Raw genomic sequence first — 56,998 nt, 5'->3', positions numbered from 1 at the left:
CACTGTCACCGGCGCCACCCTGCCGGCGATGTTCCGCCTCGACGCCCACGGCACCCCCAAGCTGAACACCGACTACCTGGCCGACGCGAAGGTCACCGCGCAGGAGCCGCGCCAGGTCGTCACCTATGACCTGAACCCGAAGGCGAAGTGGAGCGACGGCCGGGCGATCGGCGTGGACGACTTCACCGCCCAGTGGAAGGCGCTCGGCGGCAAGAACACCGCGTTCTGGACCGCCCGCAACGCCGGCTACGACCGGATCGCCTCGATCAGCCGCGGCAGCGACGCGCACCAGGTCAAGGTCACCTTCGCCACGCCGTACGCGGACTGGCGGGCGCTGTTCACCCCGCTCTACCCGAAGTCCGTGACCGGCACCCCCGACGCCTTCAACGACGGTGTACGCACCCGGCTCCCCGTCACCGCGGGCCCCTTCGCCGTGCAGGGGGAGGACGCCAAGGCCGGCACGGTCACCCTCGCGCGCAGCGCCTCCTGGTGGGGCGAGCGGGCGAAGCTGGACCGGATCGTGCTGACGGCGGTGCCGCAGGCCCAGCGCCCGGCGCAGGTCGCCGCCGGCACCCTCGACGTGGCAGCGCTGGAGCCGGACCAGCTGTCGGCGGTCCGGGCCGCCAAGGGCGTCGGGGTGCGCAAGGCGCCCGACGCGGCCTACGCGCAGCTCGCGCTCAACGGCAGCACCGGGCCGCTCGCCGACGAGAAGGTGCGGCACGCGGTGGCCCGCGCGATCGACCGCAAGAAGATCGCCGCGAGCGTGCTCAAGCCGCTCGGGCTGCCCGACCAGCCGCTCGGCAACCACCTCGTGCTGCCCTCGCAGGCCGGGTACGCCGACCACAGCTCCGCGCTCGGCAGCTCCGGCGCCGAGCAGGCGGCCGCGCTGCTCGCCGACGCCGGCTGGCAGCGGTCGGCCGCCACGCAGGGCGAGAAGGCGGCCGGGCCCGGGCGGACGGCGGCCTCCGGCGCGCTGACCGTGGTGGAGCCGGTGCGGGCGGCGGCGAAGAAGGGCAAGGACCTCACGCTGCGGTTCGTGCTGCCGGCGAACTCGCCGACGCTGGACGGTGTCGGGCAGCAGATCGCGCAGATGCTCTCCGCGATCGGCATCCGCACGGAGATCAGCAAGGTGGACGACGACAGCTTCTTCCAGGACCACGTGGCCTCGGGGGACTTCGACCTCGCGCTCTACTCGTGGCCGGGGACCGCGTACCCCGCCACCGACGACACCCCGATCTTCGCCAAGCCGGTGCCGGCGCCGGACGGTTCGCTGGCCGTCGCGCAGAACTACAGCCGCGTGGGGACCGATCAGATCGACCAGCTCCTCGCCCGGGCGGGCTCCGAGCTCGACGCCTCCCAGGCACGCAGCCTCACCAACCAGGCGGACGCCCGGATCTGGGCGGCCGCGGGTTCCATCCCCCTCTACCAGCGCCCCGAAGTGGTCGCCCTGCGCGCGAACGTCGCCAACGCCGGCGCTTTCGGCTTCCAGACCCCCGTCTACCAGAACATCGGCTTCCGCAAGTAACGAGGGCGCTTCTTACGGTGCGGATCCCCGCCGTCGGGGTTCCGCACCGTCGCCGACTCCCGCGCCATCTCGGCTGCTCGCGCAGTTCCCCGCGCCCCTGAAGAACTCGCCCTTTGCGCGCAAGCGAGCCCCGTACCACCCAGGGGCGCTGGGGGTACATCCCAGGCGAAGCTCTGGGGGAGGAACTGCGCGCTCAGCCGGTCACCGGGCGGCACCCGGCGACGAGACCGGAACCGTGACGGCGGGTAGCCGCCCCCGTACTGCGCAAGCGGCGGCCGCAAACCTGGGCCCGCGGAGCGACCCGTACCATGGGGGGCAGAGGCCGTGGCGATTGGTGTGCCCGGCAGGTGAGCGCGTCGAGGTAGGGGCGCGACGCCGTCCACGATTCCGGGAGAAGCGCCGTACCCATGTCCACGCGCCACGACATCCGCAACGTCGCCATCGTCGCCCACGTCGACCACGGCAAGACGACCCTCGTCGACGCCATGCTGAAACAGGCCGGCGCGTTCGCCGCCCACCAGCACGTGGACGACCGGGTGATGGACTCCAACGACCTGGAGCGCGAGAAGGGCATCACCATTCTCGCCAAGAACACCGCCGTCCGGTACCACCCGAAGGACGGCGGCGACCCGGTCACGATCAACATCATCGACACTCCCGGCCACGCCGACTTCGGCGGCGAGGTCGAGCGCGGCCTGTCGATGGTCGACGCGGTCGTGCTGCTGGTGGACGCCTCCGAGGGCCCGCTGCCGCAGACCCGGTTCGTGCTGCGCAAGGCGCTGGCCGCCCGGCTGCCGGTGATCTTGTGCATCAACAAGACCGACCGCCCCGACTCGCGCATCGACGAGGTGGTCAACGAGACGTACGACCTGTTCCTCGACCTCGACGCCGACGAGGACCAGATCGAGTTCCCCATCGTCTACGCCTGCGCCCGCGACGGCATCGCCTCGCTCACCAAGCCGGAGAACGGCACGGTGCCCGCCGACAGCGACAGCCTGGAGCCCTTCTTCTCCACCCTGCTCGCGCACGTCCCCGCGCCCACCTACGACGAGGACGCGCCCCTGCAGGCGCACGTCACCAACCTCGACGCCGACAACTTCCTCGGCCGTATCGCGCTGCTGCGGGTCGAGCAGGGGCACCTGAAGAAGGGTCAGACCGTCGCCTGGATCAAGCGCGACGGCTCCGTGCAGAACGTGCGCATCACCGAGCTGATGATGACCGAGGCGCTGACCCGCAAGCCGGCCGAGTCGGCCGGCCCCGGCGACATCTGCGCGGTCGCCGGCATCCCCGACATCATGATCGGCGAGACGCTGGCCGACCCGGAGAACCCGATCGCGCTGCCGCTGATCACCGTGGACGAGCCGGCCATCTCGATGACGATCGGCACCAACACCTCGCCGCTGGTCGGCAAGGGCGGCAAGGGCCACAAGGTCACCGCGCGGCTGGTCAAGGACCGCCTGGAGCGCGAGCTGATCGGCAACGTGTCGCTGCGCGTGCTGCCCACCGAGCGTCCCGACGCCTGGGAGGTGCAGGGCCGCGGCGAGCTGGCGCTGGCGATCCTGGTGGAGACGATGCGGCGGGAGGGCTTCGAGCTGACCGTCGGCAAGCCCGAGGTGGTCACCAAGGAGATCGACGGCAAGGTGCACGAGCCGATCGAGCGCATGACGATCGACTCGCCCGAGGAGCACCTGGGCGCCATCACCCAGCTGATGGCCACCCGCAAGGGCCGCATGGAGACCATGACCAACCACGGGTCCGGCTGGATCCGGATGGAGTGGATCGTGCCCTCGCGCGGGCTGATCGGGTTCCGGACGGAGTTCCTCACCCAGACCCGCGGCACCGGCATCGCGCACTCGATCTTCGAGGGCCACGAGCCGTGGTTCGGCGAGCTGCGCACCCGCAACAACGGCTCGCTGGTCGCCGACCGGGCGGGCGCGGTCACCGCCTTCGCGATGACCAACCTCCAGGAGCGCGGCGTCCTCTTCGTCGACCCCGGCACGGAGGTCTACGAGGGCATGATCGTCGGCGAGAACTCCCGCTCGGACGACATGGACGTGAACATCACCAAGGAGAAGAAGCTCACGAACATGCGGTCCTCGACCGCGGATGTCGCCGAGTCCATCGTGCCGCCGCGCAAGCTCTCCCTGGAGCAGTCGCTGGAGTTCTGCCGCGACGACGAGTGCATCGAGGTCACGCCGGAGACGGTGCGCATCCGCAAGGTCGTCCTCGACCAGAAGGAGCGCGGCCGCGCCGCCGCCCGCGCCAAGCACGCATAGCGAGCCCCGGAGGGGCGCGGAGCTGCGTTTCATGGGCGGCTCCACCGTGTGAGCGCGAGCAACCCCAGCACTGGCCGAAGGGGGCGGTCCGGGCACTTCCGGGCCGCCGGCCGGTGACCGGTTGCGCGCACACGCGGCGGAGCCGCCCATCGGACGCAGCCCCGCGCCCCTTTTCCATGCCCCGTTGAGCGGATTTGGTGTCCGGATATCGGACGTCTCGGGCGTGATAAGAGTCACGCCGTCCGATTCATGCGCGTATGGGTATGCGGCGGAATGTCCGGATTCTGGGACGCGTAAGGGCCCCTTGCGGCCCCGGCACACCGAACCCTCTGTCCCGAGCAACCCGGGAAGTGGCGGATAGTGGACCAGGTTGAGCTCGGGTCAATGGGTCACGCGCTGCCACAATGCGCCGCGCCGACTCACGAGCACGAAGGCCGCAGCCACTGTCAGGGGTGTCAGGGGCGGACGGCCTTCTCACACATCGAGTACGTATCGACAGTGACTCCTGAGGAGGCATACCCATGCGCGGTGCCAAGAGCGCCAAGTGGGTCGTGGGAGCGGCGGTCGTCGCCCTGGCGGCCACCGCGTGCGGCGGCGGTTCCGGCGACACCAAGGCCGGCGGTTCGGACGACGGCATCGTCCGGGCCTGGTGGGGCGACCCGCAGAACCCGCTGGAGCCCGCCAACACCAACGAGGTGCAGGGCGGCAAGGTCCTCGACATGATCTTCGAGGACCTCAAGGAGTACAACCCGACCACCGGCGCCGCCCAGCTGGCCGCCGCGCAGTCGATCACCACCACCGACCAGCAGAACTTCACCATCAAGCTGAAGCCCGGCCTGAAGTTCTCCGACGGCACCCCCGTCACCGCCCACTCCTTCGTGGACGCCTGGAACTACGGCGCGCTGCTCACCAACAAGCAGCTCAACGCGTACTTCTTCGAGGACATCGCGGGCTACGCCAAGGTGCACCCGGACTCCGGCGCGCCCACGGCGAAGACCATGTCCGGCCTGAAGGTCGTCGACAACCAGACCTTCACCGTGCAGCTCACCCAGAAGTTCTCCACCTGGCCGGACCGGCTCGGCTACAAGGCGTTCGCGCCGCTGCCGACGTCCTTCTTCACCGACCACGCCGGCTACCTCGACAAGCCGGTCGGCGACGGCCCGTACAAGATCGTGTCGTACACCAAGGGCTCCAGCATGAAGCTGGTCCCCAACCCGTACTACACCGGGCCGAGCAAGCCGAAGAACAAGGGCGTCCTGCTCAAGGTCTACACCGACTCCAACACCGCCTACGCCGACCTGCAGGCCGGCAACCTGGACGTGCTGGACGACATCCCGGCCGAGCAGCTCAGCCACGTGAAGACCGACCTGGACGGCCGCTACCTCAACCAGCCGGCCGGCATCATCCAGACCGTCTCCTTCCCGCTGAACCAGAAGGCGTGGAGCAAGCCCGGGATGGACAAGGTCCGGCTCGGCCTGTCGATGGCGATCGACCGCAAGACGATCACCCAGAAGATCTTCCAGGGCACCCGCACCCCGGCCACCGACCTCACCTCCCCGGTGCTGGGCGCGGCCGGCGGCTACAGCTCCGACATCGCCGGCGACTCGGTGACGTACAACCCGGCCAAGGCGCGCGAGCTGATCAAGGAGGGCGGCGGCATCCCCGGCGGTCACATGACCATCGGCTACAACGCCGACTCCGGCTCCCACAAGGAGTGGGTGGACGCGGTCTGCAACAGCATCAACAACGTGCTGGGCGACAACAAGGCGTGCGTGGGCGCCCCGACGGGCACCTTCGCGGACTTCCGCAACCAGATCACCAAGGGCGAGATGACCAACCCGTTCCGTTCGGGCTGGCAGATGGACTACCCGCTGATCGACGACTTCCTGACGCCGCTCTACGCGACCGGCGGCAGCTCGAACGACTCGCACTACAGCAACCCGCAGTTCGACAAGCTGATCAAGCAGGCCAACGCCGAGCCGGACACCGCCAAGGCGACCGCGCTCTACCAGCAGGCCGAGAAGCTGCTCTTCACGGACATGCCGGTGATCCCGCTCTGGTACCAGAACGGTGAGGCCGGCTGGTCCTCGCGGGTCTCGCACGTGACGGAGAACGCCTTCAGCTACCCCGTCTACACCGACATCACGGTCAACAACAGCTGACACAGCAGCCGACCGGCATGTCGTAGGCGCACCCGCCCCGGTACCCCGGGGCGGGTGCGCCGCAGGGGGAATCCGACAGCAACCGCTCGCGGTGGGGGTGTCGGCCGCGGCCACGAGCCGCGGCCGCCGTCCGGCCCGACTCCATGGAGGACACGTGGGGCGCTACGTCATCAGGCGACTGCTCCAGATGGTGCCCGTCTTCATCGGCACGACCTTTCTGATCTTCGTCATGGTCTACGCGCTCGGCGACCCGGTGGCCGCGATGTTCGGCGACCGGGCGCCCGACCCGGCGACCGCCGCGCAGATCCGGCACGCGATGTACCTGGACCACTCGCTGCCCGCCCAGTACGTCCACTACATGAAGCAGATCTTCACCGGGAACTTCGGCACCGCGGCCACCGGCCAGCCGGTCACCGAGCTGATGGGCAGCGCGTTCCCGGTCACGATCCGGCTCACCCTGGTGGCGTTCGCGATCGAGGCCGTGGCCGGCATCGGCCTGGGCCTGCTGGCCGGCATGCGCCGCGGCCGGTTCGCCGACACCGGCGTGTTGGCGTTCACCCTCCTCGTCGTGGCCGTGCCGACCTTCGTCACCGGCTACGTCCTGCAGTACTTCCTCGGCGTCAAGTGGCACGTGGCGAACCCGGCGGTGGCCGAGGGCGCCCCGATCGGCGACCTGATCCTGCCCGGCCTGGTGCTGGCCGCGGTCTCGCTGGCCTACGTGGCGCGGCTGACCCGTACCTCGGTCGCGGAGAACGCCCGCGCGGACTACGTGCGCACCGCCGTCGCCAAGGGCCTGCCCAAGCGCCGGGTGGTCACCGTCCACTTGCTGCGCAACTCGCTGATCCCCGTGGTGACCTTCCTCGGCACCGACATCGGCGGCCTGATGGCCGGCGCCGTCGTCACCGAGCGGATCTTCAACATCCATGGCGTGGGCTACCAGCTCTACCAGGGCATCCTGCGGCAGAACCCGCCCACCGTGGTCGGTTTCGTCACCATCCTGGTGATCATCTTCCTGGCCGCCAACCTGCTCGTCGACCTGCTCTACGCGGTCCTGGACCCGAGGATTCGGTATGCCTGAGACGACCGAGACCACGCCCGCCGCAACGACTCCGGCCACCACCGCGGCCGACACCGCGGCCACCGCGACGGCGGCCGGCCCGGTGACCCCCGCCGGCACCGCCACCCCGGAGCGGGAGAAGGCGCGCAGCCTGTGGAGCGACGCCTGGCACGACCTGAGCCGCAAGCCGATGTTCTACGTCTCCGGGCTGCTGATCCTCTTCCTGGTGGTCATCGCGATCTGGCCGGGCGCCATCGCGAGCGGCAACCCGCTCGCCTGCGACCTGTCCAAGTCGCAGATGGGCCCGACCTCCGGGCACCCCTTCGGCTTCGACACCCAGGGTTGCGACGTCTACACCCGCACCGTCTACGGCGCCCGCGCCTCGGTGTCGGTGGGCATCTTCTCCACGGTCGGTGTGGCCGTGCTCGGCTCGCTGCTCGGCGGCCTGGCAGGCTTCTTCGGCGGCTGGTGGGACGCGGTCCTCTCCCGGATCAGCGACATCTTCTTCGGCATCCCGATCCTGCTCGGCGGCGTGGTGTTCCTCTCCGTCGTCAAGGGCGGCACCGTGACCACCGTGTCCGCGTTCATGATCCTGCTGGGCTGGCCGCAGATCGCCCGGATCGCCCGCGGCGCGGTGATCACCGCCAAGCAGCAGGACTACGTGCAGGCCGCCAAGGCGCTGGGGGCGAGCAACACCCGGATGCTGCTGCGGCACATCGCGCCCAACGCGCTCGCGCCGATCATCGTGGTGGCCACCATCGCGCTCGGCACGTACATCTCGCTGGAGGCGACGCTGTCCTTCCTCGGCGTGGGCCTGAAGCCGCCGGCCGTCTCCTGGGGCATCGACATCTCCCAGGCGTCCGACCAGATCCGCAACGCGCCGCACATGCTGCTGTGGCCGGCGGGCGCGCTGAGCATCACGGTGCTGGCGTTCATCATGCTCGGCGACGCGGTCCGCGACGCCTTGGACCCCAAGCTGCGCTAGGAGGGCGTACGTTGACTGCCACCGACACCATGGCGGGCGCCCCCGCGCCCGCGACCGCCACCGCGCCGCTGCTCGAAGTGCGCGACCTGCACGTGGAGTTCCACACCCGCGACGGTGTGGCCCGCGCCGTGAACGGCGTCAACTACTCGGTGAACGCCGGCGAGACGCTCGCCGTGCTCGGCGAGTCCGGCTCCGGCAAGTCGGTCACCGCGCAGGCGATCATGGGCATCCTCGACATGCCGCCGGGGCGCATCCCGCAGGGCGAGATCCTCTTCCAGGGCCAGGACATGCTGAAGATGTCCGCCGAGGCCCGGCGGAAGATCCGCGGCCGGAAGATCGCCATGATCTTCCAGGACGCGCTCTCCTCGCTCAACCCGGTGCTCAGCGTCGGCTACCAGCTCGGTGAGATGTTCCGGGTGCACCAGGGCCTGTCCCGCAAGGCCGCCAAGGCCCGGTCGATCGAGCTGATGGACCGGGTGCGCATCCCGGGCGCCCGTGCGCGGGTCAACGACTACCCGCACCAGTTCTCCGGCGGCATGCGCCAGCGCATCATGATCGCGATGGCGCTCGCCCTGGAGCCGGACCTGATCATCGCCGACGAGCCGACCACGGCCCTCGACGTGACCGTGCAGGCCCAGGTGATGGACCTGCTCGCCGAGCTGCAGCGCGAGTCGACGATGGGCCTGATCCTGATCACCCACGACCTCGGTGTCGTCGCCGACGTCGCCGACAAGATCGCGGTGATGTACGCGGGGCGGATCGTGGAGAACGCGCCCGTGCACGAGATCTACCGGCAGCCGGCCCACCCGTACACCAAGGGCCTGCTCCAGTCGATCCCGCGGGTGGACCGCAAGGGCCAGGAGCTCTACGCGATCAAGGGCCTGCCGCCCAACCTGCTGCACGTGCCGGCCGGCTGCGCCTTCAACCCGCGCTGCCCGATGGCGCAGGACGTGTGCCGCACCGACGTGCCGCCGCTGCACACGGTCGGCGCCGGGCGCGGCAGCGCCTGCCACTTCTGGAAGGAGACCCTCGGTGACTGACACGGTGAAGGGCGCCGCCCCCGCGGGCGAGCCGATCCTGCAGGTGCGCAACCTGGTCAAGCACTTCCCGCTGACCCGCGGCATCGTCTTCCAGAAGCAGGTCGGCGCTGTGAAGGCGGTCGACGGGATCTCCTTCGACCTGCACCGGGGCGAGACCCTGGGCATCGTCGGCGAGTCCGGCTGCGGCAAGTCCACGGTCGCCAAGCTGCTGATGAACCTGGAGCGGGCCACCTCGGGCGAGGTGTTCTACAAGGGCGAGGACATCACCCGGCTGTCGGGCCGCGCGCTGAAGGCGGTGCGGCGCAACATCCAGATGGTCTTCCAGGACCCCTACACCTCGCTCAACCCCCGCATGACGGTCGGCGACATCATCGGCGAGCCCTTCGACATCCACCCGGAGGTCGCGCCCAAGGGCGACCGCCGCAAGCGGGTGCAGGAACTGCTCGACGTGGTCGGCCTCAACCCCGAGTACGTCAACCGCTACCCGCACCAGTTCTCCGGCGGCCAGCGCCAGCGCATCGGCATCGCCCGGGGCCTGGCGCTCAACCCGGAGATCATCATCTGCGACGAGCCGGTCTCGGCGCTGGACGTCTCGGTGCAGGCGCAGGTGGTCAACCTGATGGAGAAGCTGCAGGACGAGTTCGGCCTGTCGTACATCTTCATCGCGCACGACCTGTCGATCGTGCGGCACATCTCGGACCGGGTGGGCGTGATGTACCTGGGGCGGATGGCCGAGATCGGCACCGACGCCGAGATCTACGAGCACCCCACCCACCCCTACACCCAGGCGCTGCTCTCGGCGGTGCCGGTGCCCGACCCGCAGGCGCGCGAGCAGCGCGCGGCCGGCGCGGACTCCGGTGCGGCGGCCGGCCGGGGCCGGATCATCCTCTCCGGCGACGTCCCCTCGCCCGCCGACCCGCCCTCGGGCTGCCGGTTCCGCACCCGCTGCTGGAAGGCCCAGGACCGGTGCGCGCAGGAGCAGCCGCTGCTCGCGGTGCCGGAGGTCTTCCGCGGCTCGGGCACCCCGGCCGAGCACGAGTCGGCCTGCCACTTCGCCGAGGAGCGCGCCACGGCCGAGGCCGCCTGAGGCTCCCTCACACCCCGGCCGGTCCGCCCCGGTCCGCCGCGAGCGCCCCGATCCGCCCGCAGCGGACCGGGGCGCTCGCGTGTGCGCGTTCTCGCACGCCCCTTCGCACCGCTCGCACCCGGGCGCAGCCACCCGGGTGAACTTCGGTGCGCCCGCCGCCACCTGAGCGCCACATTGCCCGGGCGACACGAGGGGAGAAGAAGTGCAGCTCCGCCCGTATTGCGGTGTCATGGGTACCCACGTGCCATTTGTGACCCATGAGGAGGCATCGATGCGCGGAGCCACGCGCGTGAAGTGTGCCGTCGGTGTGCTCGCCGTCGCGCTGGTCGCCACGGCCTGCGGTGGCGGGAGCGACAGCGGCAGCAGCGGCGGCAGCAGCGGTGGCATCGTGCGTGCCTCCTGGGGCGACCCGCAGAACCCGCTGGAGCCGGCCGACACCAACGAGGTGCAGGGCGGCAAGGTGCTGGACATGGTCTTCCGCGGCCTGAAGAAGTACGACCCGAAGACCGCCAAGGCCGAGAACATGATCGCCCAGTCGATCACCTCGACCGACGCCCAGAACTTCGACATCAAGATCAAGCCCGGGTGGAAGTTCAGCAACGGCGAGCCGGTCACCTCCGACTCCTTCATCAACGCCTGGAACTACGGCGCCGACCTGCGCAACGCCCAGCTGAACGCTTTCTTCTTCGCCCAGATCGACGGCTACTCCCAGGTGCACCCCGACGCCACCGGGGCCAAGCCCACCGCGACCAAGCTCTCCGGCCTCACCAAGGTCTCCGACACCGAGTTCAAGGTGAAGCTCAGTCAGAAGTTCTCGCTGTGGCCGGACACCCTCGGCTACGCGGCCTTCTACCCGCTGCCGCAGGCCTTCTTCACCGACCACGCGGCCTGGCTGCGCAAGCCGATCGGCAACGGCCCGTACGAGATCTCCTCGTACACCAAGGGCACGGGGATGTCGCTGCGCAAGTGGACCGGCTACCGGGGGCCGGACGCGGCTGTCAACAACGGCGTGGACCTGCGGGTCTACACCGACAACAACACCGCGTACACCGACCTGCAGGCCGGCAACATCGACCTGGTCGACGACATCCCGGCCACCCAGCTGCGAAACGTCAAGTCCGACCTCGGCAGCCGCTACATCAACGAGCCGGCCGGCATCATCCAGACCATCTCCTTCCCGCTGTACGCCGCCGGGTGGTCCTCGGCGAAGTCGGCGATGGTGCGGCAGGGCCTGTCCATGGCGATCAACCGGCCGCAGATCACCCAGCAGATCTTCCAGAACACCCGCACCCCCGCCTCCGACTGGACCTCGCCGGTGCTCGGCGACGCCGGCGGCTTCAAGAAGGGGCTGTGCGGCCAGGAGTGCGAGTACAACCCGGCCAAGGCCAAGCAGCTGATCCAGCAGGGCGGCGGCCTGCCCGGCGGGCGGATCACCATCGGCTACAACGCCGACACCGGCTCGCACAAGGAGTGGGTGGACGCGGTCTGCAACAGCATCAACAACGTGCTGGGCAACAACCGGGCCTGCGTGGGCGCCCCGACCGGCACCTTCGCCGACTTCCGCAACAAGATCACCAACAAGCAGATGACCATGCCGTTCCGCTCCGGCTGGCAGATGGACTACCCGCTGATCCAGGACTTCCTGCAGCCGCAGTACTACACCGACGCCTCGTCCAACGACTCGCACTACAGCAACGCGAACTTCGACAACCTGATCAACCAGGCCAACGCCGAGAGCGACAACAGCAAGGCGATCGGCCTGTTCCAGGACGCCGAGCGGCAGCTGGTCAAGGACATGCCGGCGATCCCGCTGTGGTACCAGAACGGCAGCGCGGGCTACTCCAGCAACATCAGCAACGTCACCCTCAACCCCTTCAGCGTGCCGGTCTACAACGAGATCAAGGTCCACTGAGACCTGCCGGAGGCCGCACCGGGCGCACCCGGTGCGGCCTCCGGCCGCTCCCCGTGCAGGAGGCCCCATGGGACGCTACGTGATCCGGCGGCTGCTCCAGATGATCCCGGTCTTCATCGGCAGCACCTTCCTGATCTTCTTCATGGTCTACGCGCTCGGCGACCCGGTCGCCGCGCTCTTCGGCGACAGGGCACCCGACCCGGCCACCGCCCAGCAGATCCGGCACGACCTCTACCTCGACCACTCGCTGGGCGCCCAGTACCTGCACTACATGAAGAACATCTTCATCGGCGACTTCGGCACCGCCTTCAACGGGGAGTCGGTCACCTCGCTGATGGGCAGCGCCTTCCCGGTCACCATCCGGCTGACCATCGTGGCGATCATCTTCGAGATCATCATCGGCATCGCGCTCGGCGTCGTCACCGGCATGCGCCGCGGCAAGCCGGTCGACACCGGCGTCCTGCTGCTGACCCTGGTGGTCATCTCCGTGCCGACCTTCGTCACCGGCTACGTGCTCCAGTACGTCTTCGGTGTCCGGCTGAAGTGGACCGCCCCCTCGGTCTCGCCCAGCGCGCCCTTCAACGAACTGATCCTGCCCGGCCTGGTGCTCGCCCTGGTCTCGCTCGCCTACGTCACCCGCCTGACCCGCACCTCCATCGCCGAGAACACCCGCGCCGACTACGTGCGCACCGCCGTCGCCAAGGGCCTGCCGCGGCACCGGGTGATCATCCGCCATCTGCTGCGCAACTCGCTGATCCCGGTGGTGACCTTCATCGGCACCGACATCGGCGCGTTGATGGGCGGCGCCATCGTCACCGAGCGGATCTTCAACATCCACGGCGTCGGCTTCCAGCTCTACCAGGGCATCCTGCGCAACAACGCGCCCACCGTGGTCGGCTTCGTCACCGTCCTGGTGCTGGTCTTCCTGCTGGCCAACCTGCTCGTCGACCTGCTCTACGCGGTCCTGGACCCGAGGATTCGGTATGCCTGACGGAAAAGACCCGCTGGAACCGGTGGACCCCGGCCAGGCGATCGCCCCCGGCGGCGGCTACGGCGGCGGCATGGACCTGGCCGCCGCCGACGCCCAGACCCTGGAGCGCACCCCCGGCACCGGCCAGGACGCCGGCGGCCCGACCGGCAAGCCGCGCAGCCTGTGGTCCGACGCCTGGCGCGACCTGCGGCGCAACCCGATCTTCATCATCTCCGCGCTGATCATCCTGTTCCTGGTCTTCATCGCGATCTGGCCCGGCACCATCGCCACCCAGGACCCGCTGAAGGCCAACCTCGCCAAGTCCCAGGCCGGGCCCGAACCCGGCCACCCCTTCGGCTTCGACAACCAGGGCCGCGACGTCTACACCCGGGTCGTCTACGGGGCCCGCGCCTCGGTGACGGTCGGCGTGTGCGCGACGGCCGGCGTGGTCATCCTCGGCAGCGTGCTGGGCGGCCTGGCCGGCTTCTTCGGCGGCTGGTGGGACGCCGTGCTCTCCCGGATCAGCGACGTCTTCTTCGGCATCCCCGTGGTGCTCGGCGGCCTGGTCTTCCTCTCCGTCGTCACCAACTCCACGGTCTGGCCGGTGGTCGGCTTCATGGTGCTGCTCGGCTGGCCGCAGATCGCCCGCATCGCCCGCGGCTCGGTGATCACCGCCCGGCAGAACGACTACGTGCAGGCCGCCCGCGCCCTCGGCGCCGGCAACCGCCGAATGCTGGTGCGGCACATCGCACCCAACGCGGTGGCGCCCGTCATCGTCGTCGGCACCATCGCGCTGGGCACCTACATCGCCCTGGAGGCGACCTTGTCCTACCTCGGCGTAGGCCTGAAACCGCCCACCGTCTCCTGGGGCATCGACATCTCCGACGCCTCCAACTCCATCCGCGACGCCCCGCACATGCTGCTGTGGCCGGCCGGCGCGCTGAGCCTGACGGTGCTCGCCTTCATCATGCTCGGCGACGCCGTCCGCGACGCCCTCGACCCCAAGCTGCGCTGAGGAGAACCGCCGATGAGCACTTCAGGCGCGACCGACGCGGTCATGGCCCCCGAACCCGAGCCGCCCGGCGGCGGCGAGGAGCGGCCGCTGCTGGACGTGCGCAACCTGCACGTGGAGTTCCGCACCCGCGAGGGCATCGCCAAGGCCGTGAACGGCGTCAACTACTCGGTGCACGCCGGCGAGACGCTCGCCGTGCTCGGCGAGTCCGGCTCCGGCAAGTCCGTCACCGCGCAGGCCGTCATGGGCATCCTCGACTCCCCGCCCGGCTTCATCACCCAGGGCGAAGTGGTCTTCCAGGGCCGCGACCTGCTGCGGATGGGCGGCGAGGAGCGGCGCAAGATCCGCGGCGCCCGGATGGCGATGATCTTCCAGGACGCGCTGTCCTCGCTCAACCCGGTGCTCAGCGTCGGCGAGCAACTGGGCGAGATGTTCCGGGTGCACCAGGGCCTGTCCCGCAAGGAGGCCAGGGCGAAGGCGATCGAGCTGATGGAGCGGGTGCGCATCCCTGCCGCCCGCGAACGCGTCAAGCAATACCCGCACCAGTTCTCCGGCGGCATGCGCCAGCGCGTGATGATCGCCATGGCGATGGCGCTGGAACCCGAGCTGATCATCGCCGACGAGCCGACCACCGCGCTCGACGTCACCGTGCAGGCCCAGGTGATGGACCTGCTCGCCGAGCTGCAGCGCGAGTACAACATGGGCCTGATCCTGATCACCCACGACCTGGGCGTCGTCGCCGACGTCGCCGACAAGATCGCGGTGATGTACGCCGGCCGGATCGTGGAGAGTTCCCCGGTGCACGACATCTACCGGGCCCCCGCCCACCCGTACACCCGCGGTCTGCTCGACTCCATCCCGCGGGTGGACCTCAAGGGCCAGGAGCTCTACGCGATCAAGGGACTGCCGCCCAACCTGCTGCACATCCCGCCCGGCTGCGCCTTCAATCCCCGCTGCCCGCGCGCCCAGGAGGTGTGCCGCACCGACGTCCCGCCGCTGTACCGGGTGAACCAGGAGCGGGCGAGCGCCTGCCACTTCTGGAAGGAGACTCTGGATGACGACAGCGCCCCGTCCGGCGACGCCTGAGCGGCCCGCAGGGCCGGACCCGGACGGCCGCGAGCCGATCCTGCAGGTGCGCAACCTGGTCAAGCACTTCCCGCTGACCCAGGGCATCCTGTTCAGGAAGCAGGTCGGCGCGGTCCAGGCGGTCGACGGGGTCAGCTTCGACCTCTACCCGGGGGAGACCCTGGGCATCGTCGGCGAGTCCGGCTGCGGCAAGTCCACCGTCGCCAGGCTGCTGATGAACCTGGAGACGCCCACCTCCGGCGAGATCCTCTACAAGGGCGAGGACATCACCCGGCTGTCCGGGCGGGCGCTGAAGGCGGTCCGGCGCAACATCCAGATGGTCTTCCAGGACCCCTACACCTCGCTCAACCCCCGCATGACGGTCGGCGACATCATCGGCGAGCCCTTCGAGATCCACCCCGAGGTCGCGCCCAAGGGCGACCGGCGGCGCCGGGTCCAGGAACTGCTCGACGTGGTGGGGCTGAACCCGGAGTACATCAACCGCTACCCGCACCAGTTCTCCGGCGGCCAGCGGCAGCGCATCGGCATCGCCCGCGGCCTCGCCCTGCGCCCGGAGGTGATCGTCGCCGACGAACCGGTCTCCGCGCTCGACGTCTCGGTGCAGGCCCAGGTGGTCAACCTCATGGAGCGGCTGCAGGACGAGTTCGGGCTCGCCTACATGTTCATCGCGCACGACCTGTCGATCGTGCGGCACATCGCGGACCGGGTCGGCGTGATGTATCTGGGCCGCATCGTGGAACTCGGCGCGGACGCGGCGATCTACGAGCACCCCACCCACCCCTACACCCAGGCGCTGCTCTCCGCGGTCCCGGTGCCCAACCCCGAGGCGCGCGAGCACCGCGAGCGCATCATCCTCGCCGGCGACGTGCCCTCGCCCGCCGACCCGCCCTCGGGCTGCCGGTTCCGCACCCGCTGCTGGAAGGCCCAGGAGCTGTGCGCGGAGAAGGACCCGCCGCTCACCGTGCCGCCGGTCTTCCGCGGCACCGCCGGCCCCACCGAGCACCCCTCGGCCTGCCACTTCGCCGAGGAGAAGCAGGTCGTCCCGCCCGAGTAGGGCCGGGCATGCCAGGGGCCGCGGCCGGGGAAAAGGGGTGTCCGGACGCGGCCCCTGGGACCGAGCGGAGGCTGGGCTGAGCCCGGGTCAAAGGGTCTTGTCAGCCGCCTCCTCGATCGCGGCGAGTGCCGGGTCGAGAACGATGTCCTCGTCCCGCGCCGCGACCGTCGGCTCCTCGGGGAAGTGGCAGGCGGTCAGGTGACCGTCCTTGCTGCCTCCCAGCTGGATGAGCGGCGGCTCCTCCGACGCGCAGAGATCCTGCGCCTTCCAGCACCGGGTGCGGAACCGGCAGCCCGAGGGCGGGTTGATCGGCGAGGGCACATCGCCGGCGAGCCGGATGCGCTCGCGCCCGTCATCGTCCGGGTCGGCCTCGGGAGCCGCGCTCAGCAGCGCGTGCGTGTACGGGTGGCGCGGCTTGTTGTAGATCGAGTCGCGGTCGCCGACCTCGACGATCTTCCCCAGGTACATCACCGCGACGCGCTGCGAGAAGTGCCGCACGATCGCCAGGTCGTGCGCGATGAACAGGAACGCGATGCCGAGTTCCTGCTGCACCTGCTGGAGCAGGTTGACCACCTGCGCCTGGATCGACACGTCCAGGGCGGAGACCGGCTCGTCGGCCACGATGAGCTTGGGGTTGAGCGCCAGCGCCCGGGCCACGCCGATGCGCTGCCGCTGGCCGCCGGAGAACTCGTGCGGGAAGCGGTTGTAGTGCTCGGGGTTGAGGCCCACGATCTCCAGCAGCTCGCGGACCCGCTTCTCCCGGCCGCCGGGCGGGTTGAGGTGGTTGACCTCCATCGGCCCGGAGATGATCGTGCCGACCGTCTGCCGCGGGTTGAGCGAGGCGTAGGGGTCCTGGAAGATCATCTGGATCTCGGACCGGATCGGCGCCAGCTGCTTGCGGTCGGCGTGGGTGATGTCCTGCCCGGCGTAGACCACCTTGCCGTCGGTCGGCTCCAGCAGCCGGGTGACCAGGCGGCCGGTGGTCGACTTGCCGCAGCCGGACTCGCCGACCATGCCCAGCGCCTCGCCCTTGTCGATGTGGAAGTCCACACCGTCCACCGCGCGGACGTCGCCGACCCGGCGCTGGAAGATGAAGCCGCCGTTGATCGGGAAGTACTTGCGCAGGCCGGTGACCTCCAGCAGCCGCTCGCCCGGCTCGGGGCGCTGCTCGGGGACCTTCGCCAGGCTCGGGGTCGGCTCCAGGGTCGATGCCTTCTCCAGCGACTGCTGCTGCTGTTCACTCATTGCTGTTCCCTCGACTCCTGGTCAGCGCAGCCGCGGCTGGATCTGCTCGATGAAGATGTCACGCTTCTGCTCCGCCGTCAGGTGGCAGGCCGACCCGCGCCCGTCCGGCAGCTGCGGCCGTTCGGTGCTGCACCGGTCGCCGCCGACCGTGGCGGTGAAGGCGCACCGGGTGTGGAAGGGGCACCCGGAGGGCGGGTTGAGCAGGCTGGGCGGGCTGCCCGGGATCGGCGCCAGCGGCACGTCCACCGAGGCGGTCAGCCGGGGGATCGAGCCCAGCAGGCCCCACGCGTAGGGGTGCTGGGGCTCCTTGAGGATCTCCCGGGTGGTGCCGCGCTCCACGGCGCGGCCCGCGTACATCACGACCACCTTGTCCGCGGTGTTCGCGATGACGCCCAAGTCGTGGGTGATCAGGATGATCGCGGTGCCGGTCTCCTGCTGCAGGTCCTTGAGCAGGTCGAGCACCTGCGCCTGCACGGTGACGTCGAGCGCGGTGGTCGGCTCGTCCGCGATCAGCAGCGCCGGGTCGCAGACCAGCGCCAGGGCGATCATCGCGCGCTGGCGCATACCGCCGGAGAACTGGTGCGGGTAGTCGTCCACCCGGGTCTGCGGCTGCGGGATGCCGACCTTGGCCAGCATCTCGATCGCCCGCGCCCGGGCCTCGCGCCGCGAGGCACCGGTGTGCTTCATGAAGGGCTCGGCGATCTGCCGGCCGACCGTGTAGTACGGCGACAGCGCGGTCAGCGAGTCCTGGAAGATCATCGCCATCTTGTTGCCGCGCAGCCGCTCCAGGGTGCGCTGCGAGGCCCCGGTGAGCTCCTGCCCGTCGAGCAGGATCTCCCCGGTGATGGTGGTGTTGCGGGGGTTGTGCAGCCCGAGGATGGCCAGGTTGGTCACCGACTTGCCCGAGCCGGACTCGCCGACGATGCCGAGCGTCTCGCCGCGTTCGAGGTCGAACGACAGCCCGTCCACGGCCTTCACGGTGCCGTCCTCGGTGGCGAACCTGACGTACAGGTCGCGGACGGACAGGAACGGGGCGTCGCCCGCCGGGTCCTGGGGTGCGGATGAGGTATCCGGCTTGGTCAGCGTGGTCACTTTCGGGCTCTCCTCGGGGCCGGAGCCTTGTACGGAACAGGGACTGCCGGGTTCATGCGAGCCGGATTCGCGGGTCGATGAAGGCGTAGCAGGCGTCGATCAGGATGTTGAAGAAGACGATGGAGGTGGCGCCGACGAGCATCACGCCCATCTCCAGCGGCAGGTCGGACTGGAGCACCGCGCTCACCGCGAGGTTGCCCAGACCGTGCAGGCCGAAGGTCGCCTCGGTGATGATCGCGCCGCCGAAGACCGAGCCCAGGTCGATGCCGAAGATGGTGACGATCGGGCCCATCGCGCCGCGCAGGGCGTACCGGAAGAAGACGTACTTCGAGCCCATGCCCTTGGCGCGGGCGGTGCGCACGTGTTCCTCCGACAGCTGCTCGACCATCAGGGAGCGGGTCTGCCGGCTGTAGTTGGACCAGAAGATGACCGACATGATCAGGCAGGGCAGGACCAGGCCGGTCAGCGAGCCGACCGGGTCGCTCGTCCAGTCCGGGTCGTGGCCGCGGTCGAGCCAGCCGAGCTGCACCGAGAACAGGTAGATCGCCAGCGGGCCGATGAAGTAGATCTGCACCGACTGGCCGAGCAGCGAGATGGAGCTGGCGACGCGGTCGAAGACCGAGCCCTGCTTCCAGGCGGAGATCAGGCCGAGGCCGACGCCGATGACCAGGAAGGTGACCGAGCCGCCGATGGCGAGCGACAGGGTGGTGGGGTAGCGGTCCTTCAGCAGCGACCACACGGAGGTGTCGTTGTTGAACGACAGGCCGAAGCAGGGGGCCGGGCAGTTGCCCAGCGGGAGGTGGCGGCCGGCGAAGATGCCGACGACGTAGTTCCACCACTGCACGGGGATCGGCTTGTCCAGGCCGAGGTTCTTGTGGATCAGCGCCAGGTTCTGCGGGTTGCAGTTCTTGCCGCAGGACAGCAGCGCCGGGTCCGAGGGCAGCGCGAAGAACAGCAGGTACGTGACGAAGCTGATCAGGACGAGGATGACGGCGGCGCCTAGCACCCGGCGTACGAGGAAACGGAGCATGGGGTCGGGCTCTTCCGTAGGGGTGCCGCGCTGCGGCGCCGGTCGGGAGCGGGTGTGGGGTCCAGGGGTCCCGGGCCGGTGACCGGCTCCGCGGGGGCGTGCCCCGCGGAGCCGGTCACCGGTGGTGCGTTCCGGGTGGTGTCCGGAAGGGGTACGGCTACTTCACGAACACCGTGTTCGGGCTCAGGGTGCCCAGCGGGGTGTTGTAGGAGACGCCGCCGAGACCGTCACCGTAGACGTTGTAGTACTTGTCGTACTCGTAGGGGATCTCGGGCACATCGTTCTTCATGATGTACTCGGCCAGCTTCTCCCACTCGGACGACGCCTGGGTCGGGTCCGCGATCGCGTTGATGCGGTCGATCTCGGAGTTCACCTTCGGGTCGTTCAGGTGCGAGTAGTTCGGGTCGTTGTCCGCGACCAGTCGGCCGTCCTGGGTCGGCGGGATGACGGTGGAGGCGTTCGGCCAGTCCGCGCCCCAGCCGGTGCGGTACAGGTCGTACGGGTTGTTCACCTTGCCGATGAGCGTGTAGTACGCGGTGGAGTCGATCGCCTTGGTCTGCAGGTCGATGCCGGCCTTGGCGAACGCGTTCTTCAGCGTGGTGGCCACGGTCACCCAGCGGGGCTGGTTGGAGAAGGCGTAGGTCAGCTTCAGGTGGGTGACGCCGGCCTCCTTCAGCAGCTCCTTGGCCTTCGCGGGGTCACCCTGCGGCTTGGTGAGCTTGCCGTACGGGTCGTAGGACTTGAAGCCCTGGACCGTCGGGCCGATCAGGCTGGTGCCCAGGTCGCCCTGCGGCGGGCCGCCGAGCGCGGTCTGCACCTGCTGCATCGGGAACGCGTACATGATCGCCTGGCGGACCTTGACGTCCTTCACGCGGGTCATGTTGATGTTGAACACGTCCACGAACGGCTGGTAGTTGCTGACCAGGCGGGACTTGTACTTCGGGTCGCCGGCGATGACCGAGGTCTGGGTCGGGTCGGCGGGCGCCACCAGCGCGAGGGAGTCCTTGTCCTCACCGGACTGGGCCTCGAGCCGCTGGGTCAGACCGGGCTGCGCGACACCGAGCTGGATGTCCCACTTGTCCGGGTAGGCGTTGCGGATCGGGTCCGTCTTCGGGTCCCAGTTCTTGTTGCGCACCAGCTCCAGCGCCTTGCCGGCCTGGTAGCTGGCGATCTGGTACGGGCCGTCCGAGAACGGGGCGGTGTCGTACTTCGGGCCGGTGTCCTTGGCCTTCAGGATCGGGCCGGAGCCGGACAGGGCCATCGCGTAGGGCGCGTCGGAGTGCGGCGCCTTGAAGTGGAAGACGACCGTCTTGTCGTCCGGGGTGGCTATCACCGAGTCCGGCAGGGACTTGCCGCCCTGGGGACCGGGGTAGACCTTCCGGAAGGAGCTGGAGCCGGTGAGCCACTGCTGCAGGTACTGCGGGCCGGCGGTCTCGTAGCTGGAGAACAGCCGCTCGATGCCGTACTTCACCTGGTCAGAGGTGATCGGCGTGCCGTCCTGCCACTTCAGGCCGTCCTTGAGGTGGTACGTCCAGGTCTTGCCGCCGTCCGAGGAGGTGCCCGTGTCGGTGGCCAGGTCGCCGACCAGGACCGTCTTGCCGGTCTTGGCGTCGATCTTGTAGTTGGTCAGCTGGCGGCTGAAGAGCTGCCCGATGACCTGCTCCTGGTTGACGTACGCCTGGGCCGGGTCGAGGTGGTTGACACCCGAGGCCTCCAGGTCGTGCACCGTGCCGCCGCTCTTGGCGCCCGCGACGGCCGGGGCCGGACCGGTGGAGTCGGCCGCCGTGCCGAGCGTGACGCTCTGCACCGACGCGGTGGCGCCGTTGGCACCGCCGCCGCTGGACGTCGACTTGCCCGAGCCGCCACCGCCGTCGCTGTTCCCACTGCTGCACGCGCTCAGGGCCAGAGCCCCCGCCGACAGCATAGCCGCGGCGTAATACGCCCTACGCTTATTCATTGATTCCTGCCTGTCACTGGCTTTGTCGGCTTCCCGGTTCCCGGTGAGACGACCTGGACACTCATCAGCGGATGGTCTTGGGATCGAGAGCGTCCCGGACCGAGTCCCCGAGCAGGTTGAAGGCGACGACGAAGATGACCATCGCGATGCCGGGGAAGAACATGTAGGTGATGTCGGACTGGTAGTACTGGACCGCGTCCTGGAACATCAGCCCCCAGTCCGGGGTCGGTGTCTGCATGCCGACGCCGAGGAACGACAGGCCCGCCTCCGCGGTCACGTTGACCGGCAGCAGCAGGGTGGACTGCACCAGGATGGTGGTCCACAGGTTCGGCAGCAGCTCCCTGCGGATGATGCGCGAGCTGGAGGCGCCCGAAAGGCGCGCGGCCTCGATGTACTCCCGCTCCCGCAGCGACAGCACCTGGGCGCGCACCAGGCGGCCGAGGGCCATCCAGCCGAGCGCGAACTGCACCAGCACCAGGGCGGTGAACCGCAGGTAGGTCGGCTCCGAGTCGCTCGGCTTGACGAAGATCGCCACGACGACCGGCGTGAACGCGATGAAGAACAGCTGCTGCGGGAAGGACATCATCAGGTCGGAGAACCGGCCCACGAAGTAGTCGGTCTTCCCGCCGATGTAGCCCTGCACCAGGCCGACGACGACACCGAGCACCACCGACAGGACCGTCACGCACAGCGCGATCGCGAGCGAGGTGCGGATGCCGTAGATGAGCACCGCGAACACATCGCGGCCCAGGCCCGGTTCGATGCCGAACCAGTGGGTGCCGTCGATGCCGCCGTTGGGCTTGATCGGCAGGCCGAACCCGTTCAGCAGGCCGTCGTCCTGGCCGTAGAGCGAGTACGCGTTCTCGCCGTAGAGCTTGACGATCAGCGGCGCGAAGATGGCGATCAGCAGGTAGGCGAGCACCACGAAGGCGCACAGCACACCGATCTTGTCGCGACGGAAGCGCATCCAGGCCAGCTGCCGGGGAGAGCGCCCGACAAGCTCCGGAGCCTGCTCCTGGGAAGGCTCGGAGCTACCGCCCTCTGGGTCGAGGGTGAGGCCGCCGGCACCATCCGCAGCCTGACTAGGACTTGTCATCACACTTCCCCGGGACCGAAAACGAGCGTGCCACGCCGATGCGCAACGCGTGTTGAGCGGGACTTTCGCAATGGAATCAACTTCCAGTCAAGGGGGGAAGGAGGGAAGAAACCTTGTTGTTTGGCATCTTGAGCGAAGGTTTTGCGGATTGTCGTCCGAACGTGCTTGACAGAGGCTGACTCAACCGGACATAGCCGACATAGCTCCACGAAACGCGTTTACATGCAGGCAACTTTTCTGTCGCAGCTCCGATATACGGACCGAGCAGTCTGAACAACGTACGGCCGTGCGGGTGCCGTAGGCCGGCCGGGGCACGCCATGCCGCCCCGGCCGGCCGCTCCGCAGCCCTCATCGCGCCCCTCCCGCCCCTCTCCTGCCGTGTGCCGCCCGGCCCCAGAGGAACCGTTTCGCCGAACCGGCGGAACCGATTGTTCCCCTCCCGCCCCCGCGGGTATATCCGGGGGAACATCAGGCCCACGGGGGAGCGGCCATGTACGGGAACCAGGCCACGTCGACGACACCGGCGCCGGGCGCGCGAGCCGCCGCAGCGCTGCTCTGCCTGGCGCTGATCGGCGTCGAGACCGCCTGGCTGGTCAGGGACATCCACGCGACCGGCTTCCACAACACGATATGGCGCTGGCTCCAGCTCGATCTGATCGACCCCCGCAGTGTGCCCACCACCACCTCGATCACGGACGTGGTGCTGCTGGTCGTGCTGGTGGCGGCCCTGGCCGCGGCCCGGCGGCCGAGCGCGGGCGGGGCGTTCGCCGCGGCCGGTCTTGCGGCGGTGCTCTTCCGGTTGCCGGGGGTCTGGATCTTCACGGCGGACTGGACCCGCGGCTTCCCCGAGCGCGGCCGGCTGCTCGCCACCTCGATCGCCTTCGTGGCGGGTGGACTGCTGCTGGCGCTGGCCGCATTCGCCCGCGTGCCGGCGAACGGTGCGGGCGCGGGCGCCGCTTCGGGTGCCGGGTCGGGCGGCGGTGCGCGGGCCGCGGCGAACCGGCCCGCGCGTGGGCCCGCCATCGCCGCCGGGGTGCTGCTGGTCCTGCTCGCCGCGGAGACCGTGGGCTGGCAGATCTACTTCGTGCACACCTACGGTGGCCGCGGCTATCCGCCGCACCTGTACCGGCACGGTCTGTTCGGCGACCCGACCACCCTCGGCGCCCTGCTGGCACCGCCGTTCGCCTGGGCGGGCTGGGCGACGGTGCTCTTCGCGGTGGTCGCCGCCTTCGCCGCCTTCCGCGGTGCACCGGCGGCCAGGCCGCTCGCGATGGTCCTCGGGCTGCGGGTGGCGCTGGTCGGGGTGGTCGCGCTGGACCTGTGGCACGAGGAGAAGCTGCTCTTCGCCGGCAAGCGGCTGCCCGGCACCCTCCAGGCCCAGCAGTGGACCGCGGTGCTGGAAATCGTGCTGGGCGTGGCGCTCATCGCGCTGGCCGTACCGCGCGCGAACCGCGGCCCCTTCGCCGGGCTGCCCCCGCTGCCGCCCGCGCGGAACCCCAGGTGGGGACCGCCTCAGCCGTACGACGCACCACCGGCGCCGCCCCGGCAACCCCAGCAGCCACCCCAGTCGCGCCAGCCGCCCTCCGCTCCCCGGTTCCCCCCGAACCCGCCGGCCGGCGGGTTCGGGCCGCCGCCACCCGGCTATCCGCCGAGCGGGCCCGCCTCGCCTCCCGGGTATCCACCGGGCGGGCCCCGGACGTGACAGTGGGGGCGCGGGAGCCGAACGGGGCTCCCGCGCCCCCACTCCTATAAGAGGGGACAGGCGTATCCCTGGGGCCGGGGTGATCAACGGGCCCTGCGGGGCGGTGCGTTCGGACGTGACCGGTGTGGCGGGGGATCACCGGGCCGCCGGACGCGCCGGCTTCCGGAACCGGGTCAGCCGCGCGGGCGGCCGGCCAGCGCGCGCTTGAGGAAGTCCACCTGGAGCAGCAGCAGGTTCTCGGCGACCTGCTCCTGCGGGGTCATGTGCGTGACGCCCGACAGCGGCAGCACCTCGTGCGGCCGCCCGGCGGCCAGCAGCGCGGTGGACAGCCGCAGCGAGTGGGCCACCAGCACGTTGTCGTCGGCGAGGCCGTGGATCACCATCATCGGGCGGGCCGGCTCGACGGCCTGCACCAGACCGGCGTCGCCGACCAGGGAGTTCGCCTCGTAGACGGCCGGCTGGACGGTGGGGTCGCCGAGGTAGCGCTCCATGTAGTGCGTGTCGTAGAGCCGCAGGTCGGTGACGGGGGCGCCGACGACGGCCGCGTGGAAGACGTCGGGGCGGCGCAGCGCGGCGAGCGCGGCGAGGTAACCGCCGTACGACCAGCCGCGGATGGCCACCCTGTTGAGGTCCAGCGGGTGGCTGCCGGCCAGGGCGTGCAGCACCTCGACCTGGTCGGCGACCGAGACGCCCGCGAAGTCGCCCGCCACGGCCTTCTCCCACGCGGGGGAGCGGCCCGGGGTGCCCCGCCCGTCGGCGACGACCACCGCGAAGCCCTGGTCGGCGAACCACTGGGAGACCAGGTGCGGGTTGTGCGCCGCGTAGACCCGCTGGCCGTGCGGGCCGCCGTAGGGGTCGAGGAGGACGGGCAGCTTGCCGTCGGCCTCCGTCCAGCCGGTGGGCAGCAGCACGGCGGTCGGCACCCGGTGCTCCCCGGCGGTCAGCAGGTGCACCCGGGCGGTCAGCGACGGGGTCTCCGTATACGTTCCGATCCTGGCGGCCTCCTCGGCGCCGCGCAGCACGCGGGTGAGCGGGCCGGGCCGGTCGAGCGCGGAGGAGGTGAGCACGGTGAGCTCGCCGGACCGCACGGCGGTGTGCACCCCGGGCTCGGCGGAGACCCGGACCGGGCCCGCGGCGCCCACCCGGTAGACGTGCACCTCGCCGATTTCCGCTGCGGCGGCCGCCTCGCCCGCCGAGGCCGCGACCAGCACCTCGTCCCCACCGGCGTCCAGCACCGCCCGCAGGTGCAACTCGGGCCCGGTCAGGGTCTTCTCGCCCACCTTCAGCACGCGGGCGCCCGCTTCGTCGGTGATCCGGACCAGCTCGCCGGAAGGGGTGAGCGCGGGCGAGCCGGCGAACAGATCAAGCCACTTTTGATCTTCCTCGACGGCCAGCACCGAGGTGGTGCCGCTGTGCCGGTCCACCGCGAGATACTGCTGGATTCGCTGGTCCCGGCTCTGCACCAACAGCAGCGCGGGGCCCGCGGCCGACCAGTGCACCGCCGCCAGGTAAGGGAACCGGGCGCGGTCCCACTCCACCTCGGTGCGGCCGCCCGCCAGGTCGAACAGGGCGAGCGTCACCTCGGCGTTGGGCGTGCCGGCCGCCGGGTAGCGCACCTGGACCGGCGCCCGGTCCGGGTGCGCGGGCTCGGAGATCCACCACTGCTGCACCGGCGCCTCGTCCACCCGGGCCACCAGCAGCGCGCTGCTGTCCGGCGCCCACCAGAAGCCCCGGCTGCGGCCCATCTCCTCGGCCGCGACGAACTCGGCCACCCCGTACGCCACTTCGGGCCGCTCCGGCTCGGCGAGGGCCCGATCCCCGCCGGCACCGCCGACACCGCCGGCCGGTACCAGGCGCAGGGCGCCGCCGCACGCGTACGCCACCCAGCGGCCGTCCGGGGACAGCCGCGGGTCCACCACGGGCCCGGGCACGGGGAGTTCGCGCACCCCGGCCGCTCCTGCGGCAGGTGCGGAACCGGCCGCCGCGGCGGGCTCCCCGGCGCCCTCCGCGCTCCCCGCGCCCCCTGTGCCCTCGCCGGGGGCCGCCGCGAGGTTTGCGGTGAACAGCCGCCCGGAGAGGGCGAAGACGGCCGTGCGCACCGCCTCGTCCACCGCGAAGCCCACGATGCCCGCCGAGCCCTCCCGGCTGCGCTCGCGCCGGGCCTTCTCGGCCGCCGACAACTCCTCGCCCGCTCCCCCGAGCACCTCGGCCGGGTCGGCCGCCACGCGCTCGGTGCCGCCCGGCAGGTCCAGCACCCACAGCACCTGCTCGCGCGAGGTGCCGGAGCGGGACCGCACGAAGGCCACCCGCGTGCCGTCGGGCGCCACCGCGAAGGCCCGCGGCGCCCCGAGGGTGAAGCGCTGGGTCCTGGCGTGCTGGCGCGGGAATGAGAGGTACGTCATACCCGCGACCCTAGAGGGTGGCTCCGACAATCGCCTCCGGATTGCGCGCCGGAACCGCCGCGCGGTCGCTGACCTGGCACGGTGTCACCCCGGCCGGGCCGCCGGGCGGGCCGGGCCCCGGCCGGCCGGTGGCCGGATCTCGTCATGCGCCCCCGCGTGCTTCCGTGCTCCGACATATGCGGGGGGACGGAAAGTTATGATCCGTAGCGGTGGGTGGGTAATAAGCATGTGGCAACTGACCGCACTCGACTGACCGCATCCGACGGGACCCTGCGTACTGGGAGGTGAGCCGCTGTGGCACTTTCGATTTCGGCGGTGCTGCTGCTGCTGGTCATCGTTGTCCTGCTGATCCGGCGCTCCGGCCTGAAACCAGGACACGCCATCGCCTGTACGCTGCTGGGTTTCTATCTGGCGAGTTCCTCCTGGGCGCCGCAGATCAGCGACCTGACCAGCAATGTGGCGAAGACCATCTCCAATATCAAGATCTAGGCACCCGTTCGGCGGAGCGCGCCGGGCGCTCCCGCGCTCCCGTGCGCGCCCCGGGGCGGGCGGCGGGCCTGGAACAGGGCGGTCCGCCGCAGCCGCGTAGGCTTCGGGCATGACCGAAGTCCCCGACGCGGCGAGCCCGCCGGCCCGGCGCCTGCTGCTCGTCCACGCCCACCCGGACGACGAGACGATCGGCAACGGAGCCACCATGGCCCGGTACGCGGCCGAAGGCGCGCTCGTCACCCTCGTGACCTGCACCCTGGGCGAGGAGGGCGAGGTGATCCCGCCCGAGCTGGCCCACCTGGCGGCCGACCGCGACGACACCCTCGGCGAGCACCGCATCGGCGAACTCGCCGCCGCCATGGCCGAGTTGGGCGTCACCGACCACCGCTTCCTCGGCGGCCCCGGTCGCTACCGCGACTCCGGCATGATGGGCGTCGCCCAGAACGACAACCCCGGCTGCCTGTGGCGCGCCGACCTGGACGAGGCCGCGGGCCACCTCGCCGACGTCATCCTGGAGGTCCGCCCCCAGGTCCTCGTCACCTACGACGCCAACGGCGGCTACGGCCACCCCGACCACATCCAGGCCCACCGCATCGCCATGCGCGGCTACGAACTCGCCGCCGGGCGGGGCCACCGGGTGGACCGCGTCTTCGAGAACTGCATGCCGCGCTCGGTCGTCCAGGCCGGCTTCGACGCGCTCGCCGCGGCGGGCCGCAGCTTCCCCTTCGAGGGCATCGCGCGCGTGGACGACGTCCCCGGCGTGGTGGACGACGAGCAGGTGACCGTCGCGGTGGACGGCGCCGCGTACGCCGGGCACAAGACGGCCGCGATGCGCGCGCACGCCAGCCAGATCGCCGTGGACGGCCCCTTCTTCGCGCTCTCCAACGACCTCGGCCAGCCGTTCTTCGCCGTCGAGTACTACCACCAGGTGCACGGCACGCCCCCGCCGCAACCGCTGCCGGCCGGCGACCTGTTCGCGGGCCTCACGGACGGCCCGGCGGCCGACGGCGCCCAGGGGGAGCCCCGGTGAGCCGCACCAGCCCGCCGCCGCGCCAGCCGGTCTTCCGCGCGCTGAACAGCAATCCGCTGATGACGCCCGGCGCCCGTATCGCCTGCTACGTCGGCCTGGCCGTGCTCGCCCTGGTCGTGGCCGTCGCCGGCGCGCTCATCCAGGCCGCCTGGCTGCCCGGCGGCCTGCTGCTCGCCCTGGCCGGCTGCGTGGCGCTGTTCTACGGCGGCACCAAGCTCACCGGGACCCGGATCGGCACCGTGGTGCCCGCCGCGGTGTGGCTGATCTCCGTGGTCCTGCTGAGCACATCGCGGCCCGAGGGCGACTTCCTCTTCGCCGCCGGTGTCGGCCCCTACGTCTATCTGCTCGGCGGCGCGATGTCCGCCGTGATCTGTGCCACGCTGCCCCAACTGCCGCCAGCCGGGACGAATCGCGCCTGACTTGGCGGCCAGGGGCGGGCACGTGGTTGGGTGTGGCCCAGCGTTCCGCCTGACCCGGGTCGCCGCAGCTGCCAGGTCGGTATGGTGGGTGCGCCGGCGAGCCGAAACCGACTGACAGGTCGGGCGGCGTGTCCAACCGGGAGAGCCTGCTTTGAGTCGTGAAACTGACAGTACGTCCTCTGGCCCCCAGGGGCGCGGCGGCGCCGCGTACCCGTCGGGGACCCCGCCGTACGGCCCGCGCCCCTTCCCGTCGCTGCACCCGCAGGACCGGCCGCGTCCGGCCGCGCCCGAGCAGCAGGAGCCGGCGGAGTCCGCCGACACCGCCGAGGAGCCCAGGACCGAGACGACTCTGACCACCCGGATCAGGATCAACATCCCCGGGTCCCGGCCGATCCCGCCCGTCGTCGTGCGCACCCCCGTCGAGGAGGGCGCCGCGGCCCCGGCCCCCGAGCCGGCGCCCGAGGAGCCCGCCGCCGAAGCGGCGGCCGAGCCCGAGCCGGAGCCGGAGAAGACCAAGGAGACCAGCGACTGGTTCGCGCCCCGCAAGCCGGTCACCCCGCCGCAGGGCACCCCCGTGCCGCAGCCGGGACCGGCCCCCGCGCAGCCCGGCCCCGCGGCTCCCGGCGGGCCGCAGGGCGACGGCGGCTTCGGCGGCGGCCCCGCGGCGCCCTTCGGCGGTGGCCCCGCGACCCCGGGCGGTCCCGTGCCCCCGCCGGCTGCCCCGGCCGCCGAGTTCTTCGGCGGCGGCCCCGGCCCCGCGGGCGGCCCCGGCGGCGACGACCTGTTCTCCGGCCCCTTCGCCTCCCCCTACGCCGAGCCGGACACCGGCTCGCACCCCGCGCCCGCCCCCGAGGGCTTCCCGCCGGCCGGCGGCGCCCCCTTCGACGACGGCCAGAACGCCCGGGGCCCGCACGACACGCCCTCCGGCGGCTTCGCCTCGCCCTACACCGGGTCCGACACCGGCCAGAACCCGGTCCACCGGCCCGCGCCCGCCTCGCCGTTCGGCCCCGACGACTTCCCGCCCGGCGTGCCCCGCCCGGCGGATCGCGACGCCGGGGCGCCGGCCGGGCCCACCGACTCGACCACCGGCACCATGCCCATCCCGACGGTCCCCGAACTGTCCCGCGAGCCCGTCCGCGACGACCTGTTCCGGCCGCAGGGACCCCGGACCCCCGGCCCCGGCGGTCCGCCGCCCGGGCAGCGGCTGTCCGGCGACACCCTCGTCGGCGGCATCCCGGCCGTTCCGCCCGGCGAGTCCCGGCCCCGCTCCGGCCCGGCGCGCCCCGGTCCCGTCCCGCCCCGAGTGGCCGAACCGGACGCGCAGGCAGCCCCCTCGGGGCCGGCCGCGGCCAAGAAGGCGCCGGCGAAGAAGGGGCGCTCCAAGCTGGTGCTGCTGTGCGCGGCGGTCGGCGGCGTGGCCGTGGTCGCCTACGGCGCCGGGCTGCTGATGAACCACGCGGACGTGCCCAAGGGCACCACCGTGCTCGGCACCGACATCGGCAACATGAAGCAGGACGCCGCCGTGCAGGCGCTGGACAAGTCGCTGGGCGACCGGGCGACCGCGGACCTGACGGTCAGCGTGGACGGCCGCAAGGAGAGCCTGAAGCCCTCGGTGGCGGGCCTGTCGATCGACGTCGACGCCACCGTGCAGAAGGTCGCGCACCCCGACTACAACCCGGTCGCGGTCTTCGGCACCCTCCTCGGCCACAAGCACCCGGCCGACCCGGTGGTCATCGTGGACCAGGACAAGCTCAAGGCGGCGCTGAAGGGCATCGAGGGCAAGAGCGGCACCGGCTCCGACGGCATGGTGAAGTTCACCGGCGGCAAGGCCGTCGCGGTGCCCGGCAAGCCCGGCAAGGGCATGAACATCGACGCGGCCGCCGCCAAGGTCGCGGCCGCCTACCGGCAGCGCGCCCAGAGCGACACCAACCCGGTGGTCGCCCTGCCCGTGACCACGGTGCCGCCCAAGGTCACCCAGGCCGAACTCGACAAGGCCGTCAACGGGTTCGGGAAGACCGCGATGATGGGGCCGGTCTACGTGGGCGCGGGCCCCGGCCACGACGTCGAGTTCAACACCACGCTGCCGCAGTTCCTGACCATGCAGGCCACCCCGGACGGCAAGCTGGCGCCGCACATCGACCTGAAGGTGCTCCAGTCCCTGTACGGCAACGCCTTCCAGGGCGTGCTGCTGCAGCGCGGGGACGGTTCGAAGACGCCCGTGACCCCGCAGGACGTGGCCACCGCGCTGATCCCGGCGCTCAGTTCGAGCAACCCGGCCGACCGCTCGGTGCAACTGCCGAACATCGCCCAGTAGTCCCGGCGGCCGGCGGGACCCCTCGGGGGGCCGCCGGCCGCCCGGCCGCGCTCAGCGGCGGCGCTGCCACCAGTGGCGGGTGCGCGGCGGCGCCAGCGCGTGCACGGCCGGCCGCAGCAGGTCGAAGGTCGCCACCGTGGGCGGCCCGCCCGGCACGATCGCGCCCAGGCACAGCAGCTTCAGCTGCTCGTCGGGCAGTTCGAGGGCGGCGAACACCGGGGCCCCGTCGAAGCCGTCCGGCAGCTCCGGCCCCGACCACTGCATCCGCCCCTCGGGGTCGGGCCGCGAGACCGCCCCCTCCAGCAGGTGCTGGTGGCGTGCCGGGCGGCGGCCGCCGCCCTCGGCCGTGTGGCCGAGGATGTAGGCGGGCAGCGGCTCGGCGACGATGGCCGCGATGTCCTCCGCGCGGGCGGCGAGCCCCTCGGTGATCTCCTGGGTCGCCCAGCGCCAGCTCTTGCGCTCGGCGTGCAGGTGCATGTCGACGGTGGGCATCACGGCCACGCCGAGGGTGGGGAAGGCCGTCCAGCGCTTCATGAAGCCGCCCATCACCAGCTCGTCAACGGGCTGTTCGGGGTCGGCGAGCTCGGGCCGCAGGGTCCACTGCCCGGTCTCGTAGCGCGTCCGGTGCGCGGCCGTCACCAGGTACTGCCGGATCACCTCGTGGTCCCCACCGGTCTCGATCAGGTCGTTGTACCAGAAGGCCGTGGCGAAGCTGAGCTCAGGACGGGTCGCGTGGAAGGGCAGCGTGGCCCGGCCGGCGATCTGCCGGATCGTGTCGGGCACCAGGCCGCGCGGCTCGCCTGGACCGGGCTCGGGCAGCACCACGCGGTCCGCGTCGCCGGGGCCGGCGTCCGGTGTGTCCCGTGTGTCCGGTGCGGTCGGGCCGTCCGCGACGCCGGTGCCGCCGGCGGGCGCCGCGGGCTCCTCGGCACCGCCGGCACCCGCGGTCCCGGGGCTCTCGGGCCGCCCGGCGCTCGCGGACTGCGGTTCCTTCGGGGTCTCTGGCGGGGTTTGTGGCACAGCCGGACCCTACTACCCGGGGACCGGCTGCGGCGGGCTGCCCCTCGGCGGTCCCTCAGCCGCCTTCGCGCGTGACGCCGACCACCGTCGCCGACAGCGGCACCGTGGCCCGTACGGTGAAGCCGCCGTCACCGGAGCGCGCGGTGGCCAGGGTGCCGCCGGCCAGCATGATGCGCTCGCCGAGACCGGTCAGGCCGTTGCCGGGCGCGTGGTCGGGGGCGGGGCCGCGGCCGTCGTCGGAGACGGTCAGCGTGGCCGCGCCGTCCGCCGCGGCCAGCGCCGCCACGCAGACCGCGGCCCCGCTGTGCCGTACGACATTGGTGGCCGCCTCGCGCAGCGCCCAGGCGAGCGCGCCCTCGCCGTCCGGGTCCAGGCCGGGCACGCGCTCGGGCAGGTGGAAGCGGGCCTCGATGCCCGCCGAGGCCAGGGCGGACCGGGCGGCTGCCGCCTCGGCGGCCAGGGTGGGCCGCCGGTAGCCGCTGACCGCCTCGCGGACGTCCACCAGGGCCTGCCGGCTGACCCGTTCGATGTCGGCGACCTGCTCGGCCGCGTCGGTGGGCCGGTCCGGCAGCATCCGGCCGGCCAGCTCGCTCTTGAGGGTGATCAACGACAGCGAGTGCCCCAGCAGGTCGTGCAGGTCGCGGGCCAGTCGCAGCCGCTCCTCGGTGGCGGCCAGGTGCGCCACCGTCTGCCGTGCCTCGCGCAACTCGCGCATGGTGTGCACCAGTTGCTTGACGCCCATCATCGCGAAGCCGCCGAGGAGGGCCGGGACCAGCAGCGAGGCGAAGAACTGCCCGCCCGGGTCCTTCCAGCCGCCCATCGCCGCGAGCAGCACCACCACGCCGGGCACCGCCCACCGCGACTCGGCGGCGGACAGCGCGGCCCCGCAGGCCACCGCCACGTAGACCAGCAGCACCAGCCAGTCCTTGCCGAGAGCGGCCGGCAGCGCGAGCGCCAGCGCCGTCTCGCCGACCAGCACCAGGTGGACCCACCGCTCCGGAGGTCCGGGGTGGTTGGTGCGGAAGAAGACCAGCACCAGGTAGCCGGCGACGAAGACGCCCAGGCCGAGCGCGGCCGCCGTCGTGGCGGCCGCGCCGTGGTGGCCGCCGGTCAGGTCGCTGACCGGCGCGCCGAGGTAGAGCAGCCACAGCCCCACCCACAGCAGCTTCACCACCGCCTGCCTGCGGGTCTCCGGGGGCCGCCCCATGGAGGTGGTGTCGGCGTCCTCGATCTCCTGCCGCCACGCGGGCAGCGGCTCGGCGGGCGGCTTCTGGCGCCGCCACGGCGGCCACGGCTCGCGGGTCATCGCCTCACGCCTTCCTGGTGTCCTTGCGGTAGAGCCAGGCCGCGGCGCCCGCGAACAGCGCCAGGTAGACGACCAGGACGGCAACGTCCCGGGTGTGCGGCGCCTGCCCGAGTTCGATGGTCTGGCCGAGGTCGGCGTAGGGGCGCGCGGGCAGGTAGTCGGCGAGCGTCTGCAGCCAGTGCGGGAAACTGTAGATGGGCACCCACAGGCCGCCCAGGATCGCCAGGCCGAAGTAGAAGAGCATCGACAGCGGCCGGGCCACCTCGGCGCTGGACATGTAGCCGATCGCCACGCCCAGGGCGGCGAAGACCATGCTGCCGGCCCAGATGCTCGCCGCGATGGACACCCACTGCCAGGCGGCCATGCGGACGCTCTCCACCGCCGCGCCCAGCACCAGGACGACGACGATCGAGGGCAGGCTCACCGTGGCCGCGGCCGCCACCTTCGCGGCCACGTAGCCGCGGCCGGGCAGCGCGGTCAGCCGCAGCTGGCGCACCCAGCCCTTGTGCCGCTCGCGGGCGATCCGCTCGGCGTTGCCCATCAGCACCGAGGTCATCGCGCCGAAGGCGGCCATCGCCACCATCAGGTAGCCCACCGCGGACAGTCCCGAGCCGCCGACCGTGTCGCTCTTCTTGTAGCTCAGGCCGATGGCGAGGAAGAGGAACGCCGGGTACAGCACCGACAGGAACATGAACTTGCGGTTCCGCAGGGTGCGGGTGATCTCCAGCCGGATCAGGGTCTTCATCTACTTCTCCGCCTCCTCGGCGGTCGCCGCGTCGGTGATGGCGAGGAACGCCTGCTCCAGGCCGAGCCCGGCGACCTCCAGATGGTGCGGGTAGAGGCCGAGGCCGTACAGGGCGTGCACGGTGGCGTCCGCGTCGTCGGAGCGGATGCGCACGGTCGGCCCGGTGACGTCCAGGCCCACCACGTGCGGCAGGGCGCGCAGCGCGGCCTCGTCCACCGGCCCCTCGGCCTCGTCCAGGTCGAAGGTGATCCGGCGGGCACCCGCCCGCGCCTTGATCTCGGCGGCCGTGCCGTCCGCGATCAGCCGGCCGCGGTGGAGGACCAGGACCCGGTCGGCCACCGCGTCGGCCTCCTCCAGGTAGTGCGTGGCGAAGAGCACGGTGCGGCCCTGGTCGACCTGGGCGCGCATGGTGGACCAGAACGCCTGCCGGGCGCCGACGTCCATGCCGGTGGTCGGCTCGTCCAGCACGATCAGGTCGTTGGCGCCGGCGGTCGCCATCGCGAACCGGACCCGCTGCTCCTGGCCGCCGGAGAGCTTGTCGACCTTGCGGTCGCCGATCGCGGTGAGGTCGGCGGCGGCGAGCACCTGATCCACCGGGTGGGCCCGCGGGTGCAGGTCGCAGGCGAGGGAGACCAGTTCGCGGACGGTGACCTCCTCCATCAGCCCGCCGCTCTGCAGCATCGCGCCCACCCGGCCGGCCGCGATGGCCCGCGCGGGCGAGGTGCCGAAGACGGTGACGGTGCCGCGGTCGGGGTTCTTCAGGCCCAGCAGCAGGTCGAGCGCGGTGGACTTGCCGGCGCCGTTCGGCCCGAGCAGGGCCACCGTCTCCCCGGCGTGCAGGGCGAGGCTCAGCCCGGCGACGGCCCGGACGGTGCCGAAGCTCTTGTCGACGCTCGTGAAGGACACGACGGGCGGGCCGGCCGCCGGGTCGTGCCCGGCCTCCTGGTGGGTGCGCGTGCGCGCGGCTGGTGCGGTCATACCGGAACGATCCCGCGCGGGACGGTCCCCGCGGAAGTGCGATGGGTCGTGTCTTCGGCATGACAGATGTCATGCGCGGCGGGCGCCGAATGTCGTACGGGCGGCTCGGCGGGCCCGCTCGCTGGCCGGAGCCGACTGGAGCCGGCCGCAGTTCGCTACAGCCAGCCCTTCTCGCGGGCGATGCGGACGGCCTCCGCGCGGTTGCGGGCGCCGGTCTTCTGGATCGCCGTGGAGAGGTAGTTGCGCACGGTGCCCTCCGACAGCAGCAGCCGGCGGGCGATCTCGGCGTTGACCGAGCCGTCGGCGGCCGCGTTGAGCACGTCGCGCTCGCGGGCGGTGAGCGGGTCGGCGCCCTCGGCGAGCGCGGCGGCCGCGAGGCCGGGGTCGATCACCCGCCGCCCCTGCAGCACCTGGCGGACCGCGGCCGCGAGCTGGGCCGCGGGGGCGTCCTTGACCAGGAAGGCGTCCGCGCCGGACTCCATGGCCCGGCGCAGGTAGCCGGGGCGGCCGAAGGTCGTGACGATGACGACCTTCACCCGCGGCAGCGCCCCGCGCAGCGCCGCGGCCGCCTCGATGCCGGTCAGGCCCGGCATCTCGATGTCGAGCAGCGCCACGTCCGGCGCGTGCTCGCGCGCGGCCGCCACCACCTCGTCCCCGCGCGAGACCTGCGCGACGACCTCGATGTCGTCCTCCAGGCCCAGCAGCGTGGCCAGCGCCTCCCGCACCATCGACTGGTCGTCGGCGAGCAGGACGCGCACCGGGCGCGCCGCAGGTTCGGCAGTCATGGCGACCAGCGTAGGGCCCTTTCCGGCAGCGGCGGCCGGGTCAGCCGGTGATGCGCATGAGCAGGATGTGGGCGCCCTCGACGGTGAAGGCGAAGTCCGAGGGCCCGTTGAAGCCCTTGCCGCCCACCTCGGCGCTCACCGTGGTGGTGGGCCCCTCGGTGCGGGTGCCGGTGACCCGCAGGGTCACCTCCTTGCCGATGAACTCCGCGTCGCTCCAGCGGCGGATGGCATCGTGGCCGCGGAAGAGGCGGCCCCAGTCGTCCACGGCGCCCTGGGGGGCGAAGGCGGCCAGGAAGTCCTCGGTGTTCCCGGCCGAGGCCGCTTCCAGCGCGGCCGCGACGGGGACGGGGAGAGGCGGGGGAGTGGTCATGCCGCGTGAACGAGGCGGCGCCGGGAAGGGTCACGTGGCCCGCGGCCGTTCGGGGCCGGGAGGCGACGGGCCTGCGGTTCGGAGCCGGCGGAACGCCCCTGGCCCGGCAGGGCCCGGCCGAGCCGGGATGGGTCGAGCGGGTCGTGGCCGGGGCGGGTCGCGCCGGGCGCAGGTCCTTGGCCCTGCAGGGCATGGCCGGGCCGGGACCGGGAGGCCGTGGAGGAGCCGGCCGTACCGGTCCGGTCGGCTCGATCGGTCAGGCGTGCGTGCCAGGGCACGGCGACCGGGCAGGATGTGTCGGAGAGGTCCTGAGAGAGCCCTAGTTGAGCAGCGCGCGGGCGGCCCGGGCCTTGGCGCGGATGGCAGCCGCGGAGTCCGCGTCGAAGGTCGCGACGACCTCCGCGTACTCCTCCATCTCGGCCGCCCCGCCGAGGAAGTCGCCCATCGCGACCAGCAGTTCGGCCCGCTCGTAGCGGAGCTTGGCGGGGTGCCGGGGGAGCAGCAGGGTGAGGTCGAGGGTCCACAGCCGGACCGGCATGCGCTCGGGCTCCGGCGTCGCCCACACCCGGATGTTGGCCAGGATCCGGCGGACCACGTCGAGCGGGTCGGCCGGGGCCATCGCCGAGGGCGGCAGCGCGCCCGGGGCCGTGCCCGTGGCCCGTGCCACCAACTGCTCGGCGTCGCCCGGCGACAGCGGCCGGCCCCCGTCGAAGGGGTCCACCAGCACGCAGGCGTCCGGGTCCCGGCCGAGCGCCTCCCACTCGCCCAGCGCGACCACGAAGTGCCCCGGCAGCGCCACCCCGTGGACGGGTGCGCCGGCCCGCCGGGCCACCTCCATCCACACCACCGACAGCAGGATCGGCAGCCCGCGCCGCCGCCTGAGCACCTCCTGCAGCAGCGAGGACTCCAGCCGCCGGTAGTCCGCGCCGGTGCCGTGGAAGCCGTGGCCCCGGCCGAGCACCCGCTCCAGGGCCCGCGCCCACTGCGCCGGCGTCTTCAGCCCGTACGGGAGCAGCCCGGCCAGCCGGTCGAGCTCGACCTGGGCGAGGTCGCTCGCGCGGCCGTCCAGCGCCGGGTCGGCCTCCGCGCCGACGAGCAGGCACAGCTCGGCCAGGTCGGGCCGCTCCTCGCGGGCGGCGGCCGCGAACCTCTCGCGCACGGTGCCGGTCATGCCGCGGGGCGCCGGTAGTGGTACCCGTGGTGGTCGGTGAAGCCCAGCCGGTCGTACAGCGCCCCCGCCCCCTCGTTGTCCCGCTCGACCTGCAGGCAGGCCGCGGTGGCGCCCTCGTCGTACGCCCGCCGGGCCAGCGCGCCCATGATCGCGGTGGCAAGGCCCCGGCGGCGCTGCTCCGGGGCCACCTCGACGGCGCCGAACAGCGCCCAGGGCCCGTCCACCACGACCCGCCCGATCGCGCCGGGCAGTGTGGCGAACCACACCGAGGGGCCGCCGGAGACCACCTCCAGCGCCACCCGGGACAGGCCGCCGGTGCGGTGGTAGGCGGCGATCCACTCCTCGTCGGCGGTGCGGGAGAGCGTGACGGCGGTGTCCGGGGCGAGCCCGGTCAGCGGGGCGAGCGGCGCCGTGCGCAGCACCGAGTCGGCCTCCCGGACCCAGCCGCGCTCCTCGATCGCGGCCGCGTAGGGCGAGCCGTCGGGCACTTGCAGCCAGGGCGTCAGCCGGCGCTCGCCGTACCAGGCGACGACCGCGGCCAGCGCCTCGTCCAGCGGCATCCCCGCGTCCGCGCCCACCAGCACCGAGTTGGCCCGCCGGGTGAAGCCGGCCCGCACCGCGCCCTCGGGCAGCGCGGCGGGGTCGCCCTCGTAGGCCGCGCGCAGCGTCCAGCCGCCCAGGGCCGCGCTCTCCAGGGGCGGCCAGGCCCGCGAGGCAACGGCCTCCAGCTCCTCGGCGGTCACCTGCGGGACGGCCGGGGCACGGCGGGCAGGAGCGGGCGGCACCACCTTCCCGGCCACCAGCGCCTCCTCCGCGATCCGCACGGTCTCACCGGTCCGCCGTGTGACGCAGACCACCCCCGCGTCCCAGGATGCGAGAACACCGACCGTATCGGTGAACATAGGATGCCCGTCGGCGATCTCGACCACCCGCCGCACCGACACGCGTTTTCCCACGTCAGACGGGGTGATACGGATTTCGAGCCGACCCGCGGCCGAGAAATCCCCTGGCATGCCTGCCCCTCCTGTTCGGATCGTGCCCAGGAACGGAGATACTAGGTGCGGGCATCGACGACGCCGCGCTCCCGCGCGAGATGAGCCCTATCGAGGAGGAACGACAGCGTGACCTACGTCATCGCGCAGCCTTGTGTAGACGTCAAGGACAAGGCGTGCATCGAAGAGTGCCCGGTCGACTGCATCTACGAGGGCTCCCGGTCCTTGTACATCCACCCGGACGAGTGCGTCGACTGCGGCGCGTGCGAGCCGGTCTGCCCGGTCGAGGCCATCTTCTACGAGGACGACACCCCGGAGGAGTGGAAGGACTACTACAAGGCCAACGTGGAGTTCTTCGACGAGCTCGGCTCGCCCGGTGGCGCCTCCAAGCTGGGCCTGATCGAGCGGGACCACCCCTTCATCGCCGCGCTGCCGCCGCAGAACGGCTGACGTCGGCGAACGGCTGACTCCGCCGGGCCCCGTGACCCTCGCGGGCACGGGGCCCGGCGTCCTTCCCGACAAGCGAGAGTGAGCACGGTGAGCATCTCCGCCCGCCTTCCGGTCTTCCCCTGGGACCGCCTGGAGCCGTACAAGGACACCGCGGCCGCGCACCCCGACGGCATCGTGGACCTGTCGGTGGGCACCCCGGTCGACCCGGTGCCCGAGGTGGTGCGCGCGGCGCTGTCCGCGGCCGCCGACAGCCCCGGCTACCCGCTGACCTACGGCACCAAGGCGCTGCGCGAGGCCGCCGCCGATTACCTGCGGCGCTGGCACGGCGTCACAGGCGCGGCCCCGGCCCACGTCCTGCCGCTGATCGGCTCCAAGGAGCTGGTCGGCTGGCTGCCCACCCTGCTCGACCTGCGCGAGGGCGACCAGGTCGGCTTCCCCGACCTCGCCTACCCGACCTACGAGATCGGCGCCCGCATCGCCCGCGCCGAACCCGTCGCGTACGCCGATCCGGTCGCCGACCTCGACCCGGCCCGCACCAAGCTGCTCTGGCTCAACAGCCCCTCCAACCCGACCGGGCGGGTGCTGCCGGCCGCCGAACTGCGCCGGATCGTCGGCTGGGCGCGCGAGCACGGGGTCCTGGTCGTCTCCGACGAGTGCTACATCGAGCTGGGCTGGGAGGGCGCCGAGCCGGTCTCGGTGCTGCACCCGGACGTCTGCGGCGACAGCCACGACGGGCTGATCGCCGTCCACTCGCTCTCCAAGCGGTCCAACTTCGCCGGCTACCGGGGGGCGTTCCTCGCCGGCGACCCGGCCGTCGTCGCCGAACTGCTCGGCATCCGCAAGCACGCCGGGATGATCGTGCCGCAGCCGGTGCAGGCCGCGATGGCCGCGGCGCTCCTGGACCGCGAGCACGCGGTCGAGCAGAAGGAGCGGTACGCGCGGCGGCGCGCGGTGCTGCGGGCCGCCGTCGAGGCGGCGGGCTTCCGCATCGAGCACAGCGAGGCGAGCCTCTACCTCTGGGCGACCCGGGGTGAGAACTGCTGGGACACGGTGGCGGACCTCGCCAAGCGCGGCATCCTCGTCGCCCCCGGCGAGTTCTACGGCCCCTCGGGCACCCCCTACGTCCGCATCGCCCTCACCGCCACCGACGAGCGCGTCGCCGCAGCCGCCGCCCGCCTTTCGCGCTAGGTCGGGTCGGCTCCTCGCCGCTTGGGTTCCCGTCTCGTCGCCGACTGCCGCGCCGTCGTGGCTGCTCGCGCAGTTCCCCGCGCCCCTGTGGGGCTCGCCCTGCGTGCGAAGGGCGAGGTTTTTCAGGGGCGCTGGGGGTACCTCCCAGGCGAAGCTCTGGGGGAGGAACTGCGCGGGAAGAGGCCACCGGGCTGGGGCCGGGAATGGCCGGGAACCCCTGCGGCGGGAAGCCGCCCCGCTCCAAACCAAGGCTCAGCGGGCCACCGTGATACGCACGAGCGTGTCCGGCACCTGCGCGGAGGACCCCTTCGCATTGGTGCGGCTCTCCACCGGAGCCGCCTTCTGCCACCCCTTCTCCGAGCGAGCAGCGTCCCAGCGCATGTCACCGAACGACACCCGCTCCACCTTCAGGTCGTGCGCGTGGGCCACCGCCCACTGGGCCAGCTCCCAGCCCCGGCGGCGGCCGTCCCCCTCCGCGGCACCCCCCGACGGAGTCGACGGCACCGCCACGGTCCGCGGATCGCCGCTGTCGGCGCGCGGCTTGACCTGGTCGCCGAACTCGCGGGTGAGCCGGGCGGTCACGGCCGACGCGCGGCCCAGCCGGCCGCCCGCGCTGTAGGGCGTGTCCGCCCCGGTCGTACAGCTCAGCGCCCCCGCGTCGCGGCCGGTCAGCGCCGAGGACAGCAGGGTGGCGTCGGCCTCGTGCTTGGCGTACGCCTGCGGGTAGCCGCTGCGCTGGACCCGCTGCGCGGCCACGGTCAGCGGCAGCCGCGTGTAGCCCTGGATCTTCACCAGGCTGTCGAAGAAGGAGTTCGAGGCGTACACGGGGTCGAGGATCTGCTGCGCGGTGCCCCAGCCCTGCGAGGGGCGCTGCTGGAACAGCCCGAGCGAGTCCCGGTCGCCGTGGTCGATGTTGCGCAGCTGCGACTCCTGCAGCGAGGTCGCCAGCGCTATCGTCAGCGCCCGCTCGGGCAGCCCGCGCGAGGTCGCGACGGCGGCGATCGTCGCCGCGTTCGACGCCTGGTCCGGGTCGAGGTCGAGCACGTCGCCGTCCGCGCGGACCGTGCAACCGGCCGACGCGGGGCCCCTGTTGTACCCGAAGTGGTAGGCGAGCCAGCCCGCCGCGGCCAGCAGCACGACGAGAGCGGCCACGAACCGCAGTCCGCAGCCGCGACGCTTCTCGGAGGCGGGGGAGGACTTCCCCGCGGGGGAGGGTGACGCGGGCACGTGCGCACCCTACCGAAACTCGGGCCCCGCTCCGGCCACCCGCCGCGCGCCCCGCTCGGACGGCGCCGCGAAGATCGTCCGGCGGCCGCGCGGGAGCCGCCGCCCTATCCTCGGACCATGGAACTCGACCTGGCCCAGCCCGTGGGCGCCCTGACCGCGCAGCTCGTGGACGTCCCCTCGGTCAGCCGCGAGGAGAAGCCGCTCGCCGACCTCGTGGAGGGCGCGCTGCGGGCCGTGCCGCACCTCGCGGTGGACCGCGACGGCGACGCGGTGGTGGCCCGCACCCGCCTCGGCCGGGCCGAACGCGTCGTGCTCGCCGGGCACTTGGACACCGTGCCGATCGCGGACAACCTCCCCTCGCGGCTGGACGAGGACGGCCTGCTGTGGGGCTGCGGCACCACCGACATGAAGGCCGGCGTCGCGGTGCAGCTCAAGCTCGCCGCCGAACTCGCCGCGCCCAACCGGGACGTGACCTACGTCTTCTACGACGCCGAGGAGATCGCCGCCGAGTTCAACGGCCTGCGCCGGCTCGCCGAGCACCATCCCGACTGGCTCGCCGGGGACTTCGCCGTACTCCTGGAGCCCACCGCGAACCGGGTGGACGGCGGCTGCCAGGGCACCCTGCGGGTGCGGGTGCAGACCACCGGGCGGCGCGCCCACTCCGCCCGCAGCTGGCTCGGCGAGAACGCCATCCACAAGGCCGCGCCCATCCTCACCCGGCTCGCCGAGTACACCCCGCGCCGGGTCGAGATCGACGGCCTGGTCTACCCCGAGGGGCTCAACGCCGTGCTGATCGAGGGCGGCCACGCGGGCAACGTCATCCCCGACTCCTGCGCGGTCACCGTCAACTACCGCTTCTCACCCGACCAGTCGGAGGACGAGGCGCTGGAGCGGGTGCGCGGCATCTTCGAGGGGTTCGAGGTGGTGCTCACCGACAGCGCCCCCGGCGCCCTGCCCGGCCTGTCCCACCCGGCGGCCGCGGCCTTCGTGGCGGCCGTGGGCACCCCGCCGGCCGCCAAGGAGGCGTGGACGGACGTGGCCCGCTTCGCCGCCCTCGGCGTGCCCGCGGTGAACTACGGCCCCGGCGACCCCACGCTCGCCCACACCCGCGAGGAGAACGTCGCCGTCGCCGCCGTCGAGCAGTCCGAGGCCACCCTGCGCCGCTGGCTCACCGCCTGACGGCTCCCGGCGCGCCCCGGTGCGAGCCCCGCCGGGAGCCCGGCCGCGGCCCGTGCCGCCGTCCGCGGGCCGCTCATGCGTACGCTGCGGGTATGACTGACGCAACCGATCCCCAGGACGCGCCTTCGGGCGCGGACCCGTGGCAGGAGGCGGCGGCCGCCGCCAACGCGGCCGCCGAGGGGCGGCCCGAGGGCCGGGGGTGGCCCGAGCGGCACACCGGTCCCGTGATCCGCCGCCGCGGGCAGGTGCTCTCCGGGACGACCGACCAGCGGCTGCTGGACAGCCGCGGGGACGCCGAGTGGGTGCACAGCGACCCCTGGCGGGTGCTGCGCATCCAGTCCGAGTTCGTGGAGGGCTTCGGGGCGCTCGCCGAGCTCGGCCCCGCCGTCAGCGTCTTCGGCTCGGCCCGCACACCGGTGGAGTCCCGCGAGTACGAGGCCGGCGTGCGGATCGGGCGCGCGCTCGCCGAGGCGGGCTTCGCCGTGATCACCGGAGGCGGGCCGGGGGCCATGGAGGCCGCGAACAAGGGTGCGCTCGCCGCCGGCGGGGTCTCCGTCGGGCTCGGTATCGAGCTGCCCTTCGAGCAGGGGCTCAACCCCTACGTCGACATCGGCGTGAACTTCCGCTACTTCTTCGTGCGCAAGACGATGTTCGTGAAGTACGCGCGGGGGTTCGTGGTGCTGCCGGGCGGCTTCGGGACGCTCGACGAGCTGTTCGAGGCGCTCACCCTCGTCCAGACCAAGAAGGTGACGCGCTTCCCGATCGTGCTCTTCGGCACCGAGTACTGGGGCGGCCTGGTGGACTGGATCCACCGCACCCTCGTCGCCCAGGGCAAGGCGTCCTCCGCCGACCTCGAACTCTTCCACGTCACGGACGACATCGAAGAGGCGGTCTCTTTGGTGACGAAGGAATCTGCCTAGCGGATGCGGGGGTACGGCTCCCCGCCGTAGGGGGTTCCGCGCGTTCCCGACCGCGGGCCGGTGGCCGGTTACTCGCGCAGTTCCTCCCCCAGAGCTTCGCCTGGGAGGTACCCCCAGCGCCCCCGAAAACCTTGCCCTTCGTGCGAAGGCGAGCCCCATAGGGGCGCTGGGGCCCCCAGGCGAAGCTCTGGGGGAGGACTGCTCCCCCAGAGGGGGCACCGCCACAGCCGGGCGGCAGGCGGCGGCGAGACGGGAAGCCCTACGGCGTATGGCCGCCCCGTTACGCGAGACCGCGGCGGGCGACGGCAGGGGGGCGGTGGCCGGCCAGGGAGGCGACCATGTCCAGGACCTGCCGCGTCTCCGCCACCTCGTGGACCCGGTACACCTGCGCCCCCAGCCACGCGGAGACCGCCGTGGTGGCGAGCGTGCCGATGAGCCGCTCCTTGACCGGCCGGTCCAGCGTCTCGCCCACGAAGTCCTTGTTCGACAGGGAGACCAGAACCGGCCACCCCGTCGCCGTCATCTCCGGCAGCCGCCGGGTCGCCTCCAGCGAGTGCCGCGTGTTCTTGCCGAAGTCGTGCCCGGGGTCGATGAGGATGCCGTCGCGCCGGACGCCGAGCGCGAGCGCCCGCTCGGCCAGCCCCACCGTGACCCGCAGGATGTCGGCCATCACATCCTCGTAGCCGATCCGGTGCGGCCGGGTGCGCGGCCGCACCCCGCCCGCGTGGGTGCAGACCAGCCCTGCCCCGTACCGCGCGGCGACCTCCGCCAGCTTGGGGTCCACCCCGCCCCACGCGTCGTTGAGCAGGTCGGCCCCGGCCTCGCAGACCGCCTCGGCGACCTCGTGCCGCCAGGTGTCGACGCTGATCACGACGTCCGGGTGGCGGCGGCGCACCTCGGCGACGAAGCCCACCGTGCGCAGGATCTCCTCACCCGCGGTGACCTCCTCGCCCGGCCCCGCCTTCACCCCGCCGATGTCGACGATCGCGGCCCCCTCGGCGATCACCTGCTCGACCCGCTCCAGGGCCGGCTCGTCGGTGAAGGTGGCCCCCTGGTCGTAGAAGGAGTCCGGCGTCCGGTTGACGATCGCCATGATCACCGGCTCCCGCTCGCCGAATTCCCGGGTGCCCAGCCGAATTGCCACGGTCGCTCCTCATCTCTGACTCATGCGATCGTGGCACGATCGTGCCTGACACGTAGGGTCGGACCCCGGGAGATCGAGTTGTTCTGGTTCATGCTCATCGCGCTCGCCGTGGTGGTCGCGGCGGTGGCACTGGCCGTGCTCGGCGACGGCGGCGCCCTCAAGGACGCCGAGCCCGAACGCATCCAGGACCGGCTCCCCCCGGACCGCCCGCTGGTGCGGGCCGACGTCGAGGCGATGCGGCTGCCCGTCGGCGTGCGCGGCTACCGCATGGACGAGGTGGACGAGGTGCTGGACCGGCTCGGCGCCGAACTCGCCGAGCGCGACGCCCGCATCGCCGAACTGGAGGCGTCGCTGGCCGGTGTCCGCGGCGGCGGTACGGCCCTGCTGGAGGGCAGCCGGCCGCAGGGCCCGGTCCGGCTCGACCCGCACACCCTGCCCCAGCCCGGCCAGGGCGCCCCGTACGAGCAGTACGGCCCCGCGGACGGCGACCCGCAGCAGTACGGGCAGGAGTACGGCCGGGGCGGCGCCCACGAGTACCGGCCGGGCGGGGGCCAGGAGTACGGGCAGGAGCCCGGCCGCCCGGAGGGGACGGCCGAATGAGCGACGGCGGCACCGTCGAGGGTCCCGACGGGCGGCTGCGCTGCCCCTGGGGCCTGTCCACCCCCGACTACCTCGCCTACCACGACGAGGAGTGGGGGCGCCCGGTCCACGGCGACGACGCGCTCTTCGAGCGGATCTGCCTGGAGGCCTTCCAGTCCGGCCTGTCCTGGATCACCATCCTGCGCCGCCGTGAGACCTTCCGGGCCGCCTTCCACGGCTTCCGTATCGACGCCGTGGCCGCCTTCACCGACGAGGACCGGGTCCGGCTGCTCGCGGACCCCGGCATCATCCGCAACCGGGCCAAGGTCGACGCTGCCATGGCCAACGCGGTCGCGGCCCGTGCCGTCCGCGACACCTATGAGGGTGGCCTGGACGCGCTGATCTGGTCGTTCGCGCCCGACCCCGCGACCAGGCCGGTGCCCAAGACCACCGCCGACGTCCCCGCGACCAGCCCGGAGTCCGCCGCCCTGGCCAAGGACCTCAAGAAGCGCGGCTTCCGGTTCGTCGGCCCGACCACCGCCTACGCCCTGATGCAGGCGTGCGGCCTGGTCGACGACCACCTCGCCGACTGCGTGGCCAGGACCGGCGTCACCGGCCGGTGAAGCGCGGGCGCTCCTTGCGGACGAAGGCCGACACCGCCGCGCGGTGGTCCGCGGAGGCGCCCGCCGCCTTCTGCAGCCGGTCCTCGCGCTCCAGCGCCTCGGGCAGGGTGGCCGTGCTCGCGTAGGCGAGGGCCTCCTTCATGGCGGCGTAGGCGAGCGTGGGGCCCTCGGCCAGGCGGCGGGCCAGCGCGAGCGCCTCGCCGGCCAGTTCGCCGGCCGGCACCACGCGGTGCACCAGGCCGAGGGCGAGGGCCTCGTCGGCCGGGACCGCGCGCGGGAAGTAGAGCAGCTCGGCGGCCCGGCCGTAGCCGACCAGCCGCTGCAGCGTCCACGACATGCCCGAGTCCGTGGACAGCGCCACGCCGGCGAAGGCGGTGGTGAAGGAGGCGGTGTCGGCGGCGATCCGGTGGTCGGCGGCGAAGGCGAAGCCCGCGCCCGCGCCGGCCGCGACCCCGTTGACGGCCGCGACGACCGGCTTGGGCATGGTGGCGATGGCGAGCGCGATCGGGTTGTAGTGCTCGGCGACCGTCGTCATGCCGCCGCCGGCCTCCAGGATGCCGACGTGCTCCTTGAGGTCCTGGCCGACGCAGAACGCCTTGCCCCGCCCGGTGAGCAGCACCGCCCGCACCGCCTCGTCGGCGGCGGCCGCGCGCAGGCTGTCCCGCAGCGCGTCCTTGGTGCCGGTGTCGAGCGCGTTCATCGCCTCCGGCCGGTTGAGCGTCACCGTCGCCAGACCGTCCCCGACCTCGTACAGCACGCTGTCGCCCATGCCTCACGCCCCTTCGTCGCGGCTCCGCCGGCGCCCCGCGGCACGCGTCCCCGGCCGCGCCCGGCAAGTGTCCCGGCCAGGATGCCGGACCCGGCGGCCGCCGCGCATGTGACGTACGTCAAGAAACCGGTCGCCCGCGAGCCGCCCTTTGCGCGCCCCGCCCGGTGAAATGCGCGGGTTTGGATGTTCCGAATGTGGAACGGAGTGGCACCGTCGTTGGTCATCGGGTCCGGTGATGCGGGATAATGGCCGAGAACCAATGTGTTCGAGTCCGAGCTGGTCTCAGGAAGGGGAACGAGCATGGCGGCCATGAAGCCGCGGACGGGTGACGGCCCGCTCGAGGTGACCAAGGAGGGGCGGAGCATCATCATGCGCGTTCCGCTGGAGGGCGGCGGGCGGCTTGTCGTCGAGCTGACCCCGGACGAGGCGGACGCTCTGGGCGATGCCCTGAAGAAGGCCATCGTCTGAGACCAGCGGCTCCGTAGCCGAACCGGCCGCGCGCCCCGGGAACCGGGGCGCGCGGCCGGGCTGTTTCCGTATCCCTTTTCCGGCACCGCCGGGATTCCCCGGTCCTGCGGAATTCCGGGCCCGCGGGGGTGACGGGCTCAGCCGCGCTTGACCGCGCAGAGCAGCCCGTCGTCGGTGGGCAGCAGCACCGGCGCGAGCCGGGCGTCGTCGCGGACCGCGCGCATCAGGTCGCGCAGGTGCAGCGACTCGGCGTCCTGGTGGGCGGCGTCCAGGGCGCGGCCCTGGCCGAAGGCGCCCTCGAAGCACAGCACGCCGCCGGGGCGCAGCAGCCGCAGCGCCTCGTCCAGGTACTCCAGGCACTCCAGCCGGTCGGCGTCGCAGAAGACCAGGTCGTAGCCGCCGTCGGTGAGGCGCGGCAGGACGTCCAGGGCGCGGCCGCAGATGAAACGGGCCCGGTTGGCGGCGACGCCGGCCTCCCGGTACGCCTCGCGGGCCAGCTGCTGGCGGTCCGGCTCGGAGTCCACGGTGGTGAGCACCCCGTCCGGCCGCATCCCCTTGAGCAGATGGATGCCCGAGACGCCGGCGCCGGTGCCGATCTCGACCACCGACTTCGCCGCCGCGGCCCCTGCCAGCAGCCGCAGGGCCGCGCCGGTGCCGGGGGAGACCGCCCGCAGGCCGGCCGAGCGGGCACGGGCACGGGCGCGCACGAGCGCGTCGTCCTCGGCGACGAACGCGTCCGCGAACGCCCAGCTCGCCTGCCGGTTGCCGGAAATGGCCGCTCCCCTTCGTCCCGTCGTCCCTCACCGAATGCGATCTGCTCGGCGACTGTATCCGCTGCCCTCGGGAACCGGCTGATGGGACCGGCCGTTATGGCTTTTAGGTAGCACGAACATCGGGCGGGTAGGAGGCCATCGGCCCCGATCCCGCCTCGGCAACAGCGCATTTATCCGGAGCTAACGGGCGAGGTGGATATGGTAGGGGCTCTACTGGAGACCACCAGAGCCGACAGGGGAGGTGCGGCTGCGGCCGGTGACCGGGGAGTGTTCGCACGCTTCCGCCGGTCGGCCGGACAGCCGGAATCCGTGACCAAAACCGCTGATGACCGTTCACCAGAGTCCGCCCCTGCGACCGCGACGTTCGCCACGGACGCGGACGGTCAGACGTGGACGCCTCCTTCCTGGGAGGAGATCGTCAGCACCCACAGCGCGCGGGTCTTCCGGCTGGCGTACCGCCTGACCGGCAACCAGCACGACGCCGAGGACCTCACCCAGGAGGTCTTCGTGCGGGTCTTCCGCTCCCTGTCCACCTACACGCCCGGCACCTTCGAGGGCTGGCTGCACCGCATCACCACGAACCTGTTCCTGGACATGGTGCGGCGCCGCCAGCGCATCCGCTTCGACGCCCTCGGCGACGACGCGGCCGAGCGGCTGCCCAGCCGCGAGCCGTCCCCCGCCCAGCACTTCAACGACACGCACTTCGACGCCGACGTCCAGCAGGCGCTGGACACCCTCGCGCCGGAGTTCCGCGCCGCCGTCGTGCTCTGCGACATCGAGGGACTGTCGTACGAGGAGATCGCCGCCACCCTCGGGGTGAAGCTCGGCACGGTGCGCAGCCGCATCCACCGCGGCCGCTCGCACCTCCGCAAGGCTCTGGAGCACCGGGCGCCCGGAGCGCGCCCGGCGCCTGCGCTCGCTGCCACCGCACCCAAACCCGGTCAGGAGGGCGGGAGAGCGTGAGCAGCAGTGGTTTCGGCGAGCAGCACCGTCCCCAGCGTCCAGCGGCCGCCGAGCAGCACCTCGGCGACCGGCTGTCCGCCTTCGTGGACGGCGAGCTGACCGGCGACACCCGGGACCGGGTGCTCGCCCACCTCGCCACATGTCCCCAGTGCAAGGCCGCCGCCGCCGACCAGCGGCGGCTGAAGAGCGTGGTGGCCGGCTCGGAGCTGCCGGCCATCTCGGCCGGGCTGCTCGCCCGGCTGCAGGGCCTGCCCGGCATGAGCGACATCGACGGCCCGGACGGCGGTCCGCCCCGGCCCCCGGCCGACTCCGCCGACGCGGCGGGCAGCACCGACCAGCAGCGCCGCGGCCCGTTCGACGGCGGCAGATTCGGATCGTTCGGCTCGTTCGGGGGCTTCGGCTCCCGGCCGTCGGTGCCCGAGCTGCCGGACCCCGACCTGTCGGGCTCGGGCCTGCGCACCGGCGCCCAGCCCGCCTTCTCCTACCTCGGTCCGGCCGAGGACCTGGTGCCCGCGGCCGACGACGGCCCGCGCGGCCGGGGCTTCCGGATACACGACTCGGCCTCGCGCGGCCGCCGCTTCGCCTTCGCCGCGGCCGGCGCCTTCTCCATGGCCGCCATCGCCATCGGCAGCGCCCTGCCGATGGAGGCGGCGATGGACGGCGGCGCCCGGCCGGACGACGGCCCCGCGGTCAGCCCGCTGACCCCGCTGAGCGCCGGCCAGGTCTCCGACACGCGGGGCACTTTCCCGCGCGGGGTGATCGACGCCGAGAGCGAGCACCGGTCCCGGCACGAGTCGGCGGTCGTTGTCGCGTCCGCCACATCCATGGCGCTGGCCCGGCCGCTGCTCGCCCCCGGCGTGCTGCCACTGGACGCCGGCGCGCAGGACGCGCCGGCCACGGCCGGCACCGGCTCCGTCGTCCTCCACTGAGCGGCTTCCCGGCGCCTCCTGTGGCTCACTGTGGCCTGCTCCGGCCCTCCCAAGGGCCGGAGCAGGCCACCGGGCCCGACCGGGCCACCTCGGGTCCACCGGGCCGCCCCGGGGCCGCAGCGGACCGTACGGGCCCGGGGCGGCCCCGAGGCGGTCCTTCACCCGGTGGCGGCGCAGTGTTCGGCCCCGGCCACTCTTGTTTCCGCCGCACGGGCAGGTACCGTAAAGTCCGCCGGTCCCTCGCCTCGCCGGCAGTGGACGTCCCAAGGAGCGCAAGGTGTTCTTCGACATAGGCCCGCTGGAGCTGGTCGCCCTGGTCGTCCTTGCCGTCCTCGTCTTCGGGCCGGACAAGCTGCCCAAGGTCATCCAGGACACGATGGCGTTCATCCGCAAGGTGCGCGAGTTCTCCGACAACGCCAAGGAGGACATCCGCCGTGAACTCGGCCCGGAGTTCAAGGACTTCGAGTTCGAGGACCTGAACCCGAAGACGTTCATCCGGAAGAATCTGATGAACGGCGACGACGAGTACGGGATCGGCGAGCTGAAGGAGCTGCGCGACAGCCTGGACCTGCGCAAGGAGATGGCCGAGGTCACCGACCTGCGCAAGGACGTCCGCGAGGTGACCGACGCGGTCAACGGCGTCGAGCCCGCGAAGGCCGCCTCCACCGCGGCCGGCGCCTCGGGCACCGCGGCGGCCAACGGCTCGGCCGCGACCCCCGACCGGCTCAAGAAGCTCGGCGCGGAGGAGCCGCCGCCCTTCGACTCCGACGCCACCTGACCGGCCCCGCGCCCCTGCCGAGGGGCCCGCATCGGACCTGACCAGGGGGCCGGCAGGGCGTCGGCCGGGCGTGGCGCCGGGCAGCCCAGGGCCGACCGCGTGCCGCGTGCGTCAATTCCTTGATCGGATTTCACCCGATTGCGTGACCGTTGTCCGTGTGTTCGCCGTCACCCCACGCCGTTTCGCGCCCCGAACCCGCCCAGGGTCGGGCAAGATGGCATGTCGCCCGGACGGGCACGGAGGAGGCGCGACCCATATGGAGACGAAGACCGGCACGCGTCAGGGGGCGGTCGACGGCTACCTGCTGGCGGACTTCCCTTGGTACGGACTCGACCAGGCGTTCACCGGGCCCCGCTGGCTCGGCACGGTCGGGGCCAGTGCGGACGGGACCGTCGAACACGGATCATTGGGGCACGGCGACGCGCCCTCGCTGAAGGCGGAGGCGGGCGACCCGGAGCTGCAGCGGTTCGCCGTCGTCGTCACCGTGGCGGAGCGGCCGCTGCGGCGGGACGGCACCGGCATCCTGGAGGCGACCTCGGTCTCCTCCGCGGCCTGGCTGGCCGGCTCGGGGCTGCTGTCGGCGACCTGGCCCACCCACATGGACCGCTCGCTGCGGCAGGACTGGCTCGACCAGCAGACGGCGGCGGCCTGGGACCTCGCGGACGACCTGTCGGGCCCCGGCTGGTCCTCCCTCACCCTCCCGGTCGACGGTGAGCCGACGCCCTTCCACTACCGCGAGTCCGAGTACGGCTGGGTGCTGGCGGGCGCCGCCAAGGGGGTTCACCTCGGCGCCTACGGGCGCGGCATGAGCGCCTACGGGCTGGCCCTCCAGGCGATCCCCGACCTGTCGGCCTACGGAGGCTAGCGGGGCCCTGACAACCCCGGCCAGCGGCCCGCCGCAGGAGACCCTGCGGCGGGCCGCCGGCCGTAAGCGCCGCCCGCGTCAGAACTTGTTGCGCGGGGTGATGCCCAGCGACATGCCGGCCAGGCCCCGCGCGCGGGTGCCGAGCTTGCCGGCGATACCGCGCAGCGCGGTGGCCGCGGCGGAGTCGGGGTCGGTCAGGACGACCGGGCGGCCGTCGTCGCCGCCCTGGCGCAGGCGCACGTCGATCGGGATGCGGCCCAGCACCGGCACCGTGGTGCCGGTGGTGCGGGACAGGCCCTCGGCGACGCGGTCGCCGCCGCCGGTGCCGAACACCTCCACGATCTCGTCGCAGTGCGGGCAGGGCATCCCCGCCATGTTCTCCACCACGCCGACGATCTTCTGATGGGTCTGCACCGCGATCGAGCCGGCCCGCTCGGCGACCTCGGCCGCGGCCTGCTGCGGCGTGGTGACCACCAGGATCTCCGCGTTGGGCACGAGCTGGGCGACGGAGATCGCGATGTCACCGGTGCCGGGCGGCAGGTCGAGCAGCAGGACGTCCAGGTCGCCCCAGTAGACATCGGCGAGGAACTGCTGCAGGGCGCGGTGCAGCATCGGCCCGCGCCAGACCACGGGCGCGTTGCCCGGGGTGAACATGCCGATCGAGATGACCTTCACGCCGTTCGCCGACGGCGGCATGATCATGTTCTCGACCTGGGTGGGCCGCCCGTCCGTGCCCAGCATCCGCGGCACGCTGTGGCCGTAGATGTCGGCGTCGACCACGCCGACCTTGAGCCCGTCGGCGGCGAGCGCGGCCGCCAGGTTGACCGTCACGGAGGACTTGCCGACGCCGCCCTTGCCGGAGGCGACCGCGTAGACGCGGGTCAGCGAGCCCGGCTGGGCGAAGGGGATCTCGCGCTCGGCCTGCCCGCCGCGCAGCGAGGCGGCCAGCTCCCGGCGCTGCTCGTCGCTCATCACGTCGAGCGCCACCCGCACCGAGGCCACGCCCGGCACACGCTGGACCGCGGCGGTGACCCGGGTGGAGATCTCGTCCCGCATCGGGCAGCCGGAGACCGTCAGGTACACGGTCACCGAGACCACCCCGTCGGGGGAGATGTCGACCGACTTCACCATCCCGAGGTCGGTGATCGGCTTGTGGATCTCCGGGTCGTCGACCGTTGCGAGCGCGGCGCGCACGGCCTCGTCGGTGGGGGCGGTCGGGGTCGACCCGTGCAGAGCGGTAGCCATACGAACGAGCATACGGCGGCGGCCCACCGGGCTTCAGCGGCCCCGCCCGTCGCCTTCGTCACCGTGTGTCCGGCCGCCGTCGCGCCGCTCCTCCAGTTCCTTGACCAGGTCCTGCAGTTCGGAGCGGATCCAGTCGCGGGTGGCCACCTCGCCGAGGCCGGTGCGCAGCGCGGCGACCTCGCGGGTCAGGTACTCGGTGTCGGCGATGCTGCGCTCGTTCTGCTTGCGGTCCTGCTCCAGGTTGACCCGGTCCCGGTCGTCCTGCCGGTTCTGCGCCAGCAGGATCAGCGGGGCCGCGTACGACGCCTGCAGCGAGAGCATCAGGGTCAGGAAGATGAACGGGTAGGAGTCGAACCGCAGATGGCGCGGGGCGAAGACGTTCCACAGCACCCACACCACGATCACCGCGGTCATCCAGACGATGAACCGCCCGGTGCCCAGGAAGCGGGCGATCCGCTCGGAGAACTTGCCGAACGCCTCCGGGTCGTAGGACGGCAGCAGGCTGCGGCGCGGCGCGCGCGGCTGGTCCAGCCGGGTCCGCGGCCGGCCGGTGGCGGTGGCGCCGGCCGGCGGGCGCGCCCGCTCGCGCTCCTCAGCGGCCATCGGCGGCCTCCGTCACACGCTGCTCCTCGTCCCGGCCGGGCCGGCCGCCGTCGCCCTCGTCGCTGCCATCGCCGTCGTCGGCCCCGTACCCGCCGTCGCGGCCCGCGTCCGGGCCGTCGTCCGCGCCGGGCGGGCGGTAGTCCGTCTCGCGCCAGTCCTCGGGCAGCAGGTGGTCGAGCACGTCGTCGACGGTCACCGCGCCCAGCAGCGCCCCGCTCTCGTCCACCACCGGGGCCGCCACCATGTTGTACGTGGCCAGGTAGCTGGTCACCGACGGCAGCGGGGTGTCCGGACCGAGCGGCTGCAGGTCGGTGTCCACGATGGAGCCGAGCAGGGTGAACGGCGGGTCGCGCAGCAGCCGCTGGAAGTGCACCAGGCCGAGGTACTTGCCGGTGGGCGTCTCCTCCGGCGGGCGGCACACGTAGACCTGGGCGGCCAGCGCCGGCGGCAGGTCGGGGTTGCGGATCCGGGCCAGCGCGTCGGCGACGGTCGCGTCGGCGCGCAGCACCAGCGGCTCGGTCGTCATCAGGCCGCCCGCGGTGCGCTCCTCGTACGACAGCAACCGCCGCACCCCCGCGGCCTCCTGCGGCTCCATCAAGGTGAGCAACCGTTCCTGCTCCTCCAGCGGCAATTCGGCGAGCAGGTCGGCGGCGTCGTCGGGGTCCATGGCCTCCAGGACGTCGGCGGCGCGCTCCTCCTTCAGCTTGCTGAGGATCTCCACCTGGTCGTCGTCGGGCAGCTCCTCCAGGACGTCGGCGAGCCGGTCGTCGTCCAGGGCGGCGGCCACCTCGCCGCGGCGCTTGGGGGACAGGTGGTGCAGCACGTTCGCCAAGTCGGCCGGGCGCAGCTGCTCGAAGGTCGCCACCAGGTTCTCCGCGCCCTGGCCCTCCTCGGCGAGCGAGAAGCCGGTCACCGCCGACCAGTCCACGGTCAGCGCCTCCCCGCGGCGGCGCAGCGCGCCCTTCTTGCCGCGCCGCACGAAGACCTTGTCGATCTCCCAGTCCCGCCGGGCCGGCAGCCGTGCCATCGACACGTCCAGCACCGTGACCTCTTCCGCGGGCCGGTCGGCCGTGCCTGCTGTGCCCGGCCCGCCCGCCGTCCCGTCCTCCGCGGTGCCGACCGGGGCCACCAGCCGCACCCGGCGGTCCAGCAGCTCGCCGAGCACCAGCGTCTCGGCCGGGCGCTGCTCGAAGCGGCGCATGTTGAGCACGCCGGTGGTGATCACCTGGCCGGACTCCACCCCGGTCACCCGGGTCATCGGCAGGAAGATCCGGCGCCGGCCGACCACCTCCACGACCAGCCCGAGCACACGCGGCGGCCGTCCGCCCAGCCGCAGCATCACCACCACGTCGCGGACCCGGCCGACCTGGTCCCCGTTCGGGTCGAACACAGCCACGCCCGACAGGTGCGAGACGAAGACCCGGGGGGCTCCTGCCACCATCGCGGGGCCTCCTGCCGGTTCAGGGGCGGCTCCGGCACTGCTCGCGTCGCGGTGCCGTGCGCCCGTGTCATCCAACGGCCAGGCTACTCCGGACGGATCTTGTCCGCCCCGCGGGATGCTCCCCGGGGGTACCCTGCGGTAGCTTCGGCACCGCCCGCAGCCGCCGCAACCGAAGGACGAGCCCCCGTGCACCACGGCCGCAGGACCCTTGCGACGCTCCTCACCCTCGCCGCCGGCACCCTGCTCACCGGATGCCTCGGCATGGGCGGCGACCCCGACGCGGGCACCAACGGCGTCGGCAAGCTCCCCGCCGCCGGCATCGAGCAGAAGGCCAAGGCGGCGGCCGCCGCCGCGCCGACCGTACGGCTGGCCGGCACCGTCGTCAGCGGTGGGCAGACCTACCGGCTGGACATGCGGCTCAGCTCGGCCGGCGGCGTCGGCGAGGTCAGCACCAAGGGCAGCACCTTCCAGCTGCTGCGGGTCGGCGGCGACCTCTACCTCAAGGCGGGCGCGGACTTCTACGGCTCCGGCGACGACAAGAACAGCCAGGCGGCCGCCGCCAAGCTCAGCGGGAAGTACGTCAAGGTGCCGCCGGGCGACCCCTCCTACCAGCAGTTCAGCGGCTTCACCGACAAGAAGGTGCTGCTCGCCGACCTCTTCGTGCTCGACGGCAGCGTGCAGACCGGCGACCACCGCAAGGTCGGCGACACCCGCACCATCGCGCTCGACGGCTCGCAGGGCGGCTCCCTGGACGTCTCGCTCAAGGGGCAGCCCTACCCGCTGCGGTACCAGCGGGCCGGCGGCGCGGGCACCCTCACCCTGTCCGACTGGGGCGAGCGGTTCAGCCTGGTGGCACCGGCGAAGTCCCAGGTCGTCGACTACGGCAAGACCGTCAAGTAGCCGGGCCCTGGCGAGAGGTGCCGGCCGGCGCTAGGACTTCTTGCGGCGGCGGCCCGCGAGCAGGCGGGGCAGCGGGGCCGGGATCGGGTGGCGGGTGACGGCCGGGGACGGTACGGGGGCGGCGGCGCCGGAGTCGGCGGACAGCGCGCCCGGGTGCTCGGCGGGCAGCCCCTGCGGGGTGAGCCGGAAGACCCGGCACTCGGCGGCCCAGCGGTCGGCGACGCCATCGGGGTCCACGGAGTTGAGCCGCTTGGCCTTCAACTCGGCCACCGCGGCCTCCCACGCCTCGCTGCGGGGCGCCACCAGCTCGACGCGGGCCTCCCACGTCACCAGGCGCCCGCCCTTGTCCTTGCTCCGCACGGACACCCGTGCGGCCCCGCCGTCAAAGAGCCCGGGCAGCGGCTGCTCACCGGCGCCGCCGCCCACCACCCACAGGGCGTCGTCCATCCACACGTGCCACAGCGCCTGCCCGTTCACCCAGACCAGCCCGGACTTCCGGCTCGCCTCCGCCACGAGATGGCGCTGCTCCGCCGCCCCGAAAGAAGGCCGCGCCGCCGCTCCGATCCCCTCTGCCGCTGTCGCCATGCGCCCAGCTTATCCGCGCCCGGCCCGGCCCCCTCGAGCTGCGCGACCGGGAGGGGACGGCCGCGCACGGGGTGTCCTGGATGCGAGGTGTGCGCCTTAGAGTGGGCGCGTGGACGCCCGGAAGACCCTCACCGCAGCCCGCAGGGCACCCTCGGCACAGGCCGGCGCCCCGGCGGCAGGCGAGGCGCCCGTACCGGGGAGCCCGCTCGACTACGGGCTGCTGGCGCTCGCGGTCGCGGGTGTGTCCATGTCGGCGCCGCTGATCGCGGCCACCGCCGCCCCCGCGCTGGCGATCGCCTTCTGGCGGAACGCGATTGCCGTCGGCGTCCTCAGCCCGCTCGCGCTGTGGCGGCACCGCGCCGAGCTGCGCGGGATGGGGCGCCGGGCGATCGGCCTGTCGGTGGCGGCCGGCCTCGTGCTGGCCGCGCACTTCGGGATGTGGCTGCCGAGTGTCGACATGACCTCGGTGGCGACGTCCACCGCCCTGGTCACCACCACCCCGGTGTGGACGACGCTGCTGCTGCGGCTGCGCGGCCGGCGCCAGCCGGGCCTGGTGTGGGCGGGCACCGCGCTCGCCGTGGCCGGCGTGCTGATCCTCACCGGGCTCGACCTCTCCACCGACACCCGCGCGCTGGAGGGCGACGCCCTCGCGCTGGGCGGCGGCATCGCGGCGGCCGGCTACATGCTGCTCGGCTCGGAGGTGCGCCGCACCGCGACCACCACCGCCTACACCTTCGTCTGCTACACCTCGACCGCGGTGGCGCTGCTGTGTGCGTGCCTGGTCGCCGGCTCCTCGCTCGGCGGCTACGACGCGGGCACCTGGGGCAAGATCCTCGCGCTGACCGCCGTCGCCCAGTTCCTCGGGCACTCGCTGCTCAACCGGGTGGTGCGCGGCCTCGGCCCGTCCACCACCTCCACCGCGATCCTGCTGGAGACCCCTGGCGCCACGCTGGTGGCCGCCCTGTGGCTGGGCCAGACCCCGCCCGTGGCCGCCTACCCCGCGCTCGCCGTGATCCTGGCCGGCCTGGCGATGGTGGTCATGGCCGGCCGCCGCGGCTGA

52 protein-coding genes (1 of these 52 cut by a window edge) are annotated in these 56,998 nt (G+C 72.6%); 30 read left to right on the top strand and 22 right to left on the bottom strand.

Annotated elements, in window-relative coordinates; translation table 11 throughout:
• From BLR33_RS08525 to BLR33_RS08470, 12 genes are all read left to right on the top strand, one after another.
• On the top strand, positions 1-1,525 hold the 3' portion of the coding sequence (locus tag BLR33_RS08525; protein ID WP_093783663.1) for an ABC transporter family substrate-binding protein. 272 nt of this gene lie to the left of the window's left edge; 1,525 of the gene's 1,797 nt are visible here — the last part of the coding sequence; the start codon falls outside the window, past its left edge; its stop codon occupies positions 1,523-1,525.
• Between the two features lie 407 nt (positions 1,526-1,932).
• The gene (gene typA, locus BLR33_RS08520; protein ID WP_093783662.1) at positions 1,933-3,801 is read left to right on the top strand and encodes a translational GTPase TypA; all 1,869 of its coding nucleotides are present in this window, start codon (positions 1,933-1,935) and stop codon (positions 3,799-3,801) included.
• A 521-nt stretch (positions 3,802-4,322) separates the two neighbouring features.
• Positions 4,323-5,963, top strand: a complete 1,641-nt coding sequence (locus BLR33_RS08515; protein ID WP_093783661.1) for a peptide ABC transporter substrate-binding protein — start codon at positions 4,323-4,325, stop codon at positions 5,961-5,963.
• Positions 5,964-6,117: 154 nt separating this feature from the next.
• Entirely contained in the window at positions 6,118-7,041 is a 924-nt protein-coding gene (locus tag BLR33_RS08510; protein ID WP_093783660.1) for an ABC transporter permease, read from the top strand.
• Complete coding sequence (locus BLR33_RS08505) at positions 7,034-8,005, top strand: ABC transporter permease (protein ID WP_093783659.1); 972 nt, start codon at positions 7,034-7,036, stop codon at positions 8,003-8,005. Before BLR33_RS08510 ends, BLR33_RS08505 begins: the two co-directional genes overlap by 8 nt.
• A 29-nt stretch (positions 8,006-8,034) precedes the next feature.
• Positions 8,035-9,045 carry an ABC transporter ATP-binding protein gene (locus BLR33_RS08500; protein WP_093783809.1) on the top strand — a complete coding sequence of 337 codons (1,011 nt, stop codon included), beginning with the start codon at positions 8,035-8,037 and terminating at the stop codon, positions 9,043-9,045.
• Entirely contained in the window at positions 9,038-10,132 is a 1,095-nt protein-coding gene (locus BLR33_RS08495; RefSeq protein ID WP_093783658.1) for an ABC transporter ATP-binding protein, read from the top strand. Before BLR33_RS08500 ends, BLR33_RS08495 begins: the two co-directional genes overlap by 8 nt.
• Positions 10,133-10,403: 271 nt before the next feature.
• A complete protein-coding gene (locus tag BLR33_RS08490) occupies positions 10,404-12,044 on the top strand; it encodes a peptide ABC transporter substrate-binding protein (protein WP_093783657.1) in 1,641 nt (546 codons plus the stop codon).
• Between the two features lie 67 nt (positions 12,045-12,111).
• Positions 12,112-13,035: an ABC transporter permease gene (locus tag BLR33_RS08485; protein ID WP_093783656.1), complete on the top strand. Its 924-nt coding sequence runs from the start codon at positions 12,112-12,114 to the stop codon at positions 13,033-13,035.
• Positions 13,028-14,029 (top strand): ABC transporter permease, encoded by a 1,002-nt coding sequence (locus BLR33_RS08480; RefSeq protein ID WP_093783655.1) that lies wholly within the window; start codon positions 13,028-13,030, stop codon positions 14,027-14,029. Before BLR33_RS08485 ends, BLR33_RS08480 begins: the two co-directional genes overlap by 8 nt.
• Positions 14,030-14,071: 42 nt before the next feature.
• Positions 14,072-15,112 carry an ABC transporter ATP-binding protein gene (locus BLR33_RS08475; RefSeq protein WP_093783808.1) on the top strand — a complete coding sequence of 347 codons (1,041 nt, stop codon included), beginning with the start codon at positions 14,072-14,074 and terminating at the stop codon, positions 15,110-15,112.
• A complete protein-coding gene (locus BLR33_RS08470; protein WP_093783654.1) occupies positions 15,081-16,166 on the top strand; it encodes an ABC transporter ATP-binding protein in 1,086 nt (361 codons plus the stop codon). Before BLR33_RS08475 ends, BLR33_RS08470 begins: the two co-directional genes overlap by 32 nt.
• Positions 16,167-16,253: 87 nt before the next feature.
• Here the strand turns inward: BLR33_RS08470 and BLR33_RS08465 are convergent, their stop codons facing one another.
• The 5 genes from BLR33_RS08465 to BLR33_RS08445 all read right to left on the bottom strand — a co-directional run bounded on the left by BLR33_RS08465 (position 16,254) and on the right by BLR33_RS08445 (position 22,586).
• Positions 16,254-17,411 carry an ABC transporter ATP-binding protein gene (locus BLR33_RS08465; RefSeq protein ID WP_093783653.1) on the bottom strand — a complete coding sequence of 386 codons (1,158 nt, stop codon included), beginning with the start codon at positions 17,409-17,411 and terminating at the stop codon, positions 16,254-16,256.
• Between the two features lie 21 nt (positions 17,412-17,432).
• On the bottom strand, positions 17,433-18,503 hold the full coding sequence (locus BLR33_RS08460) for an ABC transporter ATP-binding protein (RefSeq protein ID WP_093783652.1): 1,071 nt from the start codon (positions 18,501-18,503) through the stop codon (positions 17,433-17,435).
• Positions 18,504-18,555: 52 nt separating this feature from the next.
• A complete protein-coding gene (locus tag BLR33_RS08455; protein WP_093783651.1) occupies positions 18,556-19,533 on the bottom strand; it encodes an ABC transporter permease in 978 nt (325 codons plus the stop codon).
• Positions 19,534-19,690: 157 nt separating this feature from the next.
• Positions 19,691-21,457 (bottom strand): ABC transporter substrate-binding protein, encoded by a 1,767-nt coding sequence (locus BLR33_RS08450; protein WP_245771260.1) that lies wholly within the window; start codon positions 21,455-21,457, stop codon positions 19,691-19,693.
• 97 nt (positions 21,458-21,554) lie between these two features.
• Positions 21,555-22,586, bottom strand: a complete 1,032-nt coding sequence (locus BLR33_RS08445) for an ABC transporter permease (protein WP_093783649.1) — start codon at positions 22,584-22,586, stop codon at positions 21,555-21,557.
• A 490-nt stretch (positions 22,587-23,076) separates the two neighbouring features.
• On the opposite strand from BLR33_RS08445, the gene BLR33_RS08440 reads away from it, so the two are divergent.
• Positions 23,077-24,288, top strand: a complete 1,212-nt coding sequence (locus BLR33_RS08440) for a hypothetical protein (protein ID WP_093783648.1) — start codon at positions 23,077-23,079, stop codon at positions 24,286-24,288.
• Positions 24,289-24,461: 173 nt separating this feature from the next.
• Here the strand turns inward: BLR33_RS08440 and BLR33_RS08435 are convergent, their stop codons facing one another.
• Positions 24,462-26,690, bottom strand: a complete 2,229-nt coding sequence (locus BLR33_RS08435) for a S9 family peptidase (protein WP_093783647.1) — start codon at positions 26,688-26,690, stop codon at positions 24,462-24,464.
• Between the two features lie 294 nt (positions 26,691-26,984).
• Between BLR33_RS08435 and BLR33_RS08430 the strand changes: the two genes are divergently transcribed.
• The 4 genes from BLR33_RS08430 to BLR33_RS08415 all read left to right on the top strand — a co-directional run bounded on the left by BLR33_RS08430 (position 26,985) and on the right by BLR33_RS08415 (position 30,942).
• The gene (locus BLR33_RS08430) at positions 26,985-27,179 is read left to right on the top strand and encodes a hypothetical protein (RefSeq protein ID WP_093783646.1); all 195 of its coding nucleotides are present in this window, start codon (positions 26,985-26,987) and stop codon (positions 27,177-27,179) included.
• Between the two features lie 109 nt (positions 27,180-27,288).
• Positions 27,289-28,209 carry an N-acetyl-1-D-myo-inositol-2-amino-2-deoxy-alpha-D-glucopyranoside deacetylase gene (mshB, locus tag BLR33_RS08425; protein ID WP_093783645.1) on the top strand — a complete coding sequence of 307 codons (921 nt, stop codon included), beginning with the start codon at positions 27,289-27,291 and terminating at the stop codon, positions 28,207-28,209.
• Positions 28,206-28,628, top strand: coding sequence for a DUF6113 family protein (locus BLR33_RS08420; protein WP_245771258.1), 423 nt, complete (start codon positions 28,206-28,208; stop codon positions 28,626-28,628). Before mshB ends, BLR33_RS08420 begins: the two co-directional genes overlap by 4 nt.
• A gap of 151 nt (positions 28,629-28,779) precedes the next feature.
• A complete protein-coding gene (locus BLR33_RS08415) occupies positions 28,780-30,942 on the top strand; it encodes a VanW family protein (protein ID WP_093783644.1) in 2,163 nt (720 codons plus the stop codon).
• Positions 30,943-30,993: 51 nt separating this feature from the next.
• On the opposite strand, the gene BLR33_RS08410 is transcribed toward BLR33_RS08415, so the two are convergent.
• The 8 genes from BLR33_RS08410 to BLR33_RS08375 form a co-directional block, all read right to left on the bottom strand.
• Positions 30,994-31,962, bottom strand: a complete 969-nt coding sequence (locus BLR33_RS08410; protein ID WP_093783643.1) for a hypothetical protein — start codon at positions 31,960-31,962, stop codon at positions 30,994-30,996.
• 55 nt (positions 31,963-32,017) lie between these two features.
• Positions 32,018-33,268 carry a sensor histidine kinase gene (locus BLR33_RS08405; RefSeq protein WP_322987146.1) on the bottom strand — a complete coding sequence of 417 codons (1,251 nt, stop codon included), beginning with the start codon at positions 33,266-33,268 and terminating at the stop codon, positions 32,018-32,020.
• A 4-nt stretch (positions 33,269-33,272) separates the two neighbouring features.
• Positions 33,273-34,013, bottom strand: a complete 741-nt coding sequence (locus tag BLR33_RS08400) for an ABC transporter permease (protein ID WP_093783642.1) — start codon at positions 34,011-34,013, stop codon at positions 33,273-33,275.
• Complete coding sequence (locus BLR33_RS08395) at positions 34,014-34,991, bottom strand: ABC transporter ATP-binding protein (protein WP_093783641.1); 978 nt, start codon at positions 34,989-34,991, stop codon at positions 34,014-34,016.
• A 155-nt stretch (positions 34,992-35,146) separates the two neighbouring features.
• Positions 35,147-35,776, bottom strand: coding sequence for a response regulator transcription factor (locus BLR33_RS08390; protein WP_093783640.1), 630 nt, complete (start codon positions 35,774-35,776; stop codon positions 35,147-35,149).
• A gap of 40 nt (positions 35,777-35,816) precedes the next feature.
• Complete coding sequence (locus BLR33_RS08385) at positions 35,817-36,146, bottom strand: polyketide cyclase (protein WP_093783639.1); 330 nt, start codon at positions 36,144-36,146, stop codon at positions 35,817-35,819.
• Between the two features lie 319 nt (positions 36,147-36,465).
• Complete coding sequence (locus BLR33_RS08380; protein WP_093783638.1) at positions 36,466-37,317, bottom strand: transglutaminase family protein; 852 nt, start codon at positions 37,315-37,317, stop codon at positions 36,466-36,468.
• Positions 37,314-38,330 carry a GNAT family N-acetyltransferase gene (locus BLR33_RS08375; protein ID WP_093783637.1) on the bottom strand — a complete coding sequence of 339 codons (1,017 nt, stop codon included), beginning with the start codon at positions 38,328-38,330 and terminating at the stop codon, positions 37,314-37,316. Before BLR33_RS08375 ends, BLR33_RS08380 begins: the two co-directional genes overlap by 4 nt.
• A 108-nt stretch (positions 38,331-38,438) precedes the next feature.
• Here BLR33_RS08375 and fdxA point away from each other — a divergent pair, with 108 nt between their 5' ends.
• Together fdxA and dapC are read left to right on the top strand one after the other, a co-directional pair.
• Entirely contained in the window at positions 38,439-38,759 is a 321-nt protein-coding gene (fdxA, locus tag BLR33_RS08370) for a ferredoxin (protein WP_003985062.1), read from the top strand.
• An 87-nt stretch (positions 38,760-38,846) separates the two neighbouring features.
• Entirely contained in the window at positions 38,847-39,947 is a 1,101-nt protein-coding gene (gene dapC, locus BLR33_RS08365) for a succinyldiaminopimelate transaminase (RefSeq protein WP_093783636.1), read from the top strand.
• 252 nt (positions 39,948-40,199) lie between these two features.
• Here the strand turns inward: dapC and BLR33_RS08360 are convergent, their stop codons facing one another.
• Positions 40,200-41,174: a heavy metal transporter gene (locus BLR33_RS08360; RefSeq protein WP_245771257.1), complete on the bottom strand. Its 975-nt coding sequence runs from the start codon at positions 41,172-41,174 to the stop codon at positions 40,200-40,202.
• 117 nt (positions 41,175-41,291) lie between these two features.
• Here BLR33_RS08360 and dapE point away from each other — a divergent pair, with 117 nt between their 5' ends.
• A complete protein-coding gene (dapE, locus tag BLR33_RS08355) occupies positions 41,292-42,353 on the top strand; it encodes a succinyl-diaminopimelate desuccinylase (protein ID WP_093783635.1) in 1,062 nt (353 codons plus the stop codon).
• A gap of 92 nt (positions 42,354-42,445) precedes the next feature.
• Positions 42,446-43,273 carry an LOG family protein gene (locus tag BLR33_RS08350; protein WP_093783634.1) on the top strand — a complete coding sequence of 276 codons (828 nt, stop codon included), beginning with the start codon at positions 42,446-42,448 and terminating at the stop codon, positions 43,271-43,273.
• A gap of 280 nt (positions 43,274-43,553) precedes the next feature.
• Here the strand turns inward: BLR33_RS08350 and folP are convergent, their stop codons facing one another.
• Complete coding sequence (gene folP / locus BLR33_RS08345) at positions 43,554-44,366, bottom strand: dihydropteroate synthase (protein ID WP_093783805.1); 813 nt, start codon at positions 44,364-44,366, stop codon at positions 43,554-43,556.
• A gap of 129 nt (positions 44,367-44,495) precedes the next feature.
• On the opposite strand from folP, the gene BLR33_RS34240 reads away from it, so the two are divergent.
• Together BLR33_RS34240 and BLR33_RS08335 are read left to right on the top strand one after the other, a co-directional pair.
• On the top strand, positions 44,496-45,017 hold the full coding sequence (locus tag BLR33_RS34240; RefSeq protein WP_107408857.1) for a DivIVA domain-containing protein: 522 nt from the start codon (positions 44,496-44,498) through the stop codon (positions 45,015-45,017).
• Positions 45,014-45,619, top strand: coding sequence for a DNA-3-methyladenine glycosylase I (locus BLR33_RS08335; protein ID WP_093783633.1), 606 nt, complete (start codon positions 45,014-45,016; stop codon positions 45,617-45,619). Before BLR33_RS34240 ends, BLR33_RS08335 begins: the two co-directional genes overlap by 4 nt.
• On the opposite strand, the gene BLR33_RS08330 is transcribed toward BLR33_RS08335, so the two are convergent.
• A complete protein-coding gene (locus BLR33_RS08330) occupies positions 45,606-46,388 on the bottom strand; it encodes an enoyl-CoA hydratase-related protein (protein ID WP_093783632.1) in 783 nt (260 codons plus the stop codon). The two genes, BLR33_RS08335 and BLR33_RS08330, sit on opposite strands and share 14 nt — an antisense overlap.
• 300 nt (positions 46,389-46,688) lie before the next feature.
• Between BLR33_RS08330 and BLR33_RS08325 the strand changes: the two genes are divergently transcribed.
• Positions 46,689-46,856, top strand: coding sequence for a DUF3117 domain-containing protein (locus BLR33_RS08325; RefSeq protein ID WP_073493047.1), 168 nt, complete (start codon positions 46,689-46,691; stop codon positions 46,854-46,856).
• Between the two features lie 137 nt (positions 46,857-46,993).
• On the opposite strand, the gene BLR33_RS08320 is transcribed toward BLR33_RS08325, so the two are convergent.
• Positions 46,994-47,629, bottom strand: coding sequence for an O-methyltransferase (locus BLR33_RS08320; RefSeq protein ID WP_093783631.1), 636 nt, complete (start codon positions 47,627-47,629; stop codon positions 46,994-46,996).
• A 198-nt stretch (positions 47,630-47,827) separates the two neighbouring features.
• Here BLR33_RS08320 and sigE point away from each other — a divergent pair, with 198 nt between their 5' ends.
• The 4 genes from sigE to BLR33_RS08300 all read left to right on the top strand — a co-directional run bounded on the left by sigE (position 47,828) and on the right by BLR33_RS08300 (position 51,164).
• Positions 47,828-48,592 (top strand): RNA polymerase sigma factor SigE, encoded by a 765-nt coding sequence (gene sigE, locus BLR33_RS08315; protein ID WP_093783630.1) that lies wholly within the window; start codon positions 47,828-47,830, stop codon positions 48,590-48,592.
• Positions 48,589-49,521: a zf-HC2 domain-containing protein gene (locus BLR33_RS08310; RefSeq protein ID WP_093783629.1), complete on the top strand. Its 933-nt coding sequence runs from the start codon at positions 48,589-48,591 to the stop codon at positions 49,519-49,521. Before sigE ends, BLR33_RS08310 begins: the two co-directional genes overlap by 4 nt.
• A 277-nt stretch (positions 49,522-49,798) precedes the next feature.
• Entirely contained in the window at positions 49,799-50,299 is a 501-nt protein-coding gene (locus BLR33_RS08305) for a sec-independent translocase (protein WP_093783628.1), read from the top strand.
• A gap of 256 nt (positions 50,300-50,555) precedes the next feature.
• Entirely contained in the window at positions 50,556-51,164 is a 609-nt protein-coding gene (locus BLR33_RS08300; protein WP_093783627.1) for a hypothetical protein, read from the top strand.
• 78 nt (positions 51,165-51,242) lie between these two features.
• Here the strand turns inward: BLR33_RS08300 and BLR33_RS08295 are convergent, their stop codons facing one another.
• Genes BLR33_RS08295 through BLR33_RS08285 form a run of 3 tightly spaced genes read right to left on the bottom strand, consistent with a single transcriptional unit; the run spans position 51,243 to position 54,453 of the window.
• On the bottom strand, positions 51,243-52,409 hold the full coding sequence (locus BLR33_RS08295; RefSeq protein ID WP_093783626.1) for an Mrp/NBP35 family ATP-binding protein: 1,167 nt from the start codon (positions 52,407-52,409) through the stop codon (positions 51,243-51,245).
• A 33-nt stretch (positions 52,410-52,442) separates the two neighbouring features.
• Positions 52,443-53,012: a DUF1003 domain-containing protein gene (locus BLR33_RS08290; protein WP_093783625.1), complete on the bottom strand. Its 570-nt coding sequence runs from the start codon at positions 53,010-53,012 to the stop codon at positions 52,443-52,445.
• A complete protein-coding gene (locus BLR33_RS08285; RefSeq protein WP_093783624.1) occupies positions 53,002-54,453 on the bottom strand; it encodes a magnesium transporter MgtE N-terminal domain-containing protein in 1,452 nt (483 codons plus the stop codon). The genes BLR33_RS08290 and BLR33_RS08285 overlap by 11 nt, the downstream gene beginning before the upstream one ends.
• 186 nt (positions 54,454-54,639) lie before the next feature.
• On the opposite strand from BLR33_RS08285, the gene BLR33_RS08280 reads away from it, so the two are divergent.
• Positions 54,640-55,353, top strand: coding sequence for a hypothetical protein (locus tag BLR33_RS08280; protein WP_093783623.1), 714 nt, complete (start codon positions 54,640-54,642; stop codon positions 55,351-55,353).
• A 30-nt stretch (positions 55,354-55,383) separates the two neighbouring features.
• Here the strand turns inward: BLR33_RS08280 and BLR33_RS08275 are convergent, their stop codons facing one another.
• Entirely contained in the window at positions 55,384-55,938 is a 555-nt protein-coding gene (locus tag BLR33_RS08275; RefSeq protein ID WP_245771256.1) for a hypothetical protein, read from the bottom strand.
• A gap of 109 nt (positions 55,939-56,047) precedes the next feature.
• Between BLR33_RS08275 and BLR33_RS08270 the strand changes: the two genes are divergently transcribed.
• The gene (locus BLR33_RS08270; protein WP_407639650.1) at positions 56,048-56,998 is read left to right on the top strand and encodes a DMT family transporter; all 951 of its coding nucleotides are present in this window, start codon (positions 56,048-56,050) and stop codon (positions 56,996-56,998) included.

The sequence above is a fragment of the Actinacidiphila guanduensis genome, assembly GCF_900103985.1.
Classification (GTDB): Bacteria; Actinomycetota; Actinomycetes; order Streptomycetales; family Streptomycetaceae; genus Actinacidiphila; species Actinacidiphila guanduensis.
The sequence above is the reverse complement of the archived record's forward strand: the minus strand, read 5'-3'. Positions and strand labels throughout refer to the sequence as shown.

Excerpts from the sequence above, each read along its gene's own strand:
- typA (WP_093783662.1), top strand. The coding sequence starts at position 1,933 with ATGTCCACGCGCCACGACATCCGCAACGTCGCCATCGTCGCCCACGTC.
- BLR33_RS08515 (WP_093783661.1), top strand. The coding sequence starts at position 4,323 with ATGCGCGGTGCCAAGAGCGCCAAGTGGGTCGTGGGAGCGGCGGTCGTC.
- BLR33_RS08505 (WP_093783659.1), top strand. The coding sequence starts at position 7,034 with ATGCCTGAGACGACCGAGACCACGCCCGCCGCAACGACTCCGGCCACC.
- BLR33_RS08500 (WP_093783809.1), top strand. The coding sequence starts at position 8,035 with ATGGCGGGCGCCCCCGCGCCCGCGACCGCCACCGCGCCGCTGCTCGAA.
- BLR33_RS08490 (WP_093783657.1), top strand. The coding sequence starts at position 10,404 with ATGCGCGGAGCCACGCGCGTGAAGTGTGCCGTCGGTGTGCTCGCCGTC.
- BLR33_RS08485 (WP_093783656.1), top strand. The coding sequence starts at position 12,112 with ATGGGACGCTACGTGATCCGGCGGCTGCTCCAGATGATCCCGGTCTTC.
- BLR33_RS08480 (WP_093783655.1), top strand. The coding sequence starts at position 13,028 with ATGCCTGACGGAAAAGACCCGCTGGAACCGGTGGACCCCGGCCAGGCG.
- BLR33_RS08475 (WP_093783808.1), top strand. The coding sequence starts at position 14,072 with ATGGCCCCCGAACCCGAGCCGCCCGGCGGCGGCGAGGAGCGGCCGCTG.
- BLR33_RS08470 (WP_093783654.1), top strand. The coding sequence starts at position 15,081 with ATGACGACAGCGCCCCGTCCGGCGACGCCTGAGCGGCCCGCAGGGCCG.
- BLR33_RS08465 (WP_093783653.1), bottom strand. The coding sequence starts at position 17,411 with ATGAGTGAACAGCAGCAGCAGTCGCTGGAGAAGGCATCGACCCTGGAG.
- BLR33_RS08455 (WP_093783651.1), bottom strand. The coding sequence starts at position 19,533 with ATGCTCCGTTTCCTCGTACGCCGGGTGCTAGGCGCCGCCGTCATCCTC.
- BLR33_RS08450 (WP_245771260.1), bottom strand. The coding sequence starts at position 21,457 with ATGCTGTCGGCGGGGGCTCTGGCCCTGAGCGCGTGCAGCAGTGGGAAC.
- BLR33_RS08445 (WP_093783649.1), bottom strand. The coding sequence starts at position 22,586 with ATGACAAGTCCTAGTCAGGCTGCGGATGGTGCCGGCGGCCTCACCCTC.
- BLR33_RS08440 (WP_093783648.1), top strand. The coding sequence starts at position 23,077 with ATGTACGGGAACCAGGCCACGTCGACGACACCGGCGCCGGGCGCGCGA.
- BLR33_RS08435 (WP_093783647.1), bottom strand. The coding sequence starts at position 26,690 with ATGACGTACCTCTCATTCCCGCGCCAGCACGCCAGGACCCAGCGCTTC.
- mshB (WP_093783645.1), top strand. The coding sequence starts at position 27,289 with ATGACCGAAGTCCCCGACGCGGCGAGCCCGCCGGCCCGGCGCCTGCTG.
- BLR33_RS08405 (WP_322987146.1), bottom strand. The coding sequence starts at position 33,268 with ATGACCCGCGAGCCGTGGCCGCCGTGGCGGCGCCAGAAGCCGCCCGCC.
- BLR33_RS08400 (WP_093783642.1), bottom strand. The coding sequence starts at position 34,013 with ATGAAGACCCTGATCCGGCTGGAGATCACCCGCACCCTGCGGAACCGC.
- BLR33_RS08395 (WP_093783641.1), bottom strand. The coding sequence starts at position 34,991 with ATGACCGCACCAGCCGCGCGCACGCGCACCCACCAGGAGGCCGGGCAC.
- BLR33_RS08390 (WP_093783640.1), bottom strand. The coding sequence starts at position 35,776 with ATGACTGCCGAACCTGCGGCGCGCCCGGTGCGCGTCCTGCTCGCCGAC.
- BLR33_RS08385 (WP_093783639.1), bottom strand. The coding sequence starts at position 36,146 with ATGACCACTCCCCCGCCTCTCCCCGTCCCCGTCGCGGCCGCGCTGGAA.
- BLR33_RS08380 (WP_093783638.1), bottom strand. The coding sequence starts at position 37,317 with ATGACCGGCACCGTGCGCGAGAGGTTCGCGGCCGCCGCCCGCGAGGAG.
- BLR33_RS08375 (WP_093783637.1), bottom strand. The coding sequence starts at position 38,330 with ATGCCAGGGGATTTCTCGGCCGCGGGTCGGCTCGAAATCCGTATCACC.
- dapE (WP_093783635.1), top strand. The coding sequence starts at position 41,292 with ATGGAACTCGACCTGGCCCAGCCCGTGGGCGCCCTGACCGCGCAGCTC.
- BLR33_RS08350 (WP_093783634.1), top strand. The coding sequence starts at position 42,446 with ATGACTGACGCAACCGATCCCCAGGACGCGCCTTCGGGCGCGGACCCG.
- folP (WP_093783805.1), bottom strand. The coding sequence starts at position 44,366 with ATGGCGATCGTCAACCGGACGCCGGACTCCTTCTACGACCAGGGGGCC.
- BLR33_RS08335 (WP_093783633.1), top strand. The coding sequence starts at position 45,014 with ATGAGCGACGGCGGCACCGTCGAGGGTCCCGACGGGCGGCTGCGCTGC.
- BLR33_RS08330 (WP_093783632.1), bottom strand. The coding sequence starts at position 46,388 with ATGGGCGACAGCGTGCTGTACGAGGTCGGGGACGGTCTGGCGACGGTG.
- BLR33_RS08325 (WP_073493047.1), top strand. The coding sequence starts at position 46,689 with ATGGCGGCCATGAAGCCGCGGACGGGTGACGGCCCGCTCGAGGTGACC.
- sigE (WP_093783630.1), top strand. The coding sequence starts at position 47,828 with ATGGTAGGGGCTCTACTGGAGACCACCAGAGCCGACAGGGGAGGTGCG.
- BLR33_RS08300 (WP_093783627.1), top strand. The coding sequence starts at position 50,556 with ATGGAGACGAAGACCGGCACGCGTCAGGGGGCGGTCGACGGCTACCTG.
- BLR33_RS08295 (WP_093783626.1), bottom strand. The coding sequence starts at position 52,409 with ATGGCTACCGCTCTGCACGGGTCGACCCCGACCGCCCCCACCGACGAG.
- BLR33_RS08290 (WP_093783625.1), bottom strand. The coding sequence starts at position 53,012 with ATGGCCGCTGAGGAGCGCGAGCGGGCGCGCCCGCCGGCCGGCGCCACC.
- BLR33_RS08285 (WP_093783624.1), bottom strand. The coding sequence starts at position 54,453 with ATGGTGGCAGGAGCCCCCCGGGTCTTCGTCTCGCACCTGTCGGGCGTG.
- BLR33_RS08275 (WP_245771256.1), bottom strand. The coding sequence starts at position 55,938 with ATGGCGACAGCGGCAGAGGGGATCGGAGCGGCGGCGCGGCCTTCTTTC.